Annotated in this window: 51 protein-coding genes, 2 pseudogenes and 1 riboswitch (1 of these 54 running past the window's edge); of the genes and pseudogenes, 20 read left to right on the forward strand and 33 right to left on the reverse strand. The window is 55.8% G+C overall.

Going from position 1 to position 57,671, the window contains the following annotated elements; translation table 11 throughout:
- The coding region (locus tag CBE72_RS14780; RefSeq protein ID WP_167387684.1) for an IS110 family transposase at window positions 1-496 on the reverse strand (496 nt) is incomplete at its 3' end.
- Window positions 497-611: 115 nt separating this feature from the next.
- Here CBE72_RS14780 and CBE72_RS14785 point away from each other — a divergent pair.
- From CBE72_RS14785 to CBE72_RS14810, 6 genes and pseudogenes are all read left to right on the forward strand, one after another.
- Window positions 612-1,124: a hypothetical protein gene (locus tag CBE72_RS14785; protein WP_198552062.1), complete on the forward strand. Its 513-nt coding sequence runs from the start codon at window positions 612-614 to the stop codon at window positions 1,122-1,124.
- A 97-nt stretch (window positions 1,125-1,221) separates the two neighbouring features.
- A pseudogene (locus CBE72_RS14790) lies at window positions 1,222-1,427 on the forward strand (alpha-amylase family glycosyl hydrolase); the annotation flags it as partial.
- Between the two features lie 490 nt (window positions 1,428-1,917).
- Window positions 1,918-3,318, forward strand: a complete 1,401-nt coding sequence (locus CBE72_RS14795; protein WP_100144573.1) for a TolC family protein — start codon at window positions 1,918-1,920, stop codon at window positions 3,316-3,318.
- Window positions 3,308-4,282: an HlyD family secretion protein gene (locus tag CBE72_RS14800; RefSeq protein ID WP_028781331.1), complete on the forward strand. Its 975-nt coding sequence runs from the start codon at window positions 3,308-3,310 to the stop codon at window positions 4,280-4,282. The genes CBE72_RS14795 and CBE72_RS14800 overlap by 11 nt, the downstream gene beginning before the upstream one ends.
- Before the next feature lie 2 nt (window positions 4,283-4,284).
- Window positions 4,285-5,442, forward strand: a complete 1,158-nt coding sequence (locus CBE72_RS14805; protein WP_100144575.1) for an ABC transporter permease — start codon at window positions 4,285-4,287, stop codon at window positions 5,440-5,442.
- Window positions 5,439-6,602, forward strand: coding sequence for an ABC transporter permease (locus CBE72_RS14810; RefSeq protein ID WP_100144577.1), 1,164 nt, complete (start codon window positions 5,439-5,441; stop codon window positions 6,600-6,602). The genes CBE72_RS14805 and CBE72_RS14810 overlap by 4 nt, the downstream gene beginning before the upstream one ends.
- Here the strand turns inward: CBE72_RS14810 and hydF are convergent.
- The 9 genes from hydF to yjgA form a co-directional block, all read right to left on the reverse strand.
- Window positions 6,562-7,794 carry a [FeFe] hydrogenase H-cluster maturation GTPase HydF gene (hydF, locus tag CBE72_RS14815; protein WP_100144579.1) on the reverse strand — a complete coding sequence of 411 codons (1,233 nt, stop codon included), beginning with the start codon at window positions 7,792-7,794 and terminating at the stop codon, window positions 6,562-6,564. The genes CBE72_RS14810 and hydF overlap by 41 nt on opposite strands.
- Window positions 7,787-8,800 (reverse strand): [FeFe] hydrogenase H-cluster radical SAM maturase HydE, encoded by a 1,014-nt coding sequence (gene hydE / locus CBE72_RS14820; protein WP_100144581.1) that lies wholly within the window; start codon window positions 8,798-8,800, stop codon window positions 7,787-7,789. The genes hydF and hydE overlap by 8 nt, the downstream gene beginning before the upstream one ends.
- Window positions 8,797-9,408: a hypothetical protein gene (locus CBE72_RS14825; protein WP_100144583.1), complete on the reverse strand. Its 612-nt coding sequence runs from the start codon at window positions 9,406-9,408 to the stop codon at window positions 8,797-8,799. The genes hydE and CBE72_RS14825 overlap by 4 nt, the downstream gene beginning before the upstream one ends.
- Window positions 9,405-10,859, reverse strand: coding sequence for a [FeFe] hydrogenase H-cluster radical SAM maturase HydG (hydG, locus tag CBE72_RS14830; RefSeq protein WP_100144585.1), 1,455 nt, complete (start codon window positions 10,857-10,859; stop codon window positions 9,405-9,407). Before hydG ends, CBE72_RS14825 begins: the two co-directional genes overlap by 4 nt.
- 67 nt (window positions 10,860-10,926) lie before the next feature.
- Window positions 10,927-11,592 (reverse strand): cytochrome b/b6 domain-containing protein, encoded by a 666-nt coding sequence (locus CBE72_RS14835; protein WP_100144587.1) that lies wholly within the window; start codon window positions 11,590-11,592, stop codon window positions 10,927-10,929.
- Between the two features lie 10 nt (window positions 11,593-11,602).
- Window positions 11,603-11,920 (reverse strand): iron hydrogenase small subunit, encoded by a 318-nt coding sequence (locus CBE72_RS14840; protein ID WP_100144589.1) that lies wholly within the window; start codon window positions 11,918-11,920, stop codon window positions 11,603-11,605.
- A 10-nt stretch (window positions 11,921-11,930) separates the two neighbouring features.
- The gene (locus CBE72_RS14845; protein WP_100144591.1) at window positions 11,931-13,163 is read right to left on the reverse strand and encodes a [FeFe] hydrogenase, group A; all 1,233 of its coding nucleotides are present in this window, start codon (window positions 13,161-13,163) and stop codon (window positions 11,931-11,933) included.
- Between the two features lie 283 nt (window positions 13,164-13,446).
- A complete protein-coding gene (locus CBE72_RS14850) occupies window positions 13,447-13,851 on the reverse strand; it encodes a putative periplasmic lipoprotein (protein WP_071238680.1) in 405 nt (134 codons plus the stop codon).
- 132 nt (window positions 13,852-13,983) lie between these two features.
- Complete coding sequence (gene yjgA / locus CBE72_RS14855) at window positions 13,984-14,517, reverse strand: ribosome biogenesis factor YjgA (protein WP_100144593.1); 534 nt, start codon at window positions 14,515-14,517, stop codon at window positions 13,984-13,986.
- A 148-nt stretch (window positions 14,518-14,665) separates the two neighbouring features.
- On the opposite strand from yjgA, the gene pmbA reads away from it, so the two are divergent.
- Entirely contained in the window at window positions 14,666-16,009 is a 1,344-nt protein-coding gene (pmbA, locus tag CBE72_RS14860; RefSeq protein WP_100144595.1) for a metalloprotease PmbA, read from the forward strand.
- An 82-nt stretch (window positions 16,010-16,091) separates the two neighbouring features.
- Here pmbA and CBE72_RS14865 read toward each other — a convergent pair whose 3' ends face one another.
- Both CBE72_RS14865 and CBE72_RS14870 read right to left on the reverse strand, forming a co-directional pair.
- The gene (locus CBE72_RS14865; protein WP_100144597.1) at window positions 16,092-16,439 is read right to left on the reverse strand and encodes a hypothetical protein; all 348 of its coding nucleotides are present in this window, start codon (window positions 16,437-16,439) and stop codon (window positions 16,092-16,094) included.
- Window positions 16,440-16,541: 102 nt separating this feature from the next.
- Entirely contained in the window at window positions 16,542-17,402 is an 861-nt protein-coding gene (locus tag CBE72_RS14870) for a substrate-binding periplasmic protein (protein WP_100144599.1), read from the reverse strand.
- 319 nt (window positions 17,403-17,721) lie between these two features.
- Between CBE72_RS14870 and CBE72_RS14875 the strand changes: the two genes are divergently transcribed.
- Entirely contained in the window at window positions 17,722-17,946 is a 225-nt protein-coding gene (locus CBE72_RS14875; RefSeq protein WP_096141104.1) for a ribosome alternative rescue factor ArfA, read from the forward strand.
- A 37-nt stretch (window positions 17,947-17,983) separates the two neighbouring features.
- On the opposite strand, the gene rimO is transcribed toward CBE72_RS14875, so the two are convergent.
- Entirely contained in the window at window positions 17,984-19,408 is a 1,425-nt protein-coding gene (rimO, locus tag CBE72_RS14880; protein WP_100144601.1) for a 30S ribosomal protein S12 methylthiotransferase RimO, read from the reverse strand.
- A 234-nt stretch (window positions 19,409-19,642) separates the two neighbouring features.
- Here rimO and CBE72_RS14885 point away from each other — a divergent pair, with 234 nt between their 5' ends.
- Together CBE72_RS14885 and CBE72_RS14890 are read left to right on the forward strand one after the other, a co-directional pair.
- Complete coding sequence (locus CBE72_RS14885; RefSeq protein ID WP_025010213.1) at window positions 19,643-20,350, forward strand: oxidative stress defense protein; 708 nt, start codon at window positions 19,643-19,645, stop codon at window positions 20,348-20,350.
- Between the two features lie 206 nt (window positions 20,351-20,556).
- Window positions 20,557-20,728: riboswitch (Lysine riboswitch) on the forward strand.
- A gap of 88 nt (window positions 20,729-20,816) precedes the next feature.
- Window positions 20,817-22,397 carry a Na+/H+ antiporter NhaC family protein gene (locus CBE72_RS14890; protein WP_100144603.1) on the forward strand — a complete coding sequence of 527 codons (1,581 nt, stop codon included), beginning with the start codon at window positions 20,817-20,819 and terminating at the stop codon, window positions 22,395-22,397.
- An 82-nt stretch (window positions 22,398-22,479) separates the two neighbouring features.
- Here the strand turns inward: CBE72_RS14890 and CBE72_RS14895 are convergent, their stop codons facing one another.
- From CBE72_RS14895 to CBE72_RS14950, 12 genes and pseudogenes are all read right to left on the reverse strand, one after another.
- A complete protein-coding gene (locus CBE72_RS14895) occupies window positions 22,480-23,610 on the reverse strand; it encodes an HlyD family secretion protein (protein ID WP_100144605.1) in 1,131 nt (376 codons plus the stop codon).
- A 317-nt stretch (window positions 23,611-23,927) separates the two neighbouring features.
- Window positions 23,928-24,162: pseudogene (locus CBE72_RS14900) on the reverse strand (DUF3302 domain-containing protein); the annotation flags it as partial.
- Between the two features lie 122 nt (window positions 24,163-24,284).
- A complete protein-coding gene (locus CBE72_RS14905; protein ID WP_100144607.1) occupies window positions 24,285-24,797 on the reverse strand; it encodes a GNAT family N-acetyltransferase in 513 nt (170 codons plus the stop codon).
- A 112-nt stretch (window positions 24,798-24,909) separates the two neighbouring features.
- The gene (ureG, locus tag CBE72_RS14910; RefSeq protein WP_039033554.1) at window positions 24,910-25,530 is read right to left on the reverse strand and encodes an urease accessory protein UreG; all 621 of its coding nucleotides are present in this window, start codon (window positions 25,528-25,530) and stop codon (window positions 24,910-24,912) included.
- Window positions 25,531-25,538: 8 nt separating this feature from the next.
- A complete protein-coding gene (locus tag CBE72_RS14915; protein ID WP_308419686.1) occupies window positions 25,539-26,318 on the reverse strand; it encodes an urease accessory protein UreF in 780 nt (259 codons plus the stop codon).
- Window positions 26,272-26,826 carry an urease accessory protein UreE gene (gene ureE, locus CBE72_RS14920; protein WP_100144611.1) on the reverse strand — a complete coding sequence of 185 codons (555 nt, stop codon included), beginning with the start codon at window positions 26,824-26,826 and terminating at the stop codon, window positions 26,272-26,274. The genes CBE72_RS14915 and ureE overlap by 47 nt, the downstream gene beginning before the upstream one ends.
- A gap of 35 nt (window positions 26,827-26,861) precedes the next feature.
- Window positions 26,862-28,565 (reverse strand): urease subunit alpha, encoded by a 1,704-nt coding sequence (gene ureC / locus CBE72_RS14925; RefSeq protein WP_100144613.1) that lies wholly within the window; start codon window positions 28,563-28,565, stop codon window positions 26,862-26,864.
- Complete coding sequence (locus CBE72_RS14930) at window positions 28,562-28,882, reverse strand: urease subunit beta (RefSeq protein WP_039033551.1); 321 nt, start codon at window positions 28,880-28,882, stop codon at window positions 28,562-28,564. Before CBE72_RS14930 ends, ureC begins: the two co-directional genes overlap by 4 nt.
- A 13-nt stretch (window positions 28,883-28,895) precedes the next feature.
- Window positions 28,896-29,198 (reverse strand): urease subunit gamma, encoded by a 303-nt coding sequence (ureA, locus tag CBE72_RS14935; RefSeq protein WP_039033550.1) that lies wholly within the window; start codon window positions 29,196-29,198, stop codon window positions 28,896-28,898.
- Between the two features lie 15 nt (window positions 29,199-29,213).
- On the reverse strand, window positions 29,214-30,059 hold the full coding sequence (locus CBE72_RS14940) for an urease accessory protein UreD (RefSeq protein ID WP_229671989.1): 846 nt from the start codon (window positions 30,057-30,059) through the stop codon (window positions 29,214-29,216).
- Between the two features lie 215 nt (window positions 30,060-30,274).
- Window positions 30,275-31,177: a helix-turn-helix transcriptional regulator gene (locus tag CBE72_RS14945; protein ID WP_100144617.1), complete on the reverse strand. Its 903-nt coding sequence runs from the start codon at window positions 31,175-31,177 to the stop codon at window positions 30,275-30,277.
- Window positions 31,178-31,265: 88 nt separating this feature from the next.
- Window positions 31,266-33,158, reverse strand: coding sequence for an alkaline phosphatase D family protein (locus CBE72_RS14950; protein WP_100144619.1), 1,893 nt, complete (start codon window positions 33,156-33,158; stop codon window positions 31,266-31,268).
- Window positions 33,159-33,371: 213 nt separating this feature from the next.
- On the opposite strand from CBE72_RS14950, the gene CBE72_RS14955 reads away from it, so the two are divergent.
- A complete protein-coding gene (locus CBE72_RS14955; protein ID WP_373289263.1) occupies window positions 33,372-34,664 on the forward strand; it encodes a sensor histidine kinase in 1,293 nt (430 codons plus the stop codon).
- Complete coding sequence (locus CBE72_RS14960) at window positions 34,661-35,191, forward strand: response regulator transcription factor (protein WP_100144621.1); 531 nt, start codon at window positions 34,661-34,663, stop codon at window positions 35,189-35,191. The genes CBE72_RS14955 and CBE72_RS14960 overlap by 4 nt, the downstream gene beginning before the upstream one ends.
- Window positions 35,192-35,311: 120 nt before the next feature.
- Here the strand turns inward: CBE72_RS14960 and CBE72_RS14965 are convergent, their stop codons facing one another.
- Window positions 35,312-37,357 (reverse strand): TonB-dependent receptor, encoded by a 2,046-nt coding sequence (locus CBE72_RS14965; RefSeq protein ID WP_100144623.1) that lies wholly within the window; start codon window positions 37,355-37,357, stop codon window positions 35,312-35,314.
- A gap of 170 nt (window positions 37,358-37,527) precedes the next feature.
- Window positions 37,528-38,124 carry a response regulator transcription factor gene (locus tag CBE72_RS14970; RefSeq protein WP_268239857.1) on the reverse strand — a complete coding sequence of 199 codons (597 nt, stop codon included), beginning with the start codon at window positions 38,122-38,124 and terminating at the stop codon, window positions 37,528-37,530.
- A 266-nt stretch (window positions 38,125-38,390) separates the two neighbouring features.
- Between CBE72_RS14970 and CBE72_RS14975 the strand changes: the two genes are divergently transcribed.
- A complete protein-coding gene (locus CBE72_RS14975; protein WP_100144931.1) occupies window positions 38,391-40,157 on the forward strand; it encodes a sensor histidine kinase in 1,767 nt (588 codons plus the stop codon).
- A gap of 29 nt (window positions 40,158-40,186) precedes the next feature.
- Here the strand turns inward: CBE72_RS14975 and CBE72_RS14980 are convergent, their stop codons facing one another.
- The 4 genes from CBE72_RS14980 to CBE72_RS14995 form a co-directional block, all read right to left on the reverse strand.
- Entirely contained in the window at window positions 40,187-41,329 is a 1,143-nt protein-coding gene (locus tag CBE72_RS14980) for a putative sulfate/molybdate transporter (protein ID WP_100144624.1), read from the reverse strand.
- A gap of 264 nt (window positions 41,330-41,593) precedes the next feature.
- Entirely contained in the window at window positions 41,594-42,994 is a 1,401-nt protein-coding gene (locus CBE72_RS14985) for a tetrathionate reductase family octaheme c-type cytochrome (RefSeq protein ID WP_100144626.1), read from the reverse strand.
- A 12-nt stretch (window positions 42,995-43,006) separates the two neighbouring features.
- On the reverse strand, window positions 43,007-44,734 hold the full coding sequence (locus tag CBE72_RS14990) for a DUF3373 domain-containing protein (RefSeq protein ID WP_100144628.1): 1,728 nt from the start codon (window positions 44,732-44,734) through the stop codon (window positions 43,007-43,009).
- A 109-nt stretch (window positions 44,735-44,843) separates the two neighbouring features.
- Entirely contained in the window at window positions 44,844-45,170 is a 327-nt protein-coding gene (locus CBE72_RS14995) for a c-type cytochrome (protein WP_025010197.1), read from the reverse strand.
- 557 nt (window positions 45,171-45,727) lie between these two features.
- Here CBE72_RS14995 and phsA point away from each other — a divergent pair.
- The 4 genes from phsA (at window position 45,728) to CBE72_RS15015 (ending at window position 50,877) form a co-directional block, all read left to right on the forward strand.
- Window positions 45,728-48,007 (forward strand): thiosulfate reductase PhsA, encoded by a 2,280-nt coding sequence (gene phsA / locus CBE72_RS15000; protein ID WP_100144630.1) that lies wholly within the window; start codon window positions 45,728-45,730, stop codon window positions 48,005-48,007.
- A 12-nt stretch (window positions 48,008-48,019) separates the two neighbouring features.
- On the forward strand, window positions 48,020-48,592 hold the full coding sequence (locus CBE72_RS15005; RefSeq protein WP_039033542.1) for a 4Fe-4S dicluster domain-containing protein: 573 nt from the start codon (window positions 48,020-48,022) through the stop codon (window positions 48,590-48,592).
- Window positions 48,589-49,533 (forward strand): NrfD/PsrC family molybdoenzyme membrane anchor subunit, encoded by a 945-nt coding sequence (gene nrfD, locus CBE72_RS15010; protein WP_100144632.1) that lies wholly within the window; start codon window positions 48,589-48,591, stop codon window positions 49,531-49,533. Before CBE72_RS15005 ends, nrfD begins: the two co-directional genes overlap by 4 nt.
- Window positions 49,534-49,683: 150 nt before the next feature.
- Window positions 49,684-50,877: a conjugal transfer protein TraF gene (locus CBE72_RS15015; protein WP_100144634.1), complete on the forward strand. Its 1,194-nt coding sequence runs from the start codon at window positions 49,684-49,686 to the stop codon at window positions 50,875-50,877.
- A 7-nt stretch (window positions 50,878-50,884) separates the two neighbouring features.
- On the opposite strand, the gene CBE72_RS15020 is transcribed toward CBE72_RS15015, so the two are convergent.
- Both CBE72_RS15020 and metJ read right to left on the reverse strand, forming a co-directional pair.
- Complete coding sequence (locus CBE72_RS15020; RefSeq protein WP_100144636.1) at window positions 50,885-51,628, reverse strand: sulfite exporter TauE/SafE family protein; 744 nt, start codon at window positions 51,626-51,628, stop codon at window positions 50,885-50,887.
- Between the two features lie 75 nt (window positions 51,629-51,703).
- A complete protein-coding gene (gene metJ, locus CBE72_RS15025; protein WP_039033538.1) occupies window positions 51,704-52,018 on the reverse strand; it encodes a met regulon transcriptional regulator MetJ in 315 nt (104 codons plus the stop codon).
- A gap of 215 nt (window positions 52,019-52,233) precedes the next feature.
- Between metJ and metB the strand changes: the two genes are divergently transcribed.
- From metB to metF, 3 genes are all read left to right on the forward strand, one after another.
- Window positions 52,234-53,394: a cystathionine gamma-synthase gene (gene metB / locus CBE72_RS15030; RefSeq protein ID WP_100144638.1), complete on the forward strand. Its 1,161-nt coding sequence runs from the start codon at window positions 52,234-52,236 to the stop codon at window positions 53,392-53,394.
- A 16-nt stretch (window positions 53,395-53,410) separates the two neighbouring features.
- Window positions 53,411-55,804, forward strand: coding sequence for a bifunctional aspartate kinase/homoserine dehydrogenase II (locus CBE72_RS15035; RefSeq protein ID WP_100144640.1), 2,394 nt, complete (start codon window positions 53,411-53,413; stop codon window positions 55,802-55,804).
- A gap of 1,538 nt (window positions 55,805-57,342) precedes the next feature.
- Window positions 57,343-57,671, forward strand: the beginning of a protein-coding gene (gene metF, locus CBE72_RS15045) for a methylenetetrahydrofolate reductase (protein ID WP_100144644.1). The gene runs 562 nt beyond the window's last position; only the first 329 of its 891 coding nucleotides appear in the window; its start codon is at window positions 57,343-57,345; its stop codon lies off the right edge, out of view.

Consider the following 57,671-nt stretch of genomic DNA (forward strand, 5'->3'; position numbering starts at 1 on the left):
CACTTTGTGGAAAGCTGATATCAGCCAGGTGGCGTCGATAGGCCTCGGTCCAGTTTTGCCGACCAGTGCAGGGATGACCATGACGCAGCAGAAAGGATTTCAGCCGTTGCCGTGCCTGGCGCAAATCGAGCATGGCATCTTCCCGGCAGCGGATAAGGTCGCGGATAGCTTCATCCCGCTCATCCGGAACATAAATAGAGTGCAAATCGCCGCTACGCGCTAACCTGGCCAATGTCATGGCATCGCGTTTATCGGTTTTGACCCGGTCGCCCGGAGCTTTGGGGATGAGTGCCGGCGCTACCACCCAGCATTCAATGCCACGGCGCAACAGATGACGATAGAGCCAGAAGCCACAGGGACCAGCCTCATAGATAACACATAGCTTGCTGGTCTTGGCTGTTTGATTCTTAATGAGTTTATCGAATGAACGCAGGTTGGTTGGGATTGTGCCATGGTAATGCACGGTCTCAGCAGACTTATCAGAAACCCAGGCCACGTCAGTGGTCTCCTTGTGTACGTCCAACCCGATAAAAAGTGTGTTAGCTTTAGACATGTCGGCCTNTGAAAATTCTCCTGAAGCCGTTGTTAGCTCTAAGTAAAGGTATTAGATAGTGAAAGATACAATGCTCAAATTAGCGTACTTTACGCAGCATATAACTTTGAATAAAAATGATTACGAATACATAGGGGAAGACGAGCTTAGCGTTGTCTTTCGCTACAATAATAGTGTCCTTTGCCGCCCCTATATTTATTTTCGACCAATAAATATGAGTGGTTCTTTTTTGAACGAACGTGAATTTATAGAGACCATATTCGAATGCTACGAGGGGCATGTTGCAATTGTCTCTCAAACTTTTACCGAGCTTGAAGACAGATTTCAGGTAGTTACACGCTATTGTATGGTTCTTGACGATAGCAATAATGGTGAATTTTCGGGATGTGAGTTTACTTATACGCAAGATAGCGACAACATTTTTAAGTACCAAGTCGAAAACTCCATAACGCCTGAAAATGAATGTTGTACACCTTTGAACCCTCTTAAGCTCTCCGTAAATGGAACGCTAGAGTGTGAGGTTGTGGAAGAACCGTTAGTAGGTTCTGTTCTCTGCCCATCGAAAAGATAGCGAAAAGATAGGACGCCGAAAAGATAGGACAGCCATATCTTTTTGCAGCCTAGACTAGGTATTTGAAATACCGATCAAAGCTCAGTCGAGGTTGGTTATGACCACTGCCCGTCGCCAGTTGATAGATGCTGAAAGTACGCCCTTTTACCACGTGATTAACCGTTGCGTGAGAAGGGCATTTTTGTGTGGTGAAGATGCACTGTCGGGGCGCAGTTACCAGCATAGACGTGGCTGGATAGTGGATAAAATCAGGCAGTTGTTTGCGCTTATGCGGTCATGAGTAATCACTACCATTTGGTGCTGGCATCCAAATTCATCCACGGATAAGGTCTGCTCGCCATCCTTGGCTCACGCCCATAGCCCATTCGCCGCTGGCTACTTTGTTTGCGCTAACAGGCTCTCAGCAACATCCAAGGGGAACAGCGCAATTCTGTAAGTCTAAATTCGTGAGTTTAGGATGTGCGTCTATCTCCTCGGTGCAGGTTCGCCGATACGACTGCTCGGCTTAAAGTCTGGAAACTGCTGCTATACGTAGCAGATTAGCTAAAGATCTGGGTGTGTATAACCCAGTCTCATACTTGGCGAGATAATCGTCGGCAAGCTTCACTCTTAGTGTTAGTTTCAATACAGCTTAAAAAAGACTAGGATCCAGTGGCTTGTCAGGTTTTTTAACCTTTGTTTCCGCGGAATTTGGCTGTCTTGCGCCGCCGCGCAGCAAGGTTAACTGGTGGCCGACAAGCGAGGATGATATCCTTTTTGCTCAGGAATTAGAGTTTTTACTCTAGGGGTGTAGATGAAATTGACCAAATTTGCCTGGTTGCTGTTGTGGCCGCTGGCGGCTCAGCCTGCGTTTGCCGCAGACTATAGTTTTGCCTCGGCCTGGCAACAGTTGCTGGAGGTGAGCGACAAGCTGGCGGCCGAAGGCCAGGAAGTCAGCCGCGCCGAGGCGCAGCAAGAGGCCGGGCGCGACCTTAATCTGCCATCGCTCAACATCAACGGCAGCTATACCAGGTTGGAAAAACCGATAGAGCTGGATCTGCGTGATCTCAATCCACTCGCCTCTATGGATCCCGCCACTCTGCCACCGGCCATAGGTGGCATTATCGGCTCGCTTCCCGGCTCCATGTTTGTGACTCCTTTTACCGAGCAGGATGTGTTCCGAGCCAGCTTACAGGCGATGTGGCCGATTTATACCGGTGGCCAGATCTCTGCCGCTCAAGGCATTCAGGCGGCTCAGGTCGCTGAGAAGAAGCAGCAACTGGAGTTGGCGCGGCGTGAGCTGTTTACCACACTGGTAGACAGATACTATGCCGTCACTGTGACCCAGGCTTTGGTGCAGACCCAGGCTCAGCTGGTGGCATCGCTGGAAAAGCATTACAGCCACGCTGAAAAACTGGAACAACAGGGGCAGATCGCCAGAGTCGAGCGCCTCAATGCCCAGGTGGCACTGGATCAGGCCAAGGTCGACCTCGGCAGTGCCAAACGCCGCCATGAGATGGCGCTGATAGCCCTGTCTCGCCTGCTGCACCAGACTGATATCGCCACCAAGTCACCGCTGTTTATGGCGCCAAACTCCCCTTCATTGCCGCAATTGACCGAGCTGACGCTGAAGCAGCATCCAGCCTTGCGCTTGCTGGAAGCGAAAGAGACCCAGGCTCAGGGCCTGGTCGATATGGAAAAGGGAAAATACTTCCCCACGGTTTTCCTCTACGGTAACTACACCCTCTATGAAGACGACAGCCTGTTTTCCAAGGTCGAACCCGACTGGATGGTAGGCGTCGGGGTCAAGGTGCCGCTGTTGTCTCGTGATGGTCGCAGTGGCAAGGTGCAGGCGGCCAAGAGCGCCCTGCTGCAGGCCAGATACACCAAGGCACAAACCCGTCAGGATCTCAGCCTGTTGGTGGATCAAAGCTATCGCCAACTGCTGCAGGCCGAAGAGGAGGTCAATGCCTTGAACAGTTCTCTGGCGCTGGCAGAGGAAAACCTCAAGCTGCGGGAACTGGCTTTCAATCAAGGGCTGTCTACCTCCATCGACAGGGTGGATGCCGAGCTCAAACTCAGTGCCGTACGCACCAAGCAGTTGGCGGCTCAATATCGTTATGTTCAGGCCTATGCCCGCTTGATGGCGGTCAGTGGCCAGTTGGATGAATTTATCGGACGCAGTGACAAGCAGGAGATACAGGATGCGGGTTAATCCTTTAGTGGCCATAGTGGCCCTGGTAACCATAGTGGCGGCGCTGGTATATGGGCTGATCCTGGCTTACTCCCCCAAGCCACAGCTGTTGCAGGGGCAGATAGAGGCCAGGGAATACAATGTGTCTTCCAAGGTGCCGGGCCGGGTGGAACAGGTGTTGGTGCGCCGCGGAGACAGTGTCAGTGAAGGGGATCTGCTGTTTGCCATCGACAGCCCCGAGCTCAATGCCAAACTGATGCAGGCCGAGGGTGGCCGTGATGCCGCCAAGGCGATGCAGCAGGAAGCCGACAGCGGTGCCCGTAAGCAGCAGGTGGCCGCCTCCCGCGAGCAGTGGCTCAAGGCCAAGGCCGCCAGTGAGCTGGCCAAGACTACCTTCGACCGGGTAGAAAACCTGTTCCGCGATGGCGTACTTGCCCGGCAAAAGCGTGATGAAGCCTTTACCCAATATCAGGCCGCCAAGTATACCGAGCAGGCCGCCTATGCCATGTATCAAATGACCGAAGAGGGCGCCCGGGAAGAAACCAAGGCCGCCGCGGCCGGTAATGCCCGTATGGCCGAAGGCGCGGTGAAAGAGGTCAGTGCCATACTCGCCGACAGCCAGATGCGCGCGCCCAAGGGCGGTGAAATCACTGAGGTGCTGTTGCAGGTGGGCGAGCTGGCACCCAGTGGCTTTCCTGTGGTCAGTTTGGTGGATATGACAGATGCCTGGGCCGTGTTTCAGGTGCGTGAGGATCAGCTCAAGCAGTTCAAGAAGGGCGAGCGTATGACCCTGACACTGCCGGCGCTGCAACGCAGTGTCGAGTTTGAGGTCAGCCACATCAGTGTGCTGGGCGACTTCGCCACTTGGCGGGCGACCGAGAGTGGCCACGACTTTGATATGCGTACCTTTGAAGTGGAGCTCAGGCCGCTGGAGCCGGTGGCCGATCTGCGAGTGGGCATGTCAGTATTACTTGAAAAGTCTTGATTATGAAGAAGTTGCTTCGGCGAGAGTGGCAGGCTGTCTGGCGCGATCCCTGGCAGCTGGCACTGATAAGCTATCTGCCGCTTATCGGTGTGCTCTGTCTTTGGTGGTTGTTCTCCGCCGGGTTGCCCAGGCAGTTGCCGGTGGCGCTGGTGGATCAGGATAACTCCAGCCTCAGTCGTGAGCTTGGGCGTCATCTTGAGGCTAATCCTGTCACCGCCCTCAGGCGCTATCTAGCGCTGGACGAGGCGGTCGAGGCGATGCGCCGCGGTGAGGTCTATGCCTTGGTCATCTTGCCCTATGGCCTGAAACAGGAACTGCTGACCGGGCACACTCCCACCATAGATTTACGTTACAACGGCCAGTTTTTGCTGGTGGGCAAGCTGCTGGCCAGTCAGTTGCAACTGACCCTAGCCGATGGTTTGCAGCAGGTGGCCAGGCTCAAGCAACTAGCGGCCGGTGTCAATCCGTCCCAGGTTGAGGTGCGTCTCAGCCCTGTGAGCACCCAAACTACGGCGCTGTTCAACCGCAATAACAACTATGTCGGCTTCCTGGTGCCGCCAGTGCTGATAGCTTTGTGGCAGTTATTTGCCATGCTGGCCTTTGCCGGCAGTCTCAACCGTGAGCTGCGCCAAGATACTCTGGGCGAATGCTTCCGCCTGGGTATGCCCTCCGTGCTTTTGAGTAAGTTTATGGTCAACGGCGCCTTTATGCTGCTACACGGCGGCTTTATTTTGGTGTTGCTGTATCAGCTGCTGGGGCTGCCGATTGCCGGGCAACTCCTGTGGCTGCTGCCGATGCAACTCTTGATGTTGATGGGCGTTTGGCTCTGGGTGCAGGGGATTTTCTTTATGCTGGCCGACTGCGCCAGGGTGATCAGCTTTTGCACCGCGCTGTTTGCACCCGCCTTTGCCTTTATGGGCATTACCTTCCCGACCGGAGAAATGCCGCTGCTGGCGCAGTGGTGGCGTCTGTTGATGCCATCAAGCCACTATATAGAGTCGCATGTGGCGTTGGTGAGCTATGGCGCCGGGCCAGCCAGCTTGCTGCCTCAGGCGCTGGGTTATCTCGGCTTTCTGCTGCTGTTGATCCCCAGCTGGTTCTTCGCCCGTCGTTATGCCAGGGTGCTGCAGTCGCAGTTGCCGCTTGAGGAGAGGTTATGACAGCCAAGTCCCTTTCGTTATGGCAGTTGATCTGGTTGGATTTACGCGCCTTGGTGCGTGACAAGGCGATCTCTTTGACCCTGTTTGGCGGTGTGCTCTTCTATGCCGTGCTCTATCCCTTGCCCTATCTGCATCAAGTACCCACAGAGCAGCAGTTGGTGGTGGTGGATCACGATAACTCTTCGCTGTCACGGCGGCTTATCCGTCACGCCGATGCCAGTGCCCGTATTCAGGTTGTCGGCCGGGTCGGCTCCATCGACGAAGCCAAGGCCTGGATCACCGATGGCCGCGCCCATGGTTTATTGGTGATCCCGTTTGATTTTCGCCGCGATCTGTTGCTGGGACGGGGCGCGACCTTGAGCTTCGGCGGTGATGCCAGTTACTTCCTGATCTATTCCGCTGTGGTAGAAGGTTTGGTGAGTGCCGGTATGGATGCCGGCAAGCAAATCCAGCTCAAGGGACTATTGGCCTCGGGCCAGAGCCCTGAGGCCGCAGCCCAGAGTCTGGCGCCGATTAAACTCAATGCCGTGCCCGCGTTTAATAAAGGTTTGGGTTATACCCCCTATGTGGTGCCAGGCTTGTTTCTGCTGATTTTGCACCAGACCTTACTAATAGGCGCAGGCATACTCGGCGCCGGGCAATGGCGTCAGCCGGGCTATTGGAACCGGGTCAGCCCTTTGATGCTGGTCAGTGCGCGGGTGTTGGCCTTCAGTCTGCTCTATTGTTTGTTCAGTGCGCTCTATATTGGCTGGTGTTACTACGCCTATCAGGTGAGTCTACAGGCGAGTCTGGGGCAGGTGTTGTTGCTGATGTTGCCTTTTCTACTGACCACGGCCAGCGCCGGGGTAGCGCTCAGTTGCCTGTTTGTGCGGCGCGAGTTGCCGACCCAGGTGATACTCTTGGTTTCTATGCCTATTCTGTTTGTCAGCGGCTTTGTCTGGCCCTTGGCACTGATCCCTGAGCCCTTGGTGTGGCTATCGCAGGTGATCCCGGCGGTACCGGCGATTATGGGAATGTTGCAGTTGAATCAGATGGGAGCCGAGTGGGCAGCCATAGCCCCCAAATGGTTACAGTTGTGGGGGCTATTGTTGCTGTTCTTCCCTCTGGCGGTTTGGGGCGTTAGTTGGCGTCGGCGTCAGCTGCCAGCAGCGGCGCACTGACCCGCTTCAGCACCCCACTGGCTTTGGCTAGTACCAGCCCGTAGTTGGTGATGGCAACACCGCGGCGGCGACATTCGAGAATGCGCCGCTGCATCTCTGCCCGACCCAACATACAGGCGCCACAATGGACTACCAGTTTGTAGCGTTCCAAATCGGCCGGAAAGTCATGGCCGGCACAGACGCTGAACTGCAACTGCTTGCCGGTCAATTTGCCGATGGCCGCCGGGATCTTCACTCTACCTATATCTTCATCCTGCACCTCATGGCTACAGGCTTCGGCGATCAATACCCGATCGCCATCCTCAAGCCTTTCGAGCATCTCGGCGCCTTGCAGCTGGGCCGGTAGATCGCCCTTGGCCCGGGCAAACAGGGTGGAGAAGGTGGTCAGCGGAATGCTGTCGGGTACCTGAGCGGCCACTTGTCTCACCGCCTGGGCATCGGTCACTACCAGTGCCGGTGGCGTGGGCATGGCGGCCAAGGCTGTGGCCAGCTCAGACTCACGGCAGATGCTGGCGATGGCACCGTTATCCAGCGCTTCTCTGAGAACCTGCACCTGAGGCAAAATCAATCTGCCCTTGGGGGCGGCTGAATCTATCGGGGCGACCAGCAGCAGCTGCTCTCCGGTGCGGTAACAGTCGGCGGCCAGCACGGGATCGCGGCGAAAATCGGCCGGTACCAGTTGAACCAGCTGCTCGACCAAGTCTTCCCGGTGTTTTGCCTCTTGGGTCGACAGGCATAAGAATTTGATGCCTTGGTCGTTGAGCCAGTGTTGATGCTCTGCGGGCAACGGCGCCAGATCTTGCTTGTTCGCTACCACCAGGATCGGCAGCTGCCAGCTTTGCAGCAGCAACAGCCAGTCGCGGTCAAACTCATCCAACCCCTGTTCATCCAGCACATAGACGGCGATATCGGCCTGTTGCAACGCCCGGCGACTGGCGGCTATTCGCTGAAGCCCCAGGGCGCCGGTATCGTCCAGTCCGGCGGTATCTATCAGGGTAGCGGGGCCGACCGGATGCAGCTCAAAGGGCTTGCGCACCGCATCTGTAGTGGTGCCCTTGGTCTCAGAGACTATGGCACTCTGTTGGTTGGATAAGTAATTGAGAAGGGAGGATTTCCCGGCGTTGCGACGACCACACAATACTATGTGCAGTCTGACTCCGCGGGGGGCTGCATTGGGGGCCGAATTACACATTAATTTGTCTCCTGGCGTTGCCTCTGTCCGCAGAGCAATGCAAGCCGCGGGCTTTGAGGCTGAGTCTGATATCGGCGAGACGCTGTTCCAGCGGGCAGCCGGAGGCATTCTTGCCGGGGTAAATAAGGTATTTACTGCTGTCTTTCTGTGGCGTGAACGAGGGCATAAGCACATTGCAGCCGCGACTCAGGGAGTCGAGCCTAGCGCCGCTTTGCAGGGCATCCAGGGCGCTGGTGGCCGGTATGTTGGCGCCGGGGTTAAGTAATCTGAGTATGGCGCAGGCTCGCTGGCACTCGAGCACATTGCCGTTGGCCGTGTTTGCCAGCGGGGTTTGTGGATGACTGACGAAGGGACCGACCGCCAACATCTCCAGTTCCATGGCTGAGAGCGCCAACAGGGCGTCAGCCAGGGCATCGCTCTTGCTGCCCGGCAGGCCACAGATAATGCCGCTACCTGTCTCATATCCCAGGCTCTTGAGGGTTTCCAGTAGCCTTAGGCGTTTGTCCAGCACTCTTCCCGGACGCAGGCGGCTATAGAGCTCGGCATCCAGAGTTTCCAGTTTCAACAGATAGCGATCGGCGCCGGCTTCGCGCCAGAGCGCCAGTTCACTGTGGCTGCGTTCACCCAAAGATAGCGTGATGGCCAACTGGCTTTGCTGTTTGATAGTGCTGAGGATGCGGCTTATGCCATCCTGGCGAAAGCGGCTGTCTTCCCCGGATTGCAGCACCAGGGTGCCGATGCCGGCTTTATCTACTTTGAGGGCCGAGTCGATGATTTCCTGGTGGCTGAGCCGGTAACGCTCAATGTCGCGATTGGCGGCTCTCAGGCCACAGTAGTGACAGTCGCAGCGGCAATAACTGGAAAACTCCACTATGCCTCTGAGCCAGATCTCCTGACCGAAGTATTGACGCTTGACCTCATCGGCACGGGCAAATAGCCACTCATCGGCCTCTCCTGCCAATAACGCCTTGATTTCCAATCTTCCGAGATTCTCTGCCGGCTTCATGCTTGGACTCCCGCCTGTTTCAGCACTTGTGCCAGCTCATCGGCGTAGCGATATAACGCCTGTTGCCAGGGTGTGGCAGCGACCTTGGTGCGGCCTTGCATCCGTTGCCATAGGCCCGCCGGTGGCAGCCCCAGCTCGCGGCTGTCCAACTTGAGCCACAATCCCAAAGGCGCCAGATGTGGGCTATGGGCATAGTGGCCGACAAACAGTTGATCATCGAGCAGCAGCAAAGGCGCGCTGGCGGCCAGCTTACTGCTGACTGCCGTCACCTGCTCGGGCCAGGAGGCGGCGAGTTGCTTGCTCCAATGCTGAGACACCCGGTATTCCTCGAGGATTTCCGCCTCGGTGGACTCTGGACGCAACATTTTGCCAAACGCCAGCCCGGCTTCGCTTTGTAACTCTTGTGTCACTATCAATAGCTGCGACAGCTGACTGCTTTGCAGTCTTTGTCGCAGCAGCTGATCTATCGCCCCTTCACTGAAATTGGCATAGTGGCCGGCATGCAGGGCCACTCGCCGGGCGCGGCTCAGTGCCGACTTCAGCTGTTGTTTTGGCAGCCCGGCATAGAGTCGACAACCGGGTGCCAGTACCAGGGTACGACCTTTCACAGATAGATATCCCTCTCGCCTGCATCGGTGCGCGTGAGGCAAGCCTCGATATTGCGTCTTCTGGCGGGACTGAGTTTATCCAGCTCGGCGGCTATCAAGGCTTCGCCGGCTTCACGGGTCTGCTCACTAGCGTAGTCGTTGAGGTATTCCTTGAAGGTGATCAAGGCGTTGGGTTGACAAAACTTGCCGATAAACTGCTGCTTGGCCAGGCCGATAAAGTGATCGCCGGTACGGCCCTTACGGTAACAGCCGGTGCAGAATGAGGGGATGGAATGGCTATGCTTGACCAGATCCAATACCACTTCATCCATGCTGCGGTGATCGCCCAGGCTAAATTGGGCCGCATCGTCTTCCTGATTGTAGCCACCTGGGGTGGTCCGAGAGCCGGCACTGATCTGTGAAACCCCCAGGCTCAGGAGTTCACGTCTGAGTTCGGCACTTTCGCGGGTGCTCATAATCAGCCCTGTGTAGGGTACTGCCAGGCGGGTAATGGCCACTAGGCGTTTGAAGGTGGCGTCATCGACCGCATAGGGAGGCCGCTCCGACAGGCTGGAGCCATCGGCGGGCTCAATCCGCGGGAAGGAGATGGTATGTGGACCTACGCCACAATCCTGCTCCAGTTGCTGTACATGGGCGAGCATGGCCAGCAGTTCGAACCTGTGGTCATAGAGACCAAACAGCACGCCAATGCCCACATCGTCGATACCGGCTTCCATGGCTCTGTGCATGGCGTAGAGACGATAGAGGAAGTCCTTCTTGCGGCCCTTGAGGTGTACCTGTTCGTAGGTCGTTCTGTGGTAGCTTTCCTGAAAACATTGATAGGTGCCTATGGCGGCCGTCTTCAGCAGCTTGAAGTCTTCTGTGTCCATGGGGGCGCAGTTGACATTGATGCGGCGGATCTCACCGCCTTTGCCTTTGCGCACGCTGTACATGGTCTTGATGGAGTCGACTATGGCGCGGGCGTTATTGCGCGGGTGCTCACCGTAGACCGCCAGGATCCGTTTGTGGCCCATCTCTTCCAGGGTTTCCACTTCGGCGATCAGCTCCTGCTCGCTCAGAGTCTTGCGTGGCAGCTCATGGTTGTCGGCGCTGAAGCCGCAATAGCTGCAGGCGTTAGCGCAATAGTTGGAAACATACAGGGGAGCGAACAGTACAATGCGATTGCCATAGATGGCATCTTTGATGCCACGGGCAACGGCAAACAGCTCTTCGTCTACAGTGGCGTCCTGGTTTTGCAGTAAAACCGCTACTTCCTCCAGAGTCAGCCCCTGCAAACGGCGGGCTTTTTCCAACACCTGACGCACGGCTTCTTTGTCGGGTTGTTGATTATTGTTGAGCAACGACCAGATGGCGTCATCATCAATAAAATTCACTGTGGGGTTATAGTCTTTGACTTGAATCGTCTCGGCATGGCCCGATACAAGCGGGTCTGATATCAAAGGGCCTGACATCTGTGGCTCTCCTGTGAAAAAAGGAGCGCAGTCAAACTGCGCTCCCTGAATTTAAAGAAGGGGAGGGTTACTCGGCGTGCTTGGTAGAGACCGGAACGACCTCCTCCTGTACCCATAGTGGCGTGTATTCGGCGGCGTCGTGATAAGGCACTTTACCGTGCAGCATCATCGCCTTGAAATCGTCGAAGCGGTAAACCGCCAGGAACAGGTGAATAGGCAAAAATGCTGTCAGCAGCAGGCCACAACCCAGGTGGATCATGCCCAGCAACCAAGCGGTATCACGTGGGATTGCATAGGGAACCAGCCACAGCGCCAGACCTGTGATAATCAGTGCAGTACCGCCGAGCAGAACGCAAACCCCGAACAGTTTCTGTCCAGAGTTGTACTTGCGCATAGGAGGCACGGCAACCTTCTTACCCAGCAAAAACTTCTGTGGGTAGCCACCGAGTACCTTGAACCAACCGACATCGTTGCCACCGAAGGTGAATACTCTGTTGGTGAACAGCACGACACGGTCGAATGCCATCAGGGTGAAGGCCACCGCATCCAGTGACATGATGACACCGGCGACAATATGAATGTCATAGGTCAGCCCCATGGCGCTGTCGCTCAAGGGTTTAAAGAACAACAACAGCCCGGTAGCCGCCAGTGGTAGGAAGCTCAGCAGCAAGATGTAGTGGAACACCCGAACATTCAGCGGGTGCTTGAGAATGGGACGATTGTCCTGATGCATAGCCGGCTCCTTAGGATTTCAGTTTAGTGCGATCGACAAAATGGGTGTGCAGCAACTCGTGCGACAGATGCCCCAAGGGTTCACCGCCAAATTCGCTGTAATAGCGGGCAATGGCTGGGTTGGCGTGGCTGACGCGGTACTTGGCAATGGCATCATCCAGATAAAGTGCATCGGCACGCGCCTTGATGTATTCGTTGCGCTTTGCGATACGGCTGCTGAGCCAACCTACAGGCAACGCCAGTACGGTCAGAATGGCTGCGCCCACGGCCATGAAGCGACGCCGTGACAGCAGAAAACCATCTTCGGTAAATTGATACTTGTCTGTCATGAGCAACTCCTTACAGTTGAGCAACCCAGGATGTTCCTGAGCCGTTGATCGGTTGACCGCCACCGTTGACGCAACCACCGGCGCAGTTCATCACTTCGATAAAGTGGTAGGGTGAAGTGCCGGCCATAATCTGATCCAGCAATGGACGGATATTACGGCCCATGTCATGTACCACGGCGACCTTCAGTTGCACGTCTTGCTGCAGCTGTTTGTCATGAATGGTGAGTTCGGCTTCCTTGACGCCTTCCAGACCGCGTACCGGAGTCAGCTCCAGTTTGGCCAGTTCTTCGCCTGTGAGTACCTTGTGTGCGGTACGTACAGCGGCTTCCATCACGCCACCTGTGTTACCGAAAATGGTGCCAGCCCCTGTGTATTGGGAAAACAGGCTATCACCCTTGTATTCGGCCACATCGGGTAGGTTGATGTTGAGGCGCTTGAGCAGTTCGGCCATCTCGCGGGTGGTCAGTACCACATCGATATCGGCGTAAGGTGCGGCATCGTTGCCATGTTGTTGGTGGAATTGCCAGGCTGATTTGAACTCTGGACGTGATGCTTCGAGTTTTTTCGAAGTACAAGGCATAACCGCCACAGTGAAGATCTTTTCCGGAGCCATATCGTAGACTTTAGCGCCATACGTTTTGGCGACAGTACCGGCCATCTGTTGTGGCGACTTGGCGGTAGAAAGATGTGGCAACAGGTTGGGATATTCGATTTCCAGGAAGCGAACCCAGCCAGGGCAGCAGGAGGTGAATTGTGGCAGCTTGCCGGCATCGGGTTCCTGACGCAAATTGGCGTGCAGTCTGTGAATGAACTCAGAACCCTCTTCCATAATGGTCAAGTCAGCGGCGAAGTTACAGTCGAAAATTTTAAATCCCGCTTGGTGCATGGCGCCATAGAGTTTATTGGTCAGCAGTTGCCCCTTGGGCAGATTGAAGGCTTCACCTATGGCAACCCGTACTGCTGGAGCCAGAATGCCGACCACTTCAGTGTTGGGATCCTGGAGCTTGGTTAATACTGTATCCAAGGCACTCTGGGTTTCATGAATGGCACCGAACGGACAGTTGATCAAACACTGGCCGCAGCTCAGGCAACGCTCTTCATCAATCTTATGGGGGGCACCGGATGCGCCCTCAATAGCATGAGTGGGACAAAATTGTTTACAGGCGTCACACCCTTTGCATTTGAGCGCATCTATCTGGATCAGTCCGCGGATCTCTCCTGGCTGATAGCTGGTTGCTGTCATGGCAATGCGTTCCTTGTTATCTGAGAATGTTCTTATTTTCTAATTGCTTAAGTATTGTTCGTGCCCTGTGAAAGGGCGAAGGCATTATAGGGAATGATGGCAAGCTATCTGTGATCCACAGCAAATCAACCTGGAGATTTCACAAGTTTTTATATGAAATATGATGAAATTTGCCGGTGATCCGGTGAAGTGGGACTTTTTGACTTAGTGATGTTTTTTTGATGAGTTTGAACGGCTTGAAGAGGAATAACACGGAAAATTGGTTATTTACAGCGTTCGAACGTTAGAAGTAGAGGTTTTCGACACTTTTGCCGTCAACCAGGATTTCGCACTTGTCGCCATTGCTGGATTTTGAGGATTGCACCGCGCTGGCAATAATGCCAAAGGCACCACCTTGGCTGCCGAGTACGGAGCCGAAGTAGCACTTGCCGTCGATCTCCATCTCTTTATAACGGCCACCCAGGTTTTGGGTTGGGGTATATGGAGGGAAGGTGCCGCGCATTATGGGATCACCGTTGACTGTCAGTTCCAGTTTCTTCTTGTCGGAAAAATAGCGTCCACCGAGCTTCAGCGTTTGGCCTTTCACTTCGACAGTTTTTTCCTGGGCTATGATGGGTTGTGGGGTTGAGCTACAGCCTGCCAGCAGTGCGCCGGTACAAGCCAGTGAGGCAAGAGTCAATTTACGCATTAATCCGTCCTTTATTGGATGCGATATCTATGGGGTATTACTTTTCCGTGTTATCCGCGCCGGATTATAACGTCTTGGCAACAAAAAACGCCAGCATCAGGGCCGGCGTTTTTTATGGTATGGCAGACTGAATCAGCCTTCCAGTTCGCTGCGCAAATACTTGAACAGTTCGGCAGAGGACTTGGACTGAGGCCCCTTGGTCAGCTCCTTATTGGCCTGACGCACCAGTTGCCTGAGTTTTTGCCTGTCCAGTTGCGGGTGTTCTTCCAGCAGGGATTGCACTTCGGCATCGCCACCATTGAGCAAACGGTCACGCAACTTCTCAAATACTTGAGCCTTGGCGGCTGCTTCATTGTTCTTGTTCAGCACCCGCTCTAGTGAGGTTTGAATCGCCTCAAGATCTTCGTTGCGCATCAGCTTGCCGATAAACTGCAACTGACGACGGAAGGCCTCGGTATTGGGCTTGATGTTCTTGGTTTGCATGATGGCATCAAACAGGGACTCACCCAGCTCAATTTTGGCCAACTGACTCTTGCTCAGCGCTGCCAGCTGCTTGCCCAGATCCTGAGCCTCTTCACTGTCGCGTTTGAGCGAGGTCTTGCTGATATAGTCCTCGTCCTCATCATAAGGCTGTTTAAAATGCTCTGAATCGCCAACTATTTTCATAAAGTCTTTCCTCTGATACTGGCGCTGATTGTAGCATCCCCCTTGGCGCTTCGTCTTCTACGGCAGCAAAATTGATCTGTCGTGGTTATGTGAATAAAGCCGGCTTTTGTTATGCTAGGGGCAGTTTAGCCAATTCAAGAGTAAACCTGTGTCTGCAAATTTTATTGATAGTGAACTGAGTGCGTTGAAAGACGCGGTGGCAATGGCGCTGGAGTATGCCAATAGCCTGGGCTCCAGTGCTGCCGAGGTGGCCATCAGCAAGCAACAGGGTCTGAGTGTTTCCACTCGCCTCAAGGAGGTGGAAACCGTCGAATTCAACAAGGATGGCGCGCTGGGGATCACCCTGTATCGCGATGGACACAAGGGCAGCTCTTCTACCTCGGATCTGTCGCCGGAGGCGATTCGCCAGGCGGTTAAGGCCGCCGATGGTATCGCCCGCTATACCAGTGAAGATCCTGCCAGCGGTTTGGCCGACTCTGAGTTGATGGCGAAAGATTTTCCCGATCTGGATCTCTATCATCCCCGTCACACCAGCCCGGAAGAGTTGGCCGAGTTGGCGATTCGCGCCGAAACCGCAGCGCTGGACAGAGATCCGAGGATCAAGAATTCGGATGGTGCCAGTGCCAACGCCCACAACAGCGTCAAGGTCTATGGCAACAGCCATGGTTTCCTGCAGGGCTACTGCAGCTCGCGCTATAGCCTGAGTTGTGTGGTGATTGGCGCCGAAGAAAATGGCGATATGCAGCGCGACTATGACTATGGTATCAACCGCCGCTTCGAAGACTTGTTGAGCCCGGAGCAAGTGGGGATTAAGGCTGCCGATAAGACGGTTGCCCGTCTCGGTGCCCGCAAACTGGCAACCGGCAAACTGCCTGTGTTGTTTGCGCCAGAAGTGGCCACAGGTCTGGTGGGGCATCTGGTCAGCGCCATCAGTGGCTCAAGCCTGTATCGCAAGTCCAGCTTCCTGCAGGATGCTATCCACACCCGGATTTTCCCCGAATGGTTCAGCATTGCCGAGCAGCCGCATCTCAAAGGCGCTCTGGCCAGTGCCAACTATGACAGCGAAGGGGTTGCGACCCGTGAGCGGGACATAGTCCGTGACGGCACACTGGAGAGTTACCTGCTGACCAGTTACTCGGCGCGCAAGCTGGGACTGGTCAATACCGGCCATGCCGGCGGCATCTACAACTGGATGCTGGCCGATACCGGCCACAGTTTTGATGAATTGGTGCGTTCCATGAGCCGCGGGCTCATAGTCACAGAGGTGATGGGTCAGGGCGTGAATATGGTTACCGGCGACTATTCCCGCGGCGCCGCCGGCTTCTATGTCGAGAATGGCGAAATCCAGTTCCCGGTCGAGGAGATCACCATAGCCGGTAACCTGAAGCAGATGTACCGTTCCATGCAGGCGGTTTCCAGCGACAGAGATCTGCGCTCCAGCATCCGTACCGGGGCAATATTGCTCGATGAGATGAAGATAGCCGGTAACTGAGCCGGTTTATCATGATCTGAAGCCCGCCACTCAGGCGGGCTTTTTTAGGGGCTCTTGATGGAATCAAGCTCTCTGCGGGACCTTACAGGGGACGATAGGCGCTTTCGCTCGGGTCTGTGCTCTCAAAAGCGCTCTGCCGCCTTGGGCTGAGCTCTTTTAAGTTATTGCAGATACTGTGGGCTCTGTGCTCGTCTCCTTGATGCAAGATGGTGAACATATATTGCAGTGCCATGGCATTGAGATAGTCCGGGTGAACCGGCGGGAAGATATCGGCATCGATTTTAGCCCGCTGTAGGCGTTTGTTTATCGCTTGTAGACGGCTGCGCAGCACCTGCTCTAACGCGGTTTTCAAGTGCTGCTCTTCTTCGGCCATCAAGTTCATGGCCGAGTTCAATTGTGCCTGAGGGGCCAATGGTTTGCGGGAAAACATCTGATAACTCTCCGGACTCAAAGCCGCATGGTAACGCCAGTATGCTGGACTCAGGCTGAACTTCGAGTACCTCAGCCTGAGTTATTGACGGCAAGATCATTATTATCCGTGGGAGTGAGGCATCTTGGTCGACCCCTGGCTCAGCTGCATATGGTGTTGCAAGAGCCGCTCGGTCTCACCACTGCTGGCCATGTTCTGCAGTGCTTGTTGTAACGCATAGGCGATGCTGCCCGGTCGCAATTCTTTAGGGTTGTTGTCGATGGAGAGTGGCTCGTCGGCAACATAGTCTGGGTTGACACGGGCATTGAAATAACGACTCTTGCGTGAGAATCCCAGGTGTCCCTGACGCGGGAGTTCGCAGCAGTCTGGATGTAGTTTCAGCCCGCGCTGTGGATGGCTTTCCAGCCAATATTTCAGACTGGACTCATCATAAATATAGAAATCGCCCTGATGCTGTTTGAGAAAGGCTATCGCCGAGTCTGTGCCCATATCAGGTGGGGTTCGCGTTATCAGTTGATCCGGCAGCCCCCCGAGTTGATAACTGCCGGGAGAGATCAGCAGCACCAGCTGCTTGTCTACCAGTTGCTGCAGCGAAGTGATATCACTCAGGTCATCGCGACTGACGCCGATATAGCGTTCAGATAGACCGTTGGCAATGAAATAGGCATAACGGTTGCGTTCCTGGGAGAAGGCCAGTCCGGGATAGAAGTCGATATTACCCTTGGCGATTTCCCGAAGGATGCGCTTTTTAGGCGCGCGTATAATCTTGAGACTGCAGCCTATTCTGGCTGCCGCCTCTTGATAGAGGCCGAGATAGAGGCCGCTGTTATCCGGGGCCTGAGCAATAAAGGGGGGCCGGGCATTGGTGCGATAGCCCATGGTTAGCTCACAGGTTTTGGCGGCAAGCGCTTGTGATGAACAAACGATAGCCAGCAGTGCCAGACAACAGAACTTGATTGTCACAGAACAAAACCTCCCGGATTGACTGAAACAGACTGAGTCTCGAGTGCTTTTAATAACATGATTAATATGCCGTTCGACATTGTACTTTGGGCTATAGTATTTCGCATGATTATTGACCGGCTTGGCCTGTTTGTATACAGAGTCAGTCACAGGATCTATGCTGCCGCTCGCGAATGTCCGGCCCAAGTTTTTGGCCGAGCAAAATTTTTTTGCGACAGGGAAGAAGGAGTTGGTGTTGTGGATAAAAGGGAGTAGTATTTGTGCGATTTTTGTCCGGCATGGCCGGGCAAGTCTCATCCAATTGAAATAAGGAGCCGATATGGCCAAACATATTAAGCAGACCGCACTGCTGGAACATGAATCCGGTCGTGGACAGATCAAAGATAACGCCCTCAAGGCCGTGGTGACCAGTTCACTGTTTCGCTGTCGCAGCGAGAAGCCGAAGAAGGGCAAAGGATCATACAGTCGTAAAGGACGCAATGGAAAGGGGCAACAGGGTGTTGCCCCTTTTGATTTTATGACTCTAATCTTTTCACCCTGCTGACACCTCAAGAAAGATTTCTCCAAGGTGTTGGGAGAGTTTATTCCGGCATCTGCACCAGTTCGGCCCACAGATCGTGCTCATCAGAATGAGTGATCAGTGCGCGCACCATGTCCCCTGGGCTTAGTTCCACTTCACCGTTTAAGAATACCATGCCGTCGATTTCAGGCGCATCGGCATAGCAGCGGCCAATGGCGCCTTCCTCGTCCACATCATCGATAAGGACATCCAGCTCACGGCCTACCAGGCGCGCCAGCCGCTCGGCACTGATCTCGGCCTGCACCTGCATGAAACGCTCATAGCGGTCCTGCTTGACCTCTTCACTGATAAGCTCGGCCAAGGTATTGGCCACGGCGCCATCGACTTCCGAGTACTTGAAGCAGCCCACTCGGTCCAGCCTTGCTTCACGCAGGAAGTCCAGCAGGATTTCGAAATCCTCTTCGGTTTCACCGGGGAAGCCAACGATAAAGGTTGAGCGGATCACCAGATCCGGGCAGATCTCACGCCATTTCTTGATGGCGTCCAACTGGCGGTCGACCCGGCCGGGACGCTTCATCATCTTGAGCACGCGAGGGCTGGCGTGCTGCAGTGGCAGATCCAGATAGGGCAGGATCAGTCCTTCGGCCATCAGCGGGATCAGCTCATCGACCCAAGGGTAAGGGTAGACATAGTGCAGGCGTACCCACACACCCATCTTGCCCAGATGGCGGGCCAGGGTGGTGATATCTTGCTTCACCGGCATGCCGTTCCAGAAGTCGGTGCGGCCGCCCTTGTCTTTGCCGTAGGCCGAGGTGTCCTGGCTGACGACCAGAATTTCCTGAACGCCGCTTTCCACCAGGCGTTTGGCTTCATCCAGCACGCTGCCGACACTGCGGCTGTCCAGATCGCCCCTCAGCGCCGGAATGATGCAGAAGGTACAGCGGTTGTCGCAGCCTTCGGAAATCTTCAGGTAGGCATAATGCTTGGGGGTCAGCTTAACGCCGGCTTGTGGGATCAGCGAGGTGAAGGGGTTGTGCTCCGGCTTGGGCACATACTTGTGCACATGGTTCAGCACGGCTTCATAGCTGTGGGGGCCGGTGATCTCCAGTACATCCGGATGCACTTCGCGGATCTGGTTTTCCTTGGCGCCCAGGCAGCCGGTGACTATCACCTTGCCGTTTTCTTCCAGCGCTTCACGCACGGCATCCAGCGACTCTTCCACCGCGGCATCGATAAAGCCACAGGTGTTGACTATTACCAGGTCGGCATTGTCATAGCTGTTGGTAACCTCATAGCCGTCGATGCGCAGTTGGGTGAGGATCCGCTCGGAATCCACCAGGTTCTTGGGGCAGCCCAGGCTGACAAAGCCGATGCGATTGCCGCTGGTTTGGGCCTCGGCAGGGCTGTTTCCCTGTGCCAGAGTCTTGGCCGGAGTGTCCAGAGTCGTGGTCTGCTTGGGATCAAAAATGTCGACTGATTTCTTCAAGAGCTGTTTTCCGCAATGCTAAAGCTGATGGAGCACGCTTGGGTGCCGGTAAAATTGGCGGCGATTATACCTCAGCCATAGAAAAGGTACAGTTGGACTGGTTGATTTATGTTCTATGTTGCCATCTCGGTTGCCGCTTCAAAACGTCGTTGAAAAATTTTTTGATTTTTTTAACCCTTTTGGCAGCTGGCTGCGTTTCTATGGTCAACGAAGCGAACTTTTTGGAGAACCAAGATGAAAAAATCTCTGCTGAATCTGGCGCTGATAGGCGCACTGTTACCCGCTACTCTGATGAGCCACTCAGTACTGGCTCAGGATAGACCTCTACTGGAAACCACAGGCGTCAGCCAGATACAGGTTGAGCCCGATATGGCCGAAATCCATGTTGAAGTGTCATTAAGCGAATCTGATGCCAAGGCGGCCAAGGCCGCATCCGACAAGGCTGTGGCCGCTTTTATCGAGCGCCTGCTTAAGGCCGGGGTCGCTAAGGAGTCGATTGCCGCCGCCAATCTGAATCTGCAACCTGAGTATGTTTACCTCAAGGACAAGGCGCCCGAGCTCAAGGGGTATCGCGCCAGTCGTAGTGTGACCGTGTTGGTGAAACAGTTGGATCAGCTCAATCCCATACTGGACTCGGCGTTAATAGGCGGGATCAACAAGGTGAACCAGATCAACCTCAAGTCCAGTAAAGAAGCCGAGATGCGCAAGCAGGCGCGGCAGGCGGCCATTGAAGATGCCAAGCAAAAGGCCAGTGAGCTGGCGGCCGGATTTGGCGAGAAACTCGATGGCGTCTGGTCGATTCGTTATTTCGACCAAGGCCCGGTGCGCCCAGTGATGTACAAGGCCGCCATGATGGCTGAAGGCGCTATCAACCAGAGCTATGAGTATGGCCAGGTAACCTTCTCCGACAGGGTAGAGGTCAGCTACAAGCTGCGTGACTGAAGTAAGCATTCGGGTGAGAGCCGCCGGCTCGCTGATGGAGCGAAGCAGTTTTTAACCGTGGCTCGTGAACAAGCGGTGCCGGTATTGCTAGGCCGTGACATGAGTCACTTCCCCTAGGCTTAATGCCCGCCTAGCGGGATATTTACCGCCAGAGGCACAATCCAGCTTGCTATTGGGGCCGTGATAGTTAGAATGCCAGTCGAATACCTTTGAGTAGAGGCGCGCTGCCTAAGAGTAACCGGGAAGAGGGTGATGCCTTTGAGGCCCGGGGAAAGGAGTCGGCGCCGAAGTAGCCAGGTCATCAAACCTGACTGCTGGTTCTGTATCTAATAGGTGCAGGACTGCCATAGTCATCCACTATGGAGCGCTACCTGAAGGAGCTGAGAAGTTTCTGCCCTCCTTGGTCTGAGTTTCTTCGATCCTATCGGTAGATCTCCACCTTAGTTGTTTTAGGTGTAAAGAGATCATGAATATCATGCATTTTGCGGACTCTCCCTGGTCCATAGTTCCTCCTCTGCTGGCGGTTGCGCTGGCGATCATCACCCGTAGAGTACTGCTCTCCCTTGGGGTAGGCATAGTCGCCGGCAGCCTGATGTTGCAACAGTTTTCACCGCTGCAATCGCTGCGCTACCTGTTTGACAGTGTGCTGAAAATCTTCTGGGTCGATGGTGCTCCCAACAGCGATAACCTGAATATGCTGCTGTTTATGCTGCTGCTGGGTGGGCTTATCAGCTTGATGACCGCCTCGGGTGCGACCCGGGCCTTCGCCGAATGGGCCGCCAGGCGCTGCCAGAGCCGCAAGGGCGCCAAGTCGCTCACCGGCTTGATGGTGTTTGCCTTTTTTATTGACGACTTCTTCCACAGTCTGTCGGTGGGGCCCATTTGCCGCCCTGTGACCGACAGATTCCAGATCTCCCGCGCCAAGTTGGCCTATCTGCTGGACTCAACTGCGGCGCCCGTGTGCGTATTGATGCCCATCTCCTCCTGGGGGGCCTATATCATCGCCCTGGTGGGCGGCATACTCGTGGCCCATGGGGTGACAGAGCAGAGCCCGATCGCCGCTTTTGTGCAGATGATCCCCATGAATCTCTATGCGGTATTTACCCTGATCATGGTGGTGGTGGTCATCGCCTTCCAACTGGATATTGGGCCGATGCGACAGCATGAGCAGCGGGCGCTCGAAGGCAAGCTCTGGGATGAATCTAAGGGCCGGCCAATCGGGCTGGATATGGAAGCCCCGGCCGACAGCCGCGGCGGCATGCTGGATATGGTGTTGCCGATAGTGACACTGACGGCGGCGAGTATCTATTTCATGCTGGACTCCGGGGCCCAGGTATTGGCCGCCAATGGTCAGGCCTTCAGCGTGCTGGGCGCCTTTGAACATACCAATGTGGGCTCATCTTTGGTTTATGGCGCCCTTTGCAGCCTGGCGGTGTCCGGCCTGTTGGCCCTGCGTCTCGGCCTTGGGATCGCCACTTGGCTGCGCGCCGCCCCCAGAGGCGTCATGGCCATGTTGCCGGCGATCAACATACTGCTGTTTGCCTGGACCATAGGCGCCGTGGTGCGTGACATGGAAACCGGCAAATATCTCGCCAGCCTGGCCAACGGCAACCTGCCCACAGGGCTGCTGCCTGTGGTGGTGTTTGTGCTCTCCTGCGCCATGGCCTTTGCCACAGGCACCAGTTGGGGCACTTTCGGTATCATGTTGCCACTCGCCGGAGATATGGCCGCCGCCAGCGATATCCAACTTCTGCTGCCCATGCTGTCGGCTGTGCTGGCCGGTGCTGTGTTTGGCGACCACAGTTCGCCCATCTCCAGTACCAGTATTTTGTCGGCCACCGGCGCCGGCTGTCACCATATAGATCATGTGCTGACCCAGTTGCCTTATGCCCTGACAGTCGCCTTCGGGGCAGCGCTGGGGTATCTGGCCATGGGGCTGCTGCACTCCACCCTGGCCGGTTTCCTGGTGAGTGCCGCTTGGTTTGCACTCTTCTGCCTCTATCACGCTAGGCGCTTCCAGGCGGCTCCCGAGGCCGCCATCGGCTGAGGCTGAGATGGGATACCAAAAAGCCCCGGGAGTTTTTCCGGGGCTTTTTACTCTTGCCAAAGGCTCGCGAAGATAAGGAGTCTCAGTGATCCAGATAGAGATAGTTCTGCCAGCTTTTCATCCTTATCAATACCTTACGCATGATTGATACATGCTCAAAGCTATCGGAATAGATGGCGATCTCCACATTGGTACCCAGTGGCAAATGATACTGACTCAGATCATCCAGCGGCTTGAGTTTCACCAGAGGTCGGCCGTTGAGGCGAATTTGTGACGAGCCATAGAGCTGCCCCTGCGCCTGCACCTGAGATTCACCTATGGCCGGCAGCACTTCGACCACTTCGGCTTGAAACACCTTGCCCGGCAGAGCGCGGAAGATCAGCTCGGCCTTGAAACCGGGTTTCAGCCGCAGCAGCGAGTTTTGCCTAAAGGCGCCGACAAAGAAGCGCTCCTCCTGATGGACAAAGGTCATCACAGGCCTGAGGGGCATGGGCACCACCATCATTCCCGGTCTCAGGGTCAACTGGGTCACATAACCGTCTGAGGGGGCGCGCATGCTGGTTTCCTCCAGATTGAATCTGGCTTTTTCCAACATGGCGGCAATTTCGGCCACCTGGGTGTTTTGCCCCTGATACTCGGCTTCCAGTGCCAGCTTGGCGCGCCGGGCTTCGGCCTCGGCCGCCTCTACTGAGGCCTGGGCGCCGAGATAGTACTGACGACGGTTGTCGACATCGGCGCGGGTGAAGGCGCCTTTTTCAAAACCGCTGCGGTAGCGCTCATATTCCAGTTGGGTTCTGTCCCGTTCGGCCTCGGCCTTGATGCGACTGGCCTCGGCGGCCTTATAGGCGGCGTCCAGCCCCAATACCGCCTGTTTAGCCTGCTCCAGGCTGGCCCCCAGCCGGGTGACTTCTGTCTGATAAGGAGTCGGATCGACCCGGAACAGCAACTCGCCCTCCTTTAGCAGTTTATTGGGGGTGACGGGCACTTCTATGACTTTGCCGCGCACCGAGGGGATCAGCGGGGTGGTGACATACATCTGGCTGCCCATGGCGGTATGGGGATGGTTGTAGTTCATCAACAAAATCAAGGTGCCTATCAGCACTACTCCGCCGAGCACGGCGGTGGGCACACTCCACTTGTTGAGCGGGATGCGGAAAATCTTGAAGATGGCGACACAGATGGCGGTGTAAGTGAGGATAAGCAAGAGATCCATTTATCTGTTCTCCCCATTCTTGTTATTACTTTGGCTCTGATTATCTGTACCTGGAATGTCGGTCGAGTCTGCTGCCGTATCCAAGTCCATGCTGCTGGTGGGTTTGGGGTCGGCTGGGGGCACTTCTGAAGATGTTTGGACTTGGGTTGGTTTTCGGACTGGGGTTGGGCTTTGGACTTGGGCACTCGGCGCTGCAAGGGCCTCAGTGGCGGCATGCTTTTGGGCTTCCAGGGCGGCGACTTTTTCACTCAATAGCTCCAACTGCTGCGCTAGGAGTACGGTTTCATGGTGCAGTGATTGCTGCTCCTGTTGAATTTTATCAAAGCCCCAACCCCGGTCCTCACGCCAGAGAGTGGCCCAGATCCACAGAAACGGCCACAGCACATGTAGGGTAAACAGGCTCACCCAGCCTGCGTAGTGAATGGCGTCCTGATGGGGGTGGTTGCGTTTCTTGGCCAGCTCGTAGGGGATGTCGTGGATCACTATCACCCCGTAGAAGATCACCAGGGCGACAAAGATCAGCAGCCCCAGTGCGATATAATCCAGTGTCATCTAATCGGGTTCCCTTATTCGTAGATACGCTTGAATAAGTGTAGATGGCCGCTGGCGGATTGCCCGGGAATGATGAATTTTTTCAGGGGTATAAGACGAAAACCGACTCGCGCCCGAAAGGGTTAGGGCTCGGCAGGTCCCGGCAGCATAAGCTGATAAAATGCCAAGTCCAGCCAGCGGCCGAACTTATAGCCCACCTGGGGCAGGGTGCCTGAGTGCTTGAACCCCAATTTCAGGTGCAGGGCAATACTGGCCTGGTTTCCGGCATCTATGGCGCCCACCATGGTGCGCATGCCGCGCTCCCGGGCCTGGGTTATCAAATGCTGCATCAGAAAGCGCGCCACCCCTTTGCCTCTATGCTCAGGGTGTACATACACAGAATGTTCCACTGAGTAGAGGTTGGCCGGATAGCCGCGAAACGGGCCTAAGCTGGCAAATCCCAACAGTTGCCCCTGCTCATCCTCGGCGCCCAGAATCGGCCAGCTGCCTTGCTGTTTGGCGCCGAACCAGTCGCGGATCTGCTGCTCGCTCCTGGGCTGGTATTCATAAAGGGCTGTGGTATGGGCAATGGCATGGTTGAAGATGGCGCGTATCGCTTCGCCATGTTGCTCAAGTTGGCAGTGACACAGATGCATTCCAGGCTCCCAAGGTGGTTTCGCCTGAGTATGCCACAAGCCGGTCGGCGTGCCACCTAATGGACTGGATATCAAAAACAGTGCCTGCCCAGGTGGCAGGCACTGCTCAGGCTCAGTGCTGATCCAGCATGCCTTGGGTGACAATGAAGTCGATGATTTCAGCCACCCCTTGCCCCTGCTTGAGGTTGCTAAATACCCAAGGCTTGTTGGGGCGCATTCTGGCGGTATCTTCGGCCATCACTTCCAGCGAGGCACCGACATAGGGCGCCAAATCTATCTTGTTGATCACCAGCAGATCGGAGCGGGTAATGCCCGGGCCGCCCTTACGGGGGATCTTCTCGCCCTCGGCCACATCTATTACATAGATGGTCAGATCTGCCAGTTCCGGGCTGAAGGTGGCACTGAGGTTGTCGCCACCACTCTCGACAAAGACCAGATCCAGGCCGGGATGGCGCGCCGTCAGTTCTTCCACTGCCGCGAGATTCATAGAGGCGTCTTCGCGAATTGCCGTATGGGGGCAGCCACCGGTTTCCACGCCTATGATGCGGTCGGCGCTCAAGGCCTCGGCGCGGGTGAGAATTTTGGCGTCTTCCTGGGTATAGATATCGTTGGTGACCACGGCCAGGTTGTAGTTGTCACGCATCGCCTTGCACAGGACTTCCAGCAGTGCTGTCTTGCCCGAACCAACGGGGCCGCCAACGCCTATGCGCAAAGGTTGTTTGGTTGTTTGCATATTTTCTCTCATGAACGAAACAGTCGGGTGTATTGGGTTTCATGGCGGGCACTGGCAATGGCCAGCGCCGGGGTATAGCTGCCGATATCGGCCTCGGGCCAGTCTTGCGCCTTTTGCAGCGCCTCGGGGATCTCGGCGCTCAGTTGCAGCAACAGCTGCTGACCGGCGCTCTGTCCCAGAGGGATCAGCTTGACGCCGGCAGTGACGGCATTTTCGAGCCAGCTCCAGCAATAGGCCTCGCACAGTTCATATGTCGGCAGTTGCCAGTGTTTGGCTGCGAGGGCAAAGGCCGCCAATTGGGTTTGCAGCACCAGTTCCCGTTCCTCGGACGCAAGTGGGATCCCCAGTTGTGGCAGCAGTTTGGCAAAGGCCTGACCGCGCTGGCGTTCTTCCTGCCTTAGTTCTGCTGTTTCGCGACTGGCCAGCAGTAGGCGGCAATAGTCGCTCGCCGCAGAGACGTGTTCCTGCGCCAGCGCCTGACACAGACGCATCAGCAAGGGCAGCTCCAAGGTGGCCAGGCTGTCTTTAAGTTGGTTTCGCAGCCAGTGTCCCAGGGTGACAGGGTCTTTAACCCAGCCCCGCTCTATGGCCCATTCCAGTCCTTGGGAATAGGTAAAGCCCCCCACAGGCAGAGACGGACTCACCAACTGATAGAGGCGCAAGCGGCCAAGCTCGCCGGGGGCCTTGGTCTGAGGCTCAAGGCACTGCTGCCCATGGGCTGGAACCCGGCCTGGGCAGATATTAGTGGTCATGGCTGTGGTCGTGATCATGTCCGTGAGAGTGCCCATGACTATTGGCGTGGCTATTGGCGTGACTATGAGCGTGACTATTACCGTGACTATGGCCGTGACTATGGCCGTGGGCACTGCCACCATAGGCCCCCGCCTCGGGTTGGAACTTGTCCTGGCGATAGCTGACCGTGAGTCCGAGTCCCTTAATCATCTCGTCCAGAACATGATCGTGCAGGTAACAGCATTGGCCTTGGGTTATCTGCAGCGGCACATGACGATTCCCCAGGTGATAGCAGGCACGAGCCAGCAGCAGTGGGTCTGAACTGCTGACCACAGACAGGTTCTCGGCCTTGGCACAAACCTTGGCCAACTCGCCCGTTTCCGCCTTGAGTATATCGCCCTCTTTGAGGACAGTACCGCGTGGCAAAAACAACCCGGCTTCGCTGCCGTCACTCAAGGTCACTCTTTGGCGGCTGCGAACCCGCTCATCCATCGACAGCCAAAGCTGCAGTGTTGGGGGCTGTTGGCATTCATCGGCTTCCAGGCGTTGACAAAAATGGATCATCTAAACTTGCTCCTCTTGGTTTCAAGGCCCGAATATCAGAACAGGAAGTAACGCTGGGTCATGGGCAACTCAGTGGCCGGTTCACACACCAGCGGCATACCATCGGCCTTGACCTCATAGGTTTGGGAATCCAGTTGGATCTCCGGGGTATAGTCGTTATGCAGCATCTGTTTTTTACTTATGTTGCGACAGCCCCTCACTTCACCTATGCGACTCTTGAGCCCCAACTTACCTGGTATATCCGCTGCGATGGCCGCTTTGGACAGAAACAGCATGGAGCTGCTGTGCAGCGCCTGGCCAAAACAGGCATACATGGGGCGATAGTGCACGGGTTGCGGGGTGGGGATGGCTGCATTAATGTCGCCCATAGGGGCATAGGCTGTCAGGCCACACTTGAGCACCAGCGCAGGTTTAACCCCGAAAAATGCCGGATCCCAGAGCACGATATCGGCCAATTTGCCCGGCTCTATCGAACCCACCTCATGGGCTATGCCATGGGCGATCGCCGGGTTGATGGTGTACTTGGCCAGATAGCGTTTAATGCGCTGGTTGTCGTTGTGCTCCGTGTCTCCCGCCAGAGGCCCGCGCTGCAGCTTCATCTTGTGGGCACACTGCCAGGTACGCATTATCACTTCCCCGACCCGGCCCATGGCCTGGGAGTCGGAGGACATCACTGAGATGGCTCCGAGATCATGCAGTATGTCCTCGGCGGCTATGGTCTCACGGCGAATGCGCGACTCGGCAAAGGCCACATCTTCGGCAATGGCCGGATCCAGGTGATGACAGACCATCAGCATATCCAAGTGCTCATCCACTGTGTTGACAGTGTAAGGCATGGTGGGATTGGTAGAGGCCGGTAGAATATTGGCTTCTCCCACTGACTTGATCACATCCGGGGCATGGCCGCCACCGGCGCCTTCGGTGTGAAACACATGAATGACCCGGCCATCGATCGCCTTAATGGTTTCTTCATAGAAACCGGCTTCGTTGAGTGTGTCCGAGTGAATGGCTACCTGCACATCCATCTCATCGGCCACCTGCAGGCAATGATCTATGGCGGCTGGTGTAGCCCCCCAGTCCTCGTGGATCTTGAAGCCCATGGCTCCGGCCGCTATCTGTTCCCGCAGTGCTTCCTTATTGCTGACATTGCCCTTGGCGAACAGGCCTATGTTGATTGGCAGTGAGTCCACGGCTTCCAGCATCCGGTGCATGTTCCAGATCCCTGGAGTGACTGTGGTGGCGTTACTGCCGGCCACAGGCCCTGTGCCGCCACCGATAAAAGTGGTGACGCCACTGACCAAACCTTCTTCGGCCTGTTGTGGGCAGATAAAGTGGATATGGGTATCCACCCCACCGGCGGTGACCAGCTTGCCTTCACCGGCCACCACTTCGGTTGCCGGGCCAACCACTATGTTGACACCATCCTGCACATCCGGGTTACCGGCCTTGCCTATGGCCTGAATGCGGCCGTCTTTAATGCCTATGTCTGCCTTGACTATGCCCCAGTAATCCAAGATCAGGGCGTTGGTGATCACCAAGTCGACACAGTCGGCCGCCAGTGCCTGGCTCTGACCCATGCCATCGCGGATCACCTTGCCGCCACCGAACTTGACCTCTTCGCCATAACGGCAGTAATCCTGCTCTACTTCGAGGAAGAGCTCAGTGTCGGCCAGCCGTACTCGGTCGCCCTTGGTTGGGCCATACATGTCGGCGTAGGCCCGTCGTGATAACTTGCTCATTTTGCCTCCAGTGCGCCCATGATGGCGCCGCGAAAACCATAGATGGCCCGGCGACCGCCAAAGGGCACCAGCTCCACGGTTCTTTGCTGGCCGGGCTCGAAACGGATCGCCATGCCAGCCGGAATATTTAGCCTTAACCCCTTGGTTTGCTCGCGCTCGAACGCCAGTTGGGGGTTGACCTCGTAAAAGTGGAAATGCGAGCCGACCTGAATTGGCCTGTCGCCCAGATTAGCCACCGAAATTTTCAACTTGGGCAGGCCAGTATTGATTTCAATGTCGCCCAGAGCCTCATTGAGGCGGTATTCGCCCGGGATCATCCGCTGCCTCCAATTAGATTATCGGTTCGTGGATCGACACCAACTTGGTGCCATCGGGGAAGGTGCATTCCACCTGAATGTCGCTGATCATCTCGGGGACGCCCTCCATCACATCCTCGGCACTGAGTATGGTGCGGCCGTAGTTCATCAATTCGGCCACCGTCTTGCCGTCGCGGGCCCGCTCCATGATTTCACAGGAGATCAGGGCTACCGCTTCCGGGTAGTTCAGCTTCAGGCCACGGGCCCGGCGACGTTCAGCCACCAGCCCGGCGGTGAACAACAACAGTTTGTCTTTTTCTCTTGGGGTCAATTCCATCTTCTGGTCTCGCTATCAGGTCGCCCAAATCCTTGGCGGCTGCGGCAGAAGTCCGTGCCAGTGTTGGTGGATCTGTTGCCAGACGGCAATCAAGGCCGTCATCAGCACTTCGGTTTGGTGTCCCAGCAAACGGATACAAAGAATGCCGTCTACCAGGGTGGCACCGTATTCAAAGTCGTTTGTGCCTGCGGCGAAGGTCGTCAATGCCTGGCGTACCAACGCCAGCAACTGCGCATCGGCGGGGAAAACGTAGCAGTTGCCCTGCATGGGATAGGTTTGCAATCCCGCCAACTGCTCTGGGTTGCCGGCCTGCTGCACCAACAGGCCTTCGGACAGGCGCAGCTCGCCATCCAGATAAATTTGGCTGCGGCCGCGAATATCGCCATGGCTGAAGCATTCCTTGAGCACAGGGCGACCGAAGCAGAGCATCTCCCAGCCGATGAAGCGTGCACCTGTGACCAGCTCTATGCGGGTTTCCAGGCGGGCACAGGCACCGGGGAAAAACAGGGTTTCCTGGGGCAGCCATTCCAGCAGGGCGCCATCGGCCACTTGCAGTTGCAGTTGCTGAGCCGCATATTGGCCGCCGCTGCGGTAAAACTTACCGGCGCCCGGAGTGGTTACCAGGCTGTGGGCACCGCTGTCGGCGGCGATAATAATTTGCAGCTGGTCGCCGCCGACTACACCGCCCGGTGGATGTAATAGATAGGTGTGGCAGACCCCGGCTTCGGCCTGAAACGGGCGTTGCACCAGCAAGGGACCAAATTGTTCCCTTTGCAGCAGCCGGGTTTGCCCCCGTCTGGGGCCATAGCGCAGATAGAGTCGGGCACGCCAGTTGGCATGCGTTACAGGAATTACAGACACACTTACCCCTGCCCAGGAATTGTCAAAAGGCATCTAGTTGTTTGAAAGTTGGACTCGATTTCGATCAGTTCGGCGTCGACCACGCCCTGGATGCACCGCAGAAAACTAAGCGGTAGGGCGAAGAGAGAAAGGTCGACGGACGCCGGAGATCATAGGAGCTGTCAAGCATGGCGACAAGAGTCGCCCAAGCGAATTCATTTCGTTATCTGCTCATTTTATTTCGCAGTTGTTGTTTCCGGAGGTTCTGCCAGCACCAGTGATGGACGTCTGTGCCCAGGTGAGCCGCTATCCTTGAGGGCAAACAGCGCCAGAATGTCGTTGCCGCTGCGGGAATGACTGCGAAACTGCAGTGGGGTCATTCCCTGATGCTGCTTGAACTTGTCGCAGAAATAGGCCGGGCTGTGAAACCCGGACAGCTTGCTGACCCGGCTGACCGGGAAGTCGGTGAAGGTCAAATAGTTGAGAGCCACCCCCATGCGCACTTCCAGCAATAACTTACTGAAACTGTAGCCTTCCTGTTGCAAGTGACGCCTGAGTGTGGCCGGGCTGGTATACAGACGGGCGGCGACTTGTTCCAGGGTCCATTTATGACCGGGATCTGTCATGATCAGGCGTGCCAGCGCTCTTTCCCTGGGTTCGTCATATTTGACTCTGAGGGTATTGAACAGATCGACTCCGGCGGCCAGTATCGCCTTGAGGATAAAATACTGACATTGGCGTAGCAGACAGGGGGCCTGGGGGGTTGGGCTCACCAGTTCATGGGTGAGCCGCAGCAGTTCAAAGTTGTCTCTGGCGGCATCCGGCGTATTCAGGGCGTAGCGGCGATAGTGACCATCTGTCTGACACTGGCCTGGCAGATAGTCGACGGCCAACTCTTCCAGCAAAGTTTCATCCAGCGTCAGCGTTTGTAGCGTCAGCGGTTGCTGCGCCGCTTCTATATGACAGGAGATGTGGGCAAAACGGGGAATGATCAGCAGAGTATCCTGGTTCACGTTCAGTCGCTCACCATTGATACTGACCCAGCCATGAGCGGAGTGCAGACGCACCAAAAGCGCGTTATCTATATAAAATTCGCGCAGTTCTAAATGTCTGGATGAGTCGATATGTCGGTATTGCATCGTGAGTCTTGCCCGGGATGAATGCCTGTATTATAACCTGAGCCGGCTTGTCACAAAGCCGGGCAGAATAAAATCCGCTCTCCAGGCTTCAGTCGCGGCTGTCTTTGGGGGCTTGAAACTCGGTCAGGCTCATATCGGCGTGCAGTACGGCTATCCGCTTGGGGGCGCCGTTTTCTGCCAGTTCCAGGAGGCCGATACCGCTTTGGTTGACCAGGCGCTTGCTGGGGGCTCCATTGGGGCGGCGGCCGCGGATCGACATGCGTTTGCGTTTGGTCAGCAGATTGAGCGGCGAGAAATGACCATAGAGCCAGCCGTTGAGCTTATCAAATACAGGCAGCAGCTTTTCCGGAAACTGATTTTTGATGCCGCTGGCGGTGATCTGGTAGATGTTGGGACTGGCACGGCGAAAGCGGATCCCTATGTCATAAGCAAAGGAGTAGTGCACATCGCCGGAGAGGATCACAAACTCCTGCGGGGTACGTCTGTGCATGAAGATCGACAGCAGGGCGTTGGCGGCGCCAGGGTGCGCCATCCAGTTTTCGGCATCCACCAGCAGCGAAGCTCCGATCAGGGTGGCCGTGCGCTGCACCGCCTCAATCAGCTTGACCCCGAAAATCGGTGCCGCCGACACTATGATGACCTTATCCTGCCCCAGCAGTGCCTGCTGCAGATCCATCAACGCCTCCCAATCCATCAATCCGGAAGGCTTGGCCAGGTTGGATTCGCTGCGCCAGCGGCGGGTACGGGTATCCAGTACCACCATTCTGGGCTGAGTATCCAGGGTGTAGTGCCAGTTTTCACACTTGAGCAGCTTGTCTATCAGGGCATCCTGGCGCTCGCTGTCGGCCAGATAGAGGCCGCTCAGCTCTTCGAAAAAGTCGGTAAACCTCTTGGGTTGATTGCCAAGGGCCTGAAACAGGGTGTAACCCAGCAAGGCATTGCCTATGATGCGCTTGGAGAAGGCGTGACCATAGGCGGCCTCTTCCCAGCGGGCGGTCAGGTTCCAGTCGTCGGTGATGTCATGATCGTCGAAGATCATATAGGTGGGCAGATGCGCCAAAAGGCGCCTGACCTTGCTAAGGCCCGCCTTGAACTCCAACAGATGTTGCCACTGGGTCTGCCACTCCTGTGCCCGTTTGCCGGTCAGCCCGGGTAACTGCTGCGGCAGTTCCAGTTGCTGCCACAGTTCCGGTGACCAGATCAGCAGATACAGGGCAGTGACTTCGGCGAAGCTCAGCAGATGGTTTTCAGCCATCGAAGAGGTGAATATGGGGTGATTGATATACCAGCGCCAGATGAAGGTTTTGCCCGGATATTGGGTACGGGGCAAGAGCTGTTTCGGCCTTTGGTAGAGAGAGTCTGGACCATAGTCTATCTGTGTCGAGTCCTTGAGCGGGGCGTCACTAAAGCTTTCCTGTTTCAGTCCCAGCAATGCGATTACCTGGGCAATGGCCACCAGGGTGGGGCCAGCCACATCATCGACATAGAGCTGATCGCCGCTTAGCATCAACAGCGCCGGGCGCTCGGCCGGGGCATTGTTCTGTTCCAGCAGAGTATCGGCCGCCACCAGTGCATCGCCGCTGTGATGATGCGGGTTGCGACAGGAGCCGTGCAGCAAACGATCCAGCCCGGGCTGCAGCACCAGTTCGGGAGTGGATTTGCCCGGATAACATAGGCCGTCGATACCGGCGAACAGATACTTACCATCGGCATCTTCCAGGCTATAACCCACGGCTTGCCCTTGGGGCAGCAATCCGGGAACCTCCAGATGCAGCAGATACTGCCAGGCATGTTCGCCCAGTTGCACTCGGTGCACTTGTTCTTCATTCAGCGGTAAGGGCGCCGACTTGTGACTCAACTTAAGCGTCAATTTTGGGCTCAACGGTTTGCTGCTGACCCACCAGAGGGTGAAATGGTCCCGGTCGCAGTGACGCAATATCGGGCCGGCCAAGATCAGCGGCAAGGAAGAGGAAGTGGTCATCGGCGGATTTTGCAGCCTCTCAGGAATGAAAAAGGGTGAATCCACAGGGTAAACAAGTGCTTTGGCTTTGAAAAGCCCCTAGAATGTGAAGCCTTGTTAATGTGTTGCAAAAATGTCAATGGCAGGTGTTTCCAATTTTGAGTCTTGGAATTTCAAGGCGGGCTTACCATGGATGCCGGTCTGATACTTTTGCCAGATTGGGATGAGTGATTCATGAAAAAAGTGTTGCTGGGGATGGATGGGCTGTTTGGCCGAACCGGCGGCCTGGCGGCGGCGGATCAGCTGGCGTTGCTGAGAGGATTAGGGCTGATATTGCAGCTGGGGCTGACTCTGTTTGGCAGTGATGCCTTTGGCCTGACGCCACAACCCGAACCCTTGACGTGGATCCTGGGGCTTGAAAGCGCCTATCTGGCCCTGACCCTGTGGCTGCGCCATCCCCTCTATCGTCAGAGTGCCGGTATCTTCATCGCCCTGTTGCTGGATACCCTGTTCTGGATCTCCTGGTTATGGTTTTCCGGTGGCGCCACCAATGCCTTTATTTCGTTGTTGCTGGTGCCGATTGCGCTGGCGGCGGTCACCTTACCCGCCTGGGGCAGTTGGAGCCTGGCGGCGCTGTCGACCCTGGCCTATAGCCTGATGATCTTAAGCCTGCCGGAAGGTCATGTGCGCCATCACGGCATGGATATGAGCTCACACTTTCTGGGGATGTGGCTCAATTTTGTGGTGTCGGCATTGGTGTTGACTACCAGTGTCGCCTTGATAAGCCGCCGTCTGCGGCGTCAGGATACTGAGCTCGGTTGGCTGAGGGAAAATCAGCTGCGGCAAGAACAGCTGTTGGCGCTGGGCACGGCTTCGGCGCAGATGGCACACCAGTTGGCGACTCCACTAGCCAGTCTCAGATTATTGTTGGACGAAGTCATGGAAGAGGGCGCAGATAGGGAGGCACTCGAACAGATGGGCCAGGCTCTGGCCCGCTGTGAGGTTACACTCAATGAGCTTCGGAATGCCACTGAATCGATTCGAGAGCGCCGTCGTCAGCTCATCAGTTTAGATGACCTGGGACACAACATGCGCCAACAGCTGATGCTGCTGATGCCCGAGGTGGATTTTAGCCTTACCCTGCCCGCTGGCCTGACTGAACGTGAAATTATCACAGATGCCAGCTTGTTACCGGCTTTACTGGCGCTGGTGGATAACGCCGCCAAGGCTAGCCTCGGTAATATCAATGTACCTAAAGTTGAAATCGGTTTTGAAGCTGCCACTGAGACCCAACTGGAGATCCGCATCAAGGATTATGGTCGCGGCATAGAGGCGCATCTCTTGGGGGAACTCGGGCTGATGCCGGTGGCGAGCCGCACCGGCATGGGGGTTGCCGTACTATTGAGCCACGCCAGCCTAGAAAGGTTAGGTGGTCAATTGATCCTCCAAAACGGCCCCCAGGGTTGTGAAGCGCGCGTCAGTCTGCCCTTACAGCCTCTCGCTGCCACTGTGGGAAAACCGGCATGAAGCGACTGTTGATCATTGAAGATGACTTGGCATTGGCTGCCATTTTGAAACGGCGCATGCAGAGGTACGGTTTTGAATGCTGCCATGCCGAAGAGGCCAGTCAAGCGTTGCTCAGCGCCCGCAGTTGGCAGCCGAGCCATGTATTGCTGGATATGAAGTTGGCGCAAAGCAATGGCCTAAATCTGATTGTGCCGCTGCGAGCCAGCCTGCCCAAGGCCTGTATCGTGCTGCTCACAGGCTTTGCCAGTATCGCCACTGCGGTAGAGGCGGTCAAACTGGGGGCCGATAACTATCTGGCCAAGCCGGCCGATACCCAGACCCTTCTGGCGGCGCTTCATGTCGACCCCGAGCCTAACATTGTCCAGCCGTTGCCGGACGAAACCCCGTTACACCCCAAGCGGTTGGAGTGGGAACACATTCAGCAGGTACTCAATGCTAATAAGGGGAATGTTTCGGCCACCGCTCGCCAGTTGGGGATGCACAGACGTACTTTGCAACGCAAGTTGGCCAAGAAACCTGTTGCCTAAAAAAATCCCGGCCTTTCGAGACGAGAAAAGGCCGGGCAGGTTCAATAGCAGTGGATATCTCTAAGGCCTGCGGGAGCACGAAGAGGATGAACCCGGAAGTGGGCGTCAGTCAGGACTCCCTTAAAAACGGTACTCGCCCATGACCCAGGCGTTGAGACCGGGTTGTGGCAAACGCTCGCCTACCGCAATATCACCGCCCATCACCCGGTTATAACCGGCGAGATGGTCGACATATTCTCTGTCCAGCAGGTTGTCTACCCCAAGCTTGAGCATAAAGCTGTCACCGCGGTAACCGGCCGCCATATTGACTAAGCCATAGCCTGCAGTTTCCTGCTCCAGCTGAGTGGCCGAGACCTTGTCCTGGGCGGCAACCGCTACTGTCTCCAGGCGGGCAAACCAGCTGCCTTGATCCCAGTTGAGGCCCAGGGTCAGGTTGGGCGGGGCGATACGGTAGAGTTTGTCTTCCACGTCGCGGCGTTCGCCATAGGTATAGGCCGCCTGCAGATCCAGACTCCACTGTTCATGCAGTTGCCAGCGGGCGTTGACATCCATGCCGTAGAGCAGGGCATCGGTATTGCTGAACACCAAGGTGTTGGCGTCTCCGGCGGCGATAATGGCCGGGTCATCCGTGGGGAGGCCCTGGATATAGTTGTCGATCCTTTGGACAAATACCCTAGGGGTCAGACTGAAATCCTGGCGGTGTAAATCCAGTCCCAGTTCCAGCTGCCAAGCGGTTTCCAGATCTAAGTCCATCTGGCCCACATAGGTACGGCCATCGGCCAGCCCGCCGGTGGATTGCATCGGCACCCATAGGTAACGCTGTTGGTAGCTGGCACTGGCCTGTTTGCGCGCCAGGCCGATAATGGCATCCAGCTCATTGTCGATTTCAAAGCGGCCGTTGATCACCAAGTCCAGCCCGGTATCGTTTTGGCTGCGATCGGCCTGGTTGAATCTGTCCATCAGGGTCTTGATTGCCGGTTTCATGGCCGCCATAGAGTGGTTCACGGCATCGGCATCAAACCTGTAGTGTTTTACCCGGCTGCCCAGTTGCCAGCTCCAGCGGCCAAACTCCTGCTGCCATTGGGCGTAGAGGCTGTAAACGCTGTCGTTGACACCGTTGAAGTTATCCACCTGGAATTTGCTGTTGCTCGGATCTGTGATTAGGGTGTCATGCTCGGCCTGACGCCAGTCAAAGCCAAATTCCCAGCTATCTTTGGCAAGTTGCCAATGGCCATCGAAACTCTTGGAGTCGGCTATGGTATAACGCGGTGCCACAGTGGGCTTTTTCATCCGCAGGCTGAAGTTGTCCATGCCGTGGCGGGCATCGCTGTAGCCCAGGTGCCAGCGCATCTGCCAATCGGCCAGCAGGTGCTCGCCACTGAGTTTGAATCTGTCGGTGCGGATATAGCCGATATCCATCGGCAGTGCCGGGGTGGCGGCATCTGTGGTTTCCAAATGTTGGAATGAGAAGGCTATCGACTCGTCATCGGCGCTGCTGTCGGCCAGGTTGAATCTGTATTCACCACCGAATACCTGTTTGTCGTAGACGCCTGGCAATAAGGGGTGGTTGTCGCCACTCTCGGGCACATCATTGCCCTTGAACATGTCGCCATACAGCATGAGCGCTTGGCGCTCGCCGCCGAAATTACTCTTGACGCCGATGCGGCTCTGCTCGCCATTGTGCTGGTATTGGCCGCTGACCAGACCGCTGAATTCATCGAAACGCGCCTGAGATTCCACGACCCGGATGCTGCCACCCAGGGTATCGACGCCGCTGGCTACCGGGGCTATGCCGCGATCCAGTTCTAACTGCTCGGTGATCACCGGCACGGCATAACTCAGCGGGGTATCCATGGCATTGGGGCCGGCTCCGGCCATGCTCATGCCGCCGACCTGGGTTTCCACTCTGTCACCGAAAAGGCCACGATACTGAGCTATGCCGGTCAGCGGGCCGTTGCTGTTAACGTTGGCGCCGGGAAGAGATCTTAGTAAGCCGCTGATGTCGGCCTTGGGAGACGCCGTTTCGGGTGAGGTATGCAGTACGCTGCTCTGTACACTGCCGCGTACTACCAGCACTTCCATGGGAGAATCACTGGCCTGGACAGAGGTGCCAAGGCCGAGAATAGGCAATAAAGCCAAATATAGAGTCGAAGGATAAAAGCGCATATCTTATTGATTTTGGTTGTTTTGAAGGAGGCCCATTCTGTGCCTGATAACCAAGCTGGGCAAAGGTAAACAGCCAAAGTGCGACAAGCTGTCGCACCTGCATCATTATCTCTAAGTGGTTTTATCTGTGTTGGGGGGAGCCAAGAGGACGGCTCTCATTTGGGCCGCTATTATGCCAGCGGAGTGAACTTGATCAGTTCGGCAATGCTGTGGACACCGAGCCGCTTCATGATCTTGGCGCGATGCACTTCTATAGTACGTAGTGACAGGTAGAGGGCCTCGGACATCTGTTTGTTGGTCATCCCTTGCACCAAGAGCTGCAATACCTGCTGCTCACGTTCGGTTAGGGTGGCGTATTTCTGCTGTAGCTGTTGCTGTTCATGGGTCTTGAGGCTGTAGTCGAACGCCTTTTCGATGGCCGCAGCCAGTGCCTTGCCGGCAACGGGTTTCTGGAAAAAGTCGCAGGCTCCCTGGCGGAAGGCGTTGACCGCCATGGGGAGATCGCCATGACCGGTAAGAAAGATGATCCCCAGCGGGCTGTTGGCTTCTAGCAGTTTTTGCTGTACCTGCTCTCCCGTGAGCTCCGGCATGCGGCTATCGAGAATGACACAACCCGGCCCCGTCAGCTTGGCGTTATTGAGAAACTCCTGGCCACAGGCAAAGGCTTGCAGTTGGTAACCAAATTGGCTGAGCATAAAACTGAGCGAGTCACGGACGGCAGCATCATCGTCCACCAGATAAAGTACGGTGTCAGTTACATTTGTCACTAAGATTTCTCACTGGGGTGAATAAGCCAATCCTAATCTTTGTTGTATCTGGGCTCAAACCTGGTTGCTGGCTTTTAGAGCCAGATCACTGAGGTATTGACCGACATTTGCCCTCCATCAAGTTATTCTTTTGCTGGCTGTATTAGCTTATCTTCATGGATGAAAGGGGAGTGGGAATGGCCAAAATATTAATCTTGATACTGTTGTTGGGAGCCGGGTGTGCTTCGGCTTCGGCGCAACTGTATGAACCGGCGACCGATGCCGAAATGGGTGACGAACCCATAGAGGCTGTGTTTCGGGTCGGAGTCTTGGCCAACCATGGGGTCGCTCAAGCCAAAGAGAGATGGCGTCCCATGATGCGTTATCTGAGCCAACAGCTGCCCGGTAATCGCTTTGAAGTTGTGCCACTGACATTTACGCAGATGAATCAGCAACTGCTGGAGCACAGGATCCACTTCATTGTGACCAACCCGGGACAGTATTTAAGTCTCAGCAGCCAGTTGCCCCTGTCGTGGCTGGCCACCATGCGCAGTCGCAAACATCAGGGCACCACCTTCGCCATCAGTTCGGCGATCATAGTGCGGGCCGACAGCCCGGTGCGCAACATTGAAGAGTTGCGTGGCGCCACTGTGGTGGCCAGCGATCCTCAGGCGCTGGGAGGATATCAGGCGACGGTAGGCTTGCTGAATAAGCGCGGCTTTGCCGCCAAACGTTTCTTCGGCGAGGTGCGTTTTTTGGGGTTCCCGTTGGAACCTCTGGTTTATCAGGTGCGTGACCGCACTGTCGATGCCGCCATTACCCCTTTCTGTACTTTGGAAGAGATGGTGGAAACCGGTTTGGTCGAGCGGGAAGACTATCGGGTGATCAACGGCGTTAAGCCCGAGGGTTATGACTGCGAGACCAGCAGCGCCCTCTATCCCAACTGGTCGTTTGCCGCCTCTGACCTAGTGCCCAGCCATATTACCCAGGCAGTGACTCTGGCATTGTTTGATCTGCCCTATGACTCTGAAGCCGCAATTCAGGCAGATATTATGGGGTGGACCGCCCCCATCAGTCAGCTCAAGGTGATTAAGTTGTATGAAGAGCTGGAGTTACATGGCGGTCCGCCACCACTCTATGAAGCCGCTATCGACTGGGTGCGTAAGAACCAGGAGTGGGGCGGCGTCTTGTTGTTATTGTTCCTGATCTCGACGCTCTATCACCTATGGCTGGAATACAAGTTTCGTCAGAAGAGTGAATACCTGTTGGCGGCAGAGCGGCAACTGCGGGAAAAGGCACTGCAACTGGAGCGAATACAGAGTGCTGCCATATTGGGTGAAATCGGTGCTGGGTTGGCGCACGAACTCAACCAACCCATAGCCGCCATTACTCAATACAGTGAGGGCGCCATGATGGTGTTAGAGCAGCGCGCCGCCAGCGGTTGCGGTGAGCGTGCCGATGCCATGCGCGAGGTGCTGACCAAGATCAACAACCAGTCTATCCGCGCTGGAGCTGTGGTACATCGCATTCGTGGCTTATTGCGTCGGCGCCGTGCAGAGCCGGAACTGATCGAGATTGAGCACTTGCTCAAAGATGCGCTGGCACTGTTCCAACGTCCCATAGAGCAACAGCATATTGAGCTCAAAATCAGTCATCATGGGACGGCACGCCCCTTGTTGGGAGATGCGGTAGGCCTGAGCCAAATGCTGGTCAATCTATTGAAAAATGCCATCGATGCCTTGGAAGGGGTGGCGGGCAAGCGGGAAATTCAGGTGGCGATCGACTACGAGTCTCCCCCCCCATCAACTGCTGCCAAGGGAGAGTGGTTACTGCTGGAGTTATTGGATTCCGGCGCTGGACTCAGTGCCTCGGCAGAAGAGCTCATCGCCTCTTTTGCAACGACCAAGGAGGATGGATTGGGATTGGGACTGGCCATCTGCCGCGATGTAGTGACTCAGCATAATGGCCACCTTGAACTGGAAAACCGCCGCGATTGCCGCGGTTGTCGGGTGCGGGTCTGGTTGCCCTTGGCAGAGGCATTGCCTGCCGAGTGAGGCAATGCCTTGTGAGCAATGCTTGGGTGTTAGCGCAGCGCGCTCAGGGTTTGCCACTGGCGGCGGCCGAATTCCAGCACCACACCTACTGCCAGACCGGCGGCGGCATTGACGGCCAGGCTCACCACGGCGGTCGCCAGGATAACAAAGATACAGAAAGGCTTGCCGTCCAAGAGGCGTTTGGACCAGGCCAACTGCAAGCCGGCGGTGGACAGCAGACTACCGAGAATAGCCAGCGGAATAAGGCTCAGCAGCCAGGCCACGTTTTCCCCCCAGGAGAGGGCTATTAGCAGGCAACTGCCGCCGAAGATCAGCGGCGCCCACAGATGGCGGGCACCGAAATGGTATTGCACCGCCAATCCACCGGCACCGTGGCACATGGCCGAAGCACCGAAGGGACTCAGCAGCAGATTGGCCAGGCCAGAGCTAGTGGCAAGTGCCTTGGGGCTGAAACGCTGGCTGTCTTCGGGGAACTTCTCTTTGGCCATCACTGAGGTGGCGATAACGGCATTGGTCAAAGTCAACGCCAGTTGTGGCAGCACCAATAGGGTCGCTGCGGCGCCCCAGTCATTTAACTCGGGCCAGCTCAAGTGCCAAGGCGTGTTGTTGAACACAAAGCCGCTGTCGCTGCCGCCTTGTTGGTATTGCCACAGCATGCCGAGGGCGATCACCAAGGGCATGGCCAGATAGCGCAGCGGGATAAAGCGGGCAAAGAAGATCAGTGCGAAGGCGCCGAATCCCAGCACAGGCTCGTCGGCCATCATCTTGAAACCCATCCATAACAGCTGAAGCCCTATGGCCAGTTGGATACCGACACTGACAGCCTGGGATATTTGCCGCGACAGCCAACTGATGGCGCCGGAGGCCGCCAGTACCAGCAGTATTACTCCCATCAGCATGGCGCTGGCTTGCATCATGCCCGGTGTCAGTCCCTGGGCGATGACTAGGGCGGCAATCACCTTCATGGGTTGTACGGGAATGGGGCGGCGATAAAATAGGGCGGTGGCGATGGCAAAGAGACCGAAACCGAGAAAAATGCCTTGGGGAGAAAACTGATTCAGGGCGATCAGCCCAAGTACTAGAGGGAGGAAGGTTCCCAGATCGGCGAAGGCGCCGCTAAGCTCTCCCAGGGAGCGGTTTAATGAGGAAAAAGTCTTGCCGTTTGTTGTCATTGCACTTGCCACAGAAAAGGATGCCCAGACAACGCAAGAAAAATGCCATTTTTTACCGCGAGTTGCATCATCAATGACCCGAATTTACCGCCATAGTCTAATTTAGTGTAGCGCCGCTTGGACACTTTGACCTGGAACTGGGTCTAAATGTCTTTTTGGGCTCAGTGATTTTATGACTTTATTGGGGGTGGGGATGTTAAGAGTGACCGGCTCCCGGGAGGTGGGAGATGCGGGAGCCGGCCTTCAGGACTTACCTGAATCGGATCAGCGGGCGTGGCGAGCGCCGCCTTTGTGCTTCATGGGATCGCCCTCATAGCCCAGCGCCTGCCAGTCGAGGCGGTCACCGCCGTTGTGGCAGTCGGCGCACTTGAGCGCTTCGCTCTTGGGCGAGACCATGTGGTTGATACGCCACCACATTTCGGTTTGGGCAAAGCCGTACTGACCGCTGTAGCTGATGCCCTTGGCCTGCATGGGCTCGCTTGCGGCCATCCCTAAGCGAATCGCCTTATCCCAGTCAAACTCAGACCAGAAACCGCCCTTGCCATAGGTCTTGGGATTGAGCAGCACCTTATTGACCTTGTCGTACACCTGCTTGCCTGTGTGCACCTTGAAGGGGTAGATCTTCGCCTTGGGATCCTGAATGTCACCCAGGGGGAAGGTCAGACGGGTGACCTGCTCTGGATCCATTTTGTCACCGGCCATATAGGCATCGGCGCGGCCGTTGTACCAGGCGTAGCTGGGCTTGACCATCTTGCCCCAAACGAAGCTGCCCTTTTTCTTGGCGTAGCTGTGACGACCATATTGATCCAGGCTCTCTTCCCTGTCTTCACCGGCAGTTGACCAGTCCCAGTGCAGCTTGGTGGGCTCATGGCGGGCAAAGAAGGGGATGTGGCAGGTCTGACAGGCCACAGTGGCCGCGTGCTTGTTCAGCTGTTTGTTGCCGTGTGGCGCACTGTCGTGGCAATTGTCACAGCCGATATGATCTTCACCGCCGGGGGACACCCCCATGGCGTTACCGCTGATCATATGTTTCTGGGTGGTGTGGCAGTCCTGACACTGGAAGTCATTGCCATCGCTGTCCATATGCACATCCGTGGCCTTGTCCGGGTAGGCCATGGAAGAGTCGAGGTCGCCATGCTTGACCGCATCTCCGCCGCCACCGTAGAAGTGGCAGCTGCCGCAGTTATCCCGCACCGGCTTGCCGACATTCTGGGCGACCCGCAGCAGATCCACTGTCTTGAATACCTCTCCGGCCGCGACGGGATCTTTAACATAGGTGCCCGTGGTGTCATGGCACACCAAGCAGTCCACCTTGGTCTTGTCCTTGAAGTCGAAGTTGTTGTCTTTCCAGCCGTAACCGGCATGGCAGCCGGTACAGCGCGGCTCGTTACCGGCAATGGAAACACAGAAGTTGTTGATGGAGTTTTTCTTGCCCCGTTTGACTGTACGTCCGGGCAGTTTCTGCTCCAGTTCCCAGGTCCAGTGGGATGACAGCATAAAGTCATCGGCATCCTTTTCATGGCACTCAAGACAGGCCTGGGTCACTTCCGAGCCTGTGTTGAAGGGGCCCTTGAGCACCTCTTTGTGGGGGCCGCCGGCCTGGGCCTGGCTCAGGAGGCCGAGCCAGAGTGCCGTGGCTATAAATGGCAGATAAAATGTTTTCATCTGTGTTCCTCCCTAGAAATTCACAGTCAGTGAGGCGTTGATATCCAGCGCCGTATCCACCACGGGCAATAACGAATAGGCGCTGCCGTCCAGCACTTCATCCACCTTCACAGGTGCACCCACGGGCGTGCCCGAGCCAGTGTATTCATAGTCGTAGTAGAGCCCCGCCAACTTGATAAACATCCTGGGATTGATATCGAAGATGTAGTAGGCCTCGGCCACATGGCCGCGGGTGGCCAGTTTGCTGCCGACCGGGTCGTCCTGGGCCTGGGTGAAGGGCGTCCAGTACTTGGATCCATAGTTGTATTCCAGACCGAACTTGCCGTAAGGCGCCGGGATCTGCATGCCGATATAGATGCCGTAACCATCGTGGGAGGCATCGGACTCGGCGCTGGATGGCACCAGCAGCAGTTCATCGCCACTGCTGTTGAGTTCTGCCTGGAACACGGCATCGGTCAACATGCCGCCGAACATGCCGGCGTTGCCGTTGCTCTCGCCGCGGGTCCAGCCGAAGGAGGCAAACAGCTTGAGATCGTCATCGGACTCATAGGCATAGCCCAGGCCGCCCAGGTACATGTCGCCTATGACCCCGCTGGGTTGCACCCGGGTAACAAAGTTGAAGTTGTCGAATTTCTGCAGATCACTGTAGAGGGTGGGAGCGAAAATCCCGGCCAACTCGTTGGGGAAGGCCATGGTGCCCTTGAAGCCGTCGTTGATATCCCGCGCGGCAAACAGGGTCAGTTGCAGGAAGTGGTTACCATCGTTGATCACATCAATGTTGAAACCGCCCAGATGGGTGTCCTTGCTGACGGTATCGCCATAGAGCTCGCCATTGCCCCATTGGGACTCAAAGCCCTGACCGTAACAGAAACGCACCACTTGGCCTTCTATCCCGGTGAGCTCTCCAAGCTTGTAGCCCAGAGTGGCGCCGTCAAAGTTGAAGTTGACCAGGTGTCCGGAAGGGGTGCCGCCACGTTTCTCATTTTCCCGGTAGTGGCTCGGCGGACCATAGGTGGAGGGGCGACGGCCGACAGACAGATAAAACTCGCTGCCGCCGATGTTTTTCCAGTCAAAGTAGGCGCGCTCGACCCGCAGCCAGTCGCCACTAGGGTTGCCTGAGTTGGTGCCGTCCATGGTGAAAGAGCGCCAGGAATCAAACACCTGCACACCGGTAGAATCGCCCCAGTCCTTGAACATGGTCAGGCGTCCGGCAAAGCTGACGTTGTCCCACACCTTGGCCTTGAGATCGAGCCGCAGCCGAGTGGTGTAGAAGATGTCATTGTCTATGTCACCACTGCGATAAGGCGCCAGCACATAGGGCATAACGCCCTGCAGTTGTCCCTGGGCAAAGGCGTTGGCCAGCTCAGGGTTGGCGGCCATCATCTTGCCAAGGGGCGAGGTGGGATCCATGGGGTTGCCCAGTTCGCCGGCCATGGCTTTGGCGCCGAAGTCGTTGAAGTCCATCTTGATCGCCGGATGCCAGGTGACATTGCCATAGTGCAGCGAGTGGGCTCGAGTGCGAAAGTCACCGCTGATCTCCAGTCGATCGAGCGCCGTGTGCCGCTCTGTCTTGTCCACCCGGCTGTTGAGTATATCCAGCTCTTCGGTGATCTCCTGTAGTTGCTGTTTAAGCTCGCGGATCTTGGTGCTGTCATCCAGTTCTCCGGCCTGGAGCTGGGGGCTGCCCAGCAGAGCCAAACCCAGTGCCTGGGCCACCGCCAGTGCGATAAGAGTACGCATAGTAGATTCTCCTGACCGGCCTTGCCGGTCGTTTTCAGGCAGCAAGCGGCCCTGGGGTAACCCCATACTTGGCTTACTGACTGTTAATGAGTTAAGTGATTACGCGCTATCAACCGCAGGTCTGGGGTTGATCCGAGTCGGCGGCATGGTCGTACAGGAACTGTTGAATATCCTTGAGTTCCTGCTCAGTTAAAGGCTGAAACGCCTCGGGTTTGGCTTTGTGTTTGTCTCTGGCGAAGAATCTGTCCCATTGGCTCATGGTCTTGCTCATGGGAGTCAGTTCGCCGCCTATGCCTGCTTTGCTGTGACACTCTTTACAGACTTTCTTGTACAGGTGTTTGCCTTTCTTGGGGTTGCCGCCGTCGGCTGCGGTGGCGCCTGTGGCCAATGCACAGGCTAAAAGCAGAAGGCCGAGTTTGCTGCTGGTGTTCATCATCTATTCCTCTGGGTGACCGCCCGCTCCGTTAATGGGCTGTTATTTTTGGTGTCCATTCGGTTATTAATTTAACAACTCGGGAGTTTTTCAGCTTTGAACTGGATCACTTTCATGAAATAAATCTAATTGATAAAAATTTCATTGAAATTAATCTAATGTAAGTGTGGTAGTTTTTATTTAACAATGTGATTTATAACAGTTTTGTTTTTGTTCTCTGACAAGAGTAACAACAAGAAAGGCGTAAATTTTAGCTGTGATCTGCTTAACAATTGTGAATATTTGTCATCTGTTCACTTGTGAATGTAAATTTTTTTGATGTTTTTGAGTCTAAAAATATCGGCTCAAGCCAAGGGCGATTGCCTTCACATTTTTAAGGACTTTCAAAAGTGTTTACCGTGCCTGGATCACACTCATCCTCGCTATGTGGTTTACCACAATACCCACACTAATTTAATGGGTAAACAATAGGTTCAAGCCGCGGTAGTCAAGCGGTATCCAATACAAACAATAACCTGTGTGAGCGACCTTTCCCTAAGGGGAGAGGATGGAGGTAAACCATGATAGAGCTTGATCGGCGCACCTTTCTGAAAGGGGCTGGAGCCGGAGGGGCAACCTGTGCCCTGGCCGGGGTTCTGCCCGGTTCACTGGCGGCTTTGGGGCATGGCCCTTTGACCGGCAGTGCCACTGAAATTGCCAGTATGTGTGAGATGTGTTCGACCCGTTGCCCGATTTCGGCGCGGATAATCGACGGCAAAAACGTCTTTATTTCTGGTAACAAAGAAGCCAAATCATTCGGCGGTAAGGTTTGTGCCCGTGGCGGCGCCGGCCTTAGCCTATTGTACGATCCACAAAGGATCGTTAAACCACTCAAGCGCGTTGGTGAACGCGGTGAAGGCAAGTGGGCCGAAATCAGCTGGCAGGAAGCCTATCAAACCATCGCCAGCAAGCTGAATCAAATCAAGGCCGATCACGGCCCTGAAGCCGTGGCATTTTCCTCCAAGTCAGGCTCGCTGTCCGGACACCTGTTCTATTTGGGGCAGGCTTATGGCAGCCCCAACTCCTTTACCCATAACACCACTTGCCCGGGCGGTTATGTGGTCGCCGCCAAGGCGATGTTCGGTACCAAGGTGAAGCGGGATCTCTCCAACTCTAAGTACATCATCAACTTCGGTCATAACCTCTATGAGGGGATCAATATGTCCGAGACCCGTGGCCTGATGAAGGCTCAGGCCGACAAAGGCGCCAAGTTGGTGGTGTTTGAACCCAGATTCTCGGTCGTGGCCGATAAGGCCGATGAGTGGTATGCCATTCGTCCCGGCTCGGATGTGGCCGTAGCCCTGGCGCTGTGCCATGTGTTGATTGCCGACAACCTCTATGACAAGGCTTTTATCGAGCGTTATGTCGTAGGTTTTGAAGAGTTTGCCGCCGAGGTCAAGGCTTATACTCCTGAGTGGGCCGAGAAAATTTCCGATGTGCCCGCCGCCGACATTCGTCGTATTGCCCACGAGTATGCTGCTGCTGCGCCTCATGCCGTGGTCGACTTTGGCCACAGATCTACCTTTACCCCGGAAGAGTTCGATATGCGCCGGGCGCTGTATGCCGCCAACGTGCTGATCGGTAACCTGGAACGCAAGGGTGGCCTCTACATGGGCAAGAAGGCGGGTGGTTACAACAAGTTTGCCGGTGAAGCCGTGGCCCCTGAGCTGGGCAAGCCGGGAGTCAAACTGCCCAAGCCGCAAGCCAAACGCATCGACCAGATGGATGAGCAGTTTGCCATGGCTTGGTCCGGTGGTGGTATCTATCAGTCAATCATAGATGCGACTCTGGAAGCCAAGCCTTACCAACTGCGCGCCTGGGTCATGAGCCGCACTAACCCGATGCAGACCATGACCGACCGTGCCAAGGTGGTTGAGAGCCTGAAGAAATTGGAGTTTGTGGTTTCCTGTGATGTTTACATCAGTGAAACCGCCGCCTGGGCCGACATCATACTGCCCGAGTGTACTTACCTGGAGCGGGATGAAGAAGTCGCCGACAAGTCCGGCAAGAACCCGGCCTACTACCTGCGTCAGCAAGTGGTGGATGTGATTGGTGATGCCAAGCCTTCCTGGCAAATCTTCCGTGAACTGGGCATAGAGATGGGCTTGGAGCAGTACTATCCCTGGGAAAACATGGAAACCCTGCAATTCCTGCAGGTGAATAAAGACGCCCAGCTGCTGCAGCATATCAAGGACAAGGGTTTTGTCAGCTACGGCAAACCGCTGATGCTGCGTGAACCCAAGATGGTAGCCGACTTTGTCGCCGCCTACCCCAACGCCAGAGCCATGGATGAAGACGGTACTTACGGCAGCGCGCTCAAGTTCAAGACCCCCAGCGGTAAGATTGAACTGACCTCCGCCAAGGTGGAAGGCATGGCGCCTGGACGCGGCACTATCGCCTATCGTGAAGTGACCCTGAAACAGCCGGACGAGCTCTACTTTATTCAGGGCAAGGTGGCGGTGCATACCAATGGCGCGACCCACAATGTGCCTATGCTGGCCAACCTAATGTCCGACAACGCCGTTTGGATCCACCCTGACACAGCCGCCAAGCATGGCATTGAGAATGGGGATGCCATTCGCCTCACGTCCAGTGTCGGTAGTGAAGAGGGTCATGCGCTGGTGACCAAGGGTATACGTCCCGACACTGTGTTCGCCTACATGGGCTTTGGCTCCAAGAACAAGGAGCTGGCACGGGCGACCGGCAAAGGTGTGCACTGCGGTAACCTGCTGCCCAACGTGACTGCACCTGTGTGCGGTATGAACGTACACACCACAGGTGTGAAGCTGGAAAAGGCATAAGGGGAGGCGAAGATGACTAAAAGATATGTGATGGTGCACGACGAGAATAAGTGCATCGGCTGTCAGGCCTGTAACGTCGCCTGCCGCAGCGAAAATGGTGTACCTGAGAGCGTAACCCGCCTGCAGGTACGGGTAGAAGGCCCATTTGGTGATGCGCCGCATCTGCACTTCAAGTATCACAGGGTTTCCTGTCAGCAGTGTGAAGATGCTCCTTGCGTCAAGGTTTGTCCTACTGGGGCGGCCTATGTGGGCGAGGACGGCATTATTTCCATCAAGGCGGAGAAGTGTGTCGGCTGTATGTACTGTGTGGCGGCCTGCCCCTACAAAGTGCGTTTTATGAACCCGGAAACCAAGGTGGCCGACAAGTGCAACTTCTGTAAGGACACCCGTCTGGCGCGCGGCGAACAACCCGCCTGTGTGACCGTATGTCCTACCGATGCCCTGGTGTTTGGTGATGCCAACGAGGCCGGTAGCGAGGTGGCGACTCTGCTCAACACCCGCGTGACTTATCAGGACAAGACCCATCTGGGGACTAAACCCAGAATCTACCGTATTCCTGTCAAGAGAGGGGGGATCCAATCATGAACAATACTTGGGGCGATATGACACAATACGACCCTGTAACCTGGAACTGGGTCATTGCGGTTTACCTCTTCTTGGCTGGGTTATCGGCGGGCAGTCTGCTGATTGGGATCGGGCTGCGTTGGGTACAAAACAAGACAGAGGGGGATAGCGGCCTTCTCAAGGCGGCAGCCTTGATAGCTCCCGTGGCCATCTGTCTGGGGATGGTGTGTCTGGTATTCGACCTGACCAAACCGTTCCACTTCTGGCTGATCCTGATCAACTACAACCTGACCTCCGTGATGTCCATCGGGGTGTTGGCGCTGCTGGCCTATATTCCGCTGACCTTTGCTTATGCGCTGGTCGTGCTGAAAGATGATCTCGGTAACTGGGGCTTGGGCTTCCTTAAAGGGATTGCAGAATCACTGACTGGCCTGCGCAAGACCATGGAAGTGCTGCTGTTTGTGCTGGCGATTGTCGTGGGGGCCTATACCGGCTTCCTGATCTCCGCCATGAATGCCTATCCCATGCTGAACACTGCCGTATTACCGGCGCTGTTCCTGGTGTCCGGCTTGTCGGCCGGTGCGGCCGCCAATGCGGTAGTGGCGCTGCTGCTGTTCAAGACAGACAAGCACTGCCCGCAGCTGGGACGGATGCACGGCCTGGAACTGCCCATAATGGCGGCAGAGATCCTGTTCCTGTTCATGCTGTTCTGCGCGCTCTACTTCAAGGGCGGTGCCGCCGCCGCGGCGCTGGCATCATTGACAAGTGGCGTCTGGGCCAGCGTGTTCTGGATTGGGGTTGTGGGTATAGGTTTTGGTATCCCGCTGCTTTCCATGTTGTTGCTGCCGGCGAGTACTCGCCACACCAAGGGCGCCATGCTGGCGGTAGCCTGCTGCAGCCTGACCGGGGTGCTGGCACTTAGACACTTCATTCTCTATGCAGGTCAGAGCTATCTTGGTTAACAAGCACCTCTGAACCTGTTTTGCCTCAGCCCGTATCATTTGATACGGGCTTTTTTGTGTTTGATGTCATAGTTTCATCGAGATTTGGACTATCTTTAACCCAGATAACCGCTTGTGTCAGGTTATAGATAAAAACAAGAGGGTGATGAGATGAAACTGAGTCTGTTGACACTGCTTACCACGGGGCTTGCCAGTACGCTGACGCTGGCAGCGCAAGATGTTTATGAGGCCCGCTCCGATGCCATGGGCGGCGTTGCTGTGGCGGCCGGTAATCGTGAGGCGGCGGCCTTTTCCAATCCGGCACTGCTGGCTTTGCCCTCGCGCCGCAGCAGTGACTTCAGTTTACTCATTCCTACCATAGGCGCCGATGGCGCCGATAAAGATCAGATGATCGATAAGTTTGACGCCCTGCAGGATAACTATGACGCTCTGGTCAATGCCATAGACGCCGCCGACACAGCGGCTATCGATGACTACCGAAAGCGCCTCAGTGGTGACTTGCAATCGCTGCAGGGCAATAGCGCCTACGTTAGTGCCGGTATCAATATGGCGTTGGTCATGCCCTCGGATGGTTTTAGCTATGCCTTTGTGTTCAAGAGTTATCTCGATGCTCTGGGGATAGCCGAAATCGCCGCTGCAGATATTGATACCCTGGATAATCTGGATCCCAATAACCCGCCGGAAATCCAAGATTTGACCTCCCAGGGGCGAGTGGTAGCCGGGGCGGTTTCCGAGCTCGGGGTTGCCGTGAGCTATCCGCTATCTATCGTCAACATGCCGGTGACAGTGGGAGTCACTCCCAAGCTGCAACGGCTGGATAGTTTCAACTATGCCGTCAGCGCCAATAACTTCGATGCCGATGACTTCAACGACGATGATTATCGTAGTGATGATTCAGGCTTTAACCTGGATCTTGGCCTGGCATTCCAGCCATTGGATGGTTTGGTTATCGGTGTCAGCGGTCGTAACCTCATCAAACGGGACTTAAGCAGCATAGAGGCCGGCGGCGTGCAGCTTACCTATCAGGTGAAACCTATGGTTACCGCCGGGGTGGCCTATGACTGGGCGGCTTTTTCGCTCAGCAGCGACTTGGATCTTACCGACAACGACAAGTTTGCCGAGCTTGAGGGCAGCCGCTATTGGCGTTTAGGCGGTGAATACCGGCCTACCGACTGGGTTGCTTTGCGGCTCGGTTATCGCCAGGATCTCAATGATCACAGCGCCGATCTCTACTCACTCGGGACAGGGTTCGCCATAGGCAACAGCTTCCGGCTGGATCTCACCGGTATGTTTGGCAGTGACGATGCCATAGGCGGCGTACTGCAAACCAGCTATCACTTCTAACAGCGATTTAATCGTTGATGAGCGCCAGGGTTGACTTGATAGTCAGCAACAGGGCGCTCAGGGTGCATAGCGCCAAGGTTAAGCTGCGGGTCTTCTCTTTATCCACCCGGCCCACCAAACGGCCAGCGACCAGAAAACCAATAAATACCGCAGGCAGCAGCAACAGCGATAGCCACAGATGCTTTAGGGTCAAGAGGCCAAAACAGCCGAGAATGATCAAGGCTATCAAGGAGCTGAAGATGAAGAAGGCTGACAGCGCTGCGCGGAACTGACTGGCATCCTTACCCGCCAGCAGCAGAGCCATAGGTGGTCCACCTATGGCCGCCACGGTACCGAAGATCCCGGAAAATACCCCGGCAATAAACAGGCTGAGGCGGTTGATCTTAATGCTGTATTTTCTGAAGCTGAGAAATACGGCCACGGCCACAATCAGGGCTATGGTCAAGCCCATAATCGGTTGCGGTGCAAGCAACAACAGGGTGGCACCAATCAGGCCGCCGGGGAGTCGTCCCAGCAAGGCATATTGCAAGCCGTTGAATTCCAGGTGGCCGCGTTCGCGTATCAAGGTCAACAGGGCGATAGAAAATCCCATCACAATCACAGGGACGGGAACCAGTTCCGGATCGACGATATACAGCAAAGGTGTGGCTACCACGGCCAGGCCAAAGCCTATCAGCGACTGGGTCAGGGCGCCGGTAAATATGATCAGGGATGCCAGCAACAGGGTGACGGGATCTATCAATGACAGCATTCGCAAGCTCCCAAAAGAAAAGGATCGCGCAGCGATCCTTGTTCAACAATAAGATAATTCAGAGGAATAAGACACTTATTCCATGTCTTCCCATTCAATGCCCATGGCATCCATCATGCGTTTGGCTTCTTCCGGGATGCTGTCGGGTTTGTCTTTGGACAAATCCTCATCATTGGGCAGTGGCTGGCCGGTATAGGCATGCAGGAAGGCTTCGCACAACAGTTCGCTGTTTGTGGCGTGCCGCAGGTTGTTTACCTGGCGCCGGGTGCGCTCATCGGTCAATACTTTCAGTACCTTCAACGGAATAGAGACAGTGATTTTTTTCACTTGCTCATTCTTCTTGCCGTGTTCGGCATAAGGGCTGATGTATTCGCCATTCCATTCAGTCATTGATTCACCTGTGATCTCACTAATTCGCAGCAGATTTTAAACCCTTACAGGATACAGTCAAATGATTGCCTGCAAAATCTGTGCAATATGAACAGAAATCCATACATTTGGACGTCCAAACGTCTTGATGCCTATTGACGGCCGGATGGTCATTGGTTAGATTTAGACGTCCAGACATCTTTATGGTGTCGAACTTCAGCATTCAGGAGTCGATTATGACAGAGCGGCGATTAGCAACCACAGCGGTCCGGCAGGGCATCGAATCAGACAGCCAGCACGGGGCCGTGGTGCCACCCATCTATCTGTCGACCAACTATGCCTTTGATGGCCACACCCAGCCAAGAGCCTATGATTATAGCCGCTCGGGTAATCCTACCCGCTCCATTCTGGGAGATGCTTTGGGGGAGCTGGAACAGGGCTGCAGTGCGGCAATTACAGCGACCGGCATGGCGGCCATTACCCTGGTGGTCAACCTGCTGGGGCCGGATGACCTCTTGTTGGTGCCCCATGACTGTTATGGCGGTAGCTATAGGCTGTTCACCCATCTGGCGGCCAAGGGCCAGTTTCGTTTGCAGGTGCTGGATCAAACCGACCCGCAAGCACTCGCCGCTGCCCTGGCGCAAAAGCCGCGCATGGTGTGGCTCGAGACGCCATCTAATCCGCTGCTGCGGGTAGTGGATATCGCCGCCATTGCCGAGGCGGCCCACCAGCAGGGGGCATTGGTGGTGGCCGACAACACCTTTTTATCGCCGGCGCTGCAACAGCCTTTACTGTTGGGGGCCGACATAGTGGTGCACTCGACCACTAAATACATCAATGGCCACAGCGATGTGGTGGGCGGTGCCGTGATTGCCAAAGATCCCGAACTGGCAGAGCAGCTGCACTGGTGGTCCAACACGCTTGGGCTGAGCGGTGGCGCCTTCGACAGTTACCTGACCCTGCGAGGCCTGCGTACTCTGGCGCTGAGGATCCGCGAGCATCAGGCCAATGCCGAGCGCATAGTGGCGCTGCTGAGCCAGAGCCCCGTGGTCGACAAAGTTTATTATCCGGGGCTTAAGAGTCACCCTGGTCATGAGATTGCCGCCAGGCAGCAGAGTGGCTTTGGCGCTATGCTGAGTTTTGAACTCAAGGGCGATGAGACGCAGGTGGTTACCTTCCTCGGCGCGCTCAGGCTGTTTTCCGTGGCCGAGAGCCTGGGAGGGGTTGAGAGCCTGGTGGCCGTGCCCGCCACCATGACCCACAGAGCCATGACGAGTGAGGCTCGCGCCGAAGCCGGTATTAAAGATACGCTTATTCGCTTGTCTGTGGGCATAGAAGATAGCCGGGATCTGCTAGACGATATCGCCGCCGGATTGGCGGCAGCCGCAAACTGTTGAATTGAAGGAGCTTGAGATGGCACGTTGTCACCTACATAAGTTTGGCGGTTCCAGTCTCGCCGATGCCGATTGCTACCGACGGGTCGCCCATATTTTGCTGACCCATGGTCATGCCGATGATCTTGTAGTGGTTTCCGCCGCCGGCAAGAGTACTAATTTTCTCTATAAACTGCTGAACCTGAAGGAATCCGGCGCTCTGTGGCAGGAGGAGCTACAGGAGCTTGTCGGCTATCAGCAAAATCTGATTGAACAGCTGCTGGGCAATGAACAGGCACGTCAACTGCGGGAGCGTCTGTCTACAGATAAGGCGCAACTGGCCAGTTTATTGTCTTTGCCTGAACTCAGCGAATACCAATGCAATCAGGTGGTGGGTTTCGGTGAACGCTGGTCGGCCAGACTGATGGCGGCGCTGCTGCGGGAGTCTGGTGTCGCCGCTTCCCATGTGGATGCCCGCAGCTTGTTGATTGCCGATGAGGGCGCAGTGCCCAGGATTCGCCTCGATGAGTCCCGCGAAAGGGTGCAGCGGCTGCTGGCCGAGCATCCCGATGAGCGTCTGGTGATCACCGGCTTTATCTGCGCCAATAGCCAAGGCGAAACTCTGCTGCTCGGTCGCAACGGCTCCGACTTCAGTGCCACCCTGATAGCCAGCCTGGCCGATATCGACAGGGTGACCATTTGGACAGATGTCGAAGGGGTGTTCAATGCCGATCCCAACAAGATTGCCGATGCCAGGTTGCTGAGCAGTATGTCGCTGGCTGAGGCCGACCGCCTGGCGCGGCTTGGCTCCCCGGTACTGCATTGCCGTACCCTGCAGCCTTTGTTTGATACCGAGGTCAGCCTGGCGGTGCGTTCGAGCTACGCCTCGCATACCGACTTTACCCTGATAGCCCCCAAGAGTGATGCTGCAAGCGCCCCTGTGGTGACCAATCTCAATCAGGTGTCCCTCTTGAGCCTGGAGTTCAATGGCACCCAGGCTCAGACGCTTGATGCGCTCAATGAGGCGGGTTTGAACCCGCTGGCCTACTGGTCTCAGGGGCAACACAAACTTGAGCTGGCCTATACTCCCGAATTATCCCGCCAAGTCTGGCAGTTACTGGAAGCGCAGACATCCGAGCTCAAAATTCAAAGCATTACCGAGGACAGAGAGCTTGGGCTGGTGGCGCTGGTAAGCAGTGGCGCCGGCAGTTATCGCCGCAGCTTTGCCCGCTTGCTGAGCCGTGAAGCGCGGCCTCTGTACCAGGACCAACTCAGCCTGGTCACTCTGGTGCCCAAATCGCAGGTGAACCTGCTGACCCAGAAGGTGCACAGGCGCTGCGCCGGCCCCCGCAAACGCATAGGCGTTATTCTGCTGGGGGTGGGTAACATAGGCGAAGCCTGGGTGGAACTATTTAGCCGAGCCCGCGACGGCCTCAAACGTGAGCTGGAAGCCAGTGTTGAACTCCTGGGCTTGGCGAGTTCGAGCCGTGCCTGGATCTGCAATGAAGGGATCGTTGGGGAAGACTGGCAGGCAAGGTTTGAAGCCGAAGCCACCCCTTGGCAGTATGAACATCTGTTCGAACAGCTTGCGTTGCTGCAAGCCGATGAACTGGTGGCGCTGGATATCAGTGCCAGCGCCGGACTGACACTGCAGTATCCTGAGTTCTTTGCCCGTGGCATTCATATGGTCAGTGCCAACAAGTTGGCCGGCTCTGGGCCATTGCCTTTCTACCGCGAGCTGAAACAGCAGTTGGGTAACCGCCGACTGTTCTGGCGTTACAACGCCAGTTGCGGCGCCGGGCTGCCGGTGCAGCACGCGCTCAATGATTTGCACAACAGCGGCGACAGGGTAGAGGCTGTCGGCGGTATCTTCTCCGGCACGCTCTGCTGGCTGTTTGAGCATTTCGATGGCGTCAAACCTTTCTCCGAGCTGGTGTTGCAGGCCAAAGAGCTGGGGATCACAGAGCCGGATCCCAGGGACGATCTTTCCGGGCGTGACATGCAGCGCAAGTTGTTGATATTGGCTCGTGAAATAGGTTTGGAACTAGAGCTTGAGGATATTCGCTTAAGCTCACTGGTGCCTGAGGCACTGGCCGATATTCCGCTATATGAGTTCTTGCAGCGGATCCCCGAATTGGATGCCACTCTCGCGCAGCAGTTTGCCGCCGCGGCCGAGCAAAACAAGGTGCTGCGCTATGTGGCTTCACTGGAGCAGCAAGATGACCAGGTTAACGCCGAAGTCTCTCTGCAGTGGGTCGAGCGTCAGCATCCATACGCCAATCTGACCCCGGGAGATAATGTGTTTGTCATCCGCTCGGCCTTCTACCAGGGTAATCCGCTGATCATTCGTGGCCCAGGTGCAGGTAGGGAGGTGACTGCCGCGGCAGTACAGTCGGATCTGGTGCAGATCTGTCGCGATCTGCTGCAGGAGTAGGGTTGGTATTGGCGTCATATTTGAAGCCGGTGGGCTTCTGGCTAGGAAAAGCCTGTGTGAGTGGCCGTTCTCGGACGTCCTGTCCTTCACGGTATTCGGGCTTTCAGCCTATCCGCACCGCAGGTGATGGGCTTGCGGTTTAGCTGGAAGCTGAGATCAAGTTTATTGGTGAGTTTTGGCTTAAAGCCATGCTAGCCGCTGTGCCAGCGGTCTAAAGTCGTGGAGCAAGTGCATCCATGCACAAGGGCCAGTTCGCCATCCCTGGCTCTCGCTCGTAGCCAGTCGCTACGCGACACTCGCCGCCCCACACGGCTGTATCGACTCGCCCCCTTTCCAAACCCCCAGCGACCCGCGACGCAGCGGAAAACCCCTTGTGCTTATGATGCCAATTCGCTATCGCGCCAGACGCTCATCCCTGATTCGACTGGCGCTGCTTCGGCATCCATGCCTCGCTACGCGATTGTAATCAACGCCCTGCGGCCGCTTCGAGCGGGAGTCGGTGTAATTCTGTGAAAATGGAGTAGCTTGAAATATTTGAGCGATTTGCAGACATACGCCTATTTTCCAGGCACTGGCGGAACTGTGACCGTCGAAAACAGGGACGTTTTCGTCGAGGCTACAAGGACGTATTCATGCCGTGTCACAGGAGCGCCTGTGCATAAGCCTGCGGCAGGCAATGAGTAACATCCGTCGCCGGAAGCTCGGCCAATACTAACTTAGATACTTTTAGCTGGAAGCTATGATAGCCGCTGTGCCAGCGGCCTAAAGTCGTGGTGTTCCACACCACACCGGGCAAGGGGCTTTGCTTGTCCAAAGCCCCTTGCATCCCCAAGGACACCCCAACGTAGCCGAAATCCCCGCTGGCTTATGAAACAAATTGGCTACACTCAGGACTCGCATCCTTGCTCGACCTTCGAGCCTCGACATCCCTGTCTCGGCTACGCCAATTTGCAACAACGCCCGCGGCGGCTCCGAAGGGGGAATTGGTGCAATTCTGCAATCATAGCGTTGCTTGAAATTGCTTATATAGCTACAGACATACGCCTATTTCCAGGCACAGGCGGGACTGTGACTTTCCGAGCCAGGGATGGCGAGGCAGAGCTTACAGGGATGTACTCGCAGCGAGTCACAGGATCGCCTGTGCATAAGCCTGCGGCAGGCAATGGGATACATCCGTTGCTGGAAGTCCAACCTATGTTATTTGGCTATTTTGAGCTGAAAGCAATGCTAGCCGCTGTGCCAGCGGCCTAAAGTCGTGGAGCAAGTGCATCCATGCACAAAGGCCAGTTCGCCATCCCTGGCTTTCGCCCGTAAGCATGTCGCGATACGACACTCGTTGTGTCACAGGATCGCTTGTGCGAAAGCTCTCCCCAGGTGCAAAGCCGAGGCTTTGCAGAAACACTCATTAGTGGCTTTTATACCGATTAAGATAAATACACCTTTGAAGCCATCTTTGGGCTTGACTTCAATGATAGTTTCTCTAGTATGTGGACATATAGACGTCCAAACGTCCAGATAGACAGTTGAGGGAATTTTCAATGGCTTTTCATCACGCACAACATGCGCACTCGCTGAACCAGAGCTTGTCCGAGCTCAACGGCGACATCAATGTTTCTTTCGAGTTCTTTCCGCCCTCAACGCCTGAGATGGAAACCTTATTGTGGAACTCAATTCAGCGCCTGGAGCCACTGAATCCCAAGTTTGTTTCTGTCACCTATGGTGCCAACTCAGGAGTGCGGGATCGCACTCACAGCGTGATCGAGCGGATCCAGCAGGAAACCGAGCTGGTGGCGGCGCCGCACCTGACGCTGGTAGATGCCAGTGATGAAGAGTTACTGGAGTTGGCGCGTCACTACTGGAACAGCGG

It is taken from the genome of Shewanella carassii (genome assembly GCF_002777975.1).
Classification (GTDB): domain Bacteria; phylum Pseudomonadota; class Gammaproteobacteria; order Enterobacterales; family Shewanellaceae; genus Shewanella; species Shewanella carassii.

What these genes read in the sequence shown, in the direction of transcription:
- CBE72_RS14890 (WP_100144603.1), top strand. Translation starts at nt 20,817, where the DNA reads ATGAATATCATGCATTTTGCGGACTCTCCCTGGTCCATAGTTCCTCCT.
- CBE72_RS14985 (WP_100144626.1), bottom strand. Translation starts at nt 42,994, where the DNA reads ATGAAAACATTTTATCTGCCATTTATAGCCACGGCACTCTGGCTCGGC.
- CBE72_RS14915 (WP_308419686.1), bottom strand. Translation starts at nt 26,318, where the DNA reads ATGGGCACTCTCACGGACATGATCACGACCACAGCCATGACCACTAAT.
- CBE72_RS15035 (WP_100144640.1), top strand. Translation starts at nt 53,411, where the DNA reads ATGGCACGTTGTCACCTACATAAGTTTGGCGGTTCCAGTCTCGCCGAT.
- hydG (WP_100144585.1), bottom strand. Translation starts at nt 10,859, where the DNA reads ATGTCAGGCCCTTTGATATCAGACCCGCTTGTATCGGGCCATGCCGAG.
- CBE72_RS14840 (WP_100144589.1), bottom strand. Translation starts at nt 11,920, where the DNA reads ATGACAGACAAGTATCAATTTACCGAAGATGGTTTTCTGCTGTCACGG.
- CBE72_RS14945 (WP_100144617.1), bottom strand. Translation starts at nt 31,177, where the DNA reads ATGCAATACCGACATATCGACTCATCCAGACATTTAGAACTGCGCGAA.
- CBE72_RS14835 (WP_100144587.1), bottom strand. Translation starts at nt 11,592, where the DNA reads ATGCATCAGGACAATCGTCCCATTCTCAAGCACCCGCTGAATGTTCGG.
- CBE72_RS14950 (WP_100144619.1), bottom strand. Translation starts at nt 33,158, where the DNA reads ATGACCACTTCCTCTTCCTTGCCGCTGATCTTGGCCGGCCCGATATTG.
- CBE72_RS14955 (WP_373289263.1), top strand. Translation starts at nt 33,372, where the DNA reads ATGAAAAAAGTGTTGCTGGGGATGGATGGGCTGTTTGGCCGAACCGGC.
- ureA (WP_039033550.1), bottom strand. Translation starts at nt 29,198, where the DNA reads ATGGAATTGACCCCAAGAGAAAAAGACAAACTGTTGTTGTTCACCGCC.
- CBE72_RS14865 (WP_100144597.1), bottom strand. Translation starts at nt 16,439, where the DNA reads ATGTTTTCCCGCAAACCATTGGCCCCTCAGGCACAATTGAACTCGGCC.
- CBE72_RS14850 (WP_071238680.1), bottom strand. Translation starts at nt 13,851, where the DNA reads ATGCGTAAATTGACTCTTGCCTCACTGGCTTGTACCGGCGCACTGCTG.
- CBE72_RS14930 (WP_039033551.1), bottom strand. Translation starts at nt 28,882, where the DNA reads ATGATCCCGGGCGAATACCGCCTCAATGAGGCTCTGGGCGACATTGAA.
- CBE72_RS15015 (WP_100144634.1), top strand. Translation starts at nt 49,684, where the DNA reads ATGAAACTGAGTCTGTTGACACTGCTTACCACGGGGCTTGCCAGTACG.
- CBE72_RS14800 (WP_028781331.1), top strand. Translation starts at nt 3,308, where the DNA reads ATGCGGGTTAATCCTTTAGTGGCCATAGTGGCCCTGGTAACCATAGTG.
- CBE72_RS14995 (WP_025010197.1), bottom strand. Translation starts at nt 45,170, where the DNA reads ATGATGAACACCAGCAGCAAACTCGGCCTTCTGCTTTTAGCCTGTGCA.
- ureC (WP_100144613.1), bottom strand. Translation starts at nt 28,565, where the DNA reads ATGAGCAAGTTATCACGACGGGCCTACGCCGACATGTATGGCCCAACC.
- ureG (WP_039033554.1), bottom strand. Translation starts at nt 25,530, where the DNA reads ATGCAAACAACCAAACAACCTTTGCGCATAGGCGTTGGCGGCCCCGTT.
- ureE (WP_100144611.1), bottom strand. Translation starts at nt 26,826, where the DNA reads ATGATCCATTTTTGTCAACGCCTGGAAGCCGATGAATGCCAACAGCCC.
- metJ (WP_039033538.1), bottom strand. Translation starts at nt 52,018, where the DNA reads ATGACTGAATGGAATGGCGAATACATCAGCCCTTATGCCGAACACGGC.
- phsA (WP_100144630.1), top strand. Translation starts at nt 45,728, where the DNA reads ATGATAGAGCTTGATCGGCGCACCTTTCTGAAAGGGGCTGGAGCCGGA.
- CBE72_RS14965 (WP_100144623.1), bottom strand. Translation starts at nt 37,357, where the DNA reads ATGCGCTTTTATCCTTCGACTCTATATTTGGCTTTATTGCCTATTCTC.
- CBE72_RS14845 (WP_100144591.1), bottom strand. Translation starts at nt 13,163, where the DNA reads ATGACAGCAACCAGCTATCAGCCAGGAGAGATCCGCGGACTGATCCAG.
- CBE72_RS14885 (WP_025010213.1), top strand. Translation starts at nt 19,643, where the DNA reads ATGAAAAAATCTCTGCTGAATCTGGCGCTGATAGGCGCACTGTTACCC.
- hydE (WP_100144581.1), bottom strand. Translation starts at nt 8,800, where the DNA reads ATGAAGCCGGCAGAGAATCTCGGAAGATTGGAAATCAAGGCGTTATTG.
- CBE72_RS14960 (WP_100144621.1), top strand. Translation starts at nt 34,661, where the DNA reads ATGAAGCGACTGTTGATCATTGAAGATGACTTGGCATTGGCTGCCATT.
- CBE72_RS14980 (WP_100144624.1), bottom strand. Translation starts at nt 41,329, where the DNA reads ATGACAACAAACGGCAAGACTTTTTCCTCATTAAACCGCTCCCTGGGA.
- nrfD (WP_100144632.1), top strand. Translation starts at nt 48,589, where the DNA reads ATGAACAATACTTGGGGCGATATGACACAATACGACCCTGTAACCTGG.
- CBE72_RS14990 (WP_100144628.1), bottom strand. Translation starts at nt 44,734, where the DNA reads ATGCGTACTCTTATCGCACTGGCGGTGGCCCAGGCACTGGGTTTGGCT.
- metB (WP_100144638.1), top strand. Translation starts at nt 52,234, where the DNA reads ATGACAGAGCGGCGATTAGCAACCACAGCGGTCCGGCAGGGCATCGAA.
- CBE72_RS14805 (WP_100144575.1), top strand. Translation starts at nt 4,285, where the DNA reads ATGAAGAAGTTGCTTCGGCGAGAGTGGCAGGCTGTCTGGCGCGATCCC.
- CBE72_RS14905 (WP_100144607.1), bottom strand. Translation starts at nt 24,797, where the DNA reads ATGCATCTGTGTCACTGCCAACTTGAGCAACATGGCGAAGCGATACGC.
- CBE72_RS14875 (WP_096141104.1), top strand. Translation starts at nt 17,722, where the DNA reads ATGGCCAAACATATTAAGCAGACCGCACTGCTGGAACATGAATCCGGT.
- yjgA (WP_100144593.1), bottom strand. Translation starts at nt 14,517, where the DNA reads ATGAAAATAGTTGGCGATTCAGAGCATTTTAAACAGCCTTATGATGAG.
- CBE72_RS14975 (WP_100144931.1), top strand. Translation starts at nt 38,391, where the DNA reads ATGGGTGACGAACCCATAGAGGCTGTGTTTCGGGTCGGAGTCTTGGCC.
- CBE72_RS14810 (WP_100144577.1), top strand. Translation starts at nt 5,439, where the DNA reads ATGACAGCCAAGTCCCTTTCGTTATGGCAGTTGATCTGGTTGGATTTA.
- CBE72_RS14895 (WP_100144605.1), bottom strand. Translation starts at nt 23,610, where the DNA reads ATGGATCTCTTGCTTATCCTCACTTACACCGCCATCTGTGTCGCCATC.
- CBE72_RS14795 (WP_100144573.1), top strand. Translation starts at nt 1,918, where the DNA reads ATGAAATTGACCAAATTTGCCTGGTTGCTGTTGTGGCCGCTGGCGGCT.
- hydF (WP_100144579.1), bottom strand. Translation starts at nt 7,794, where the DNA reads ATGTGTAATTCGGCCCCCAATGCAGCCCCCCGCGGAGTCAGACTGCAC.
- CBE72_RS15020 (WP_100144636.1), bottom strand. Translation starts at nt 51,628, where the DNA reads ATGCTGTCATTGATAGATCCCGTCACCCTGTTGCTGGCATCCCTGATC.
- CBE72_RS15005 (WP_039033542.1), top strand. Translation starts at nt 48,020, where the DNA reads ATGACTAAAAGATATGTGATGGTGCACGACGAGAATAAGTGCATCGGC.